Genomic DNA, 40491 nt, shown 5'->3' with positions numbered 1-40491 from the left:
CACCCTCGCTTTGCCCACCCACCCCGGGCCGGCACAACTCAGCCCGTCCTGCGTTTGAGGACAAACGGGGGCTCTGGGGGCGCAGCCCCCAGGAAGGGATGGGTACGGGTAGGGGCGGCGGGGGCGAGGAAAACTCAGGCCCGCCCCGGAACGCCCAGCACCCGATCCTTCAGCGCGGGAAACACCTCCCGCGTCTCCCCCACCTTCCCCGCATCGAACTCCACCCGCAGCACCTCCTCACCACCCCCCGCCTCCGCCAGCACCTCACCCCACGGATCAACCACGATCGAGTGACCGGCCTGCGGAACTCCCGCATGCGTACCGGCCGTTCCACAAGCAAGGACGAACGCCTGGTTCTCGACCGCCCGCGCCCGAGCCAGCAGCGTCCAGTGCCCCCGCCGCCGCTCCGGCCACCCCGCCGAGAGCACGATCGTCTCCGCCCCCGCGTCGACGAGCCCACGGAACAGCTCAGGGAAACGGAGGTCGTAACAGGTGGCGACACCGACAGTCGTCGAAGGCAGCCGCACGGTCACCAGCTCCGTCCCCGCCCCCATCAGCACGGCCTCACCCTTGTCGAAGCCGAACCGATGGATCTTGCGGTAGGAGGCGGCCAGTTCACCGTCGGGCGAGAACACGAGGGAGGTGTTGTACAACGGCCCGTCAGGATCCCGTTCGGGAATCGAACCGGCGTGCAGCCAGACGCCCGCGTCGCTCGCGGCCTTGGCCATGGCCTCGTACGTCGGCCCCTCCAGCGGCTCGGCCTCGCTCGCGAACAGCTCGTACGCGAAGGCCCCCGTCGTCCACAGCTCGGGCAGGACGACGAGATCGGCACCGGCCTCGTCCCGTACCAGCGACGCGACCCGCAGTCGACGCGATTCGACCGATTCGCCCTCTTCTACACCGATCTGGATGAGCGAGGCGCGCACACTACCACCGTCCTGACATTCGAGCCGTTCACACGGGCCTACGATCGTCACACGAAAGCACTGCCGGGGTGCCTCACAGCAGCGTAACTTAACGTTCCAAGACACCCGCTGACAGCTATACCGCTCTCCCGTCCGCGCCTTCGCACCCACCGACAAAGCCGTCGACATCCGCCGTCACCCGACGTCACACGCCGTCACCACTGCCCGCGCACCGATCGCGCACCGACCGCCGAGGGGTCCCGTTCCGTGAGTCTGCATCCCACTCTCCAGCCCTACGCCGACGCCTGGACCCACTCCATCGAAGCGATATCCGAGCTGGTGACGCCGCTCGTGGAGGGCGAGTGGAACCGCCGGACCCCGTGCCCGGGCTGGTCGGTCCGTGACGTGGTCTCCCATGTCATCGGCATGGAGTGCGAGATGCTCGGCGACCCACGCCCCATCCACACGCTCCCGCGCGACCTCTACCACGTCACCAACGAGCGGCAGCGCTATACGGAGATGCAGGTCGACGTACGGCGCCACCACACGGCGCCCGAGATGACGTCGGAGCTGGAGTACACGGTCATCCGCCGCAACCGCCAGCTGCGCAACGAGTCGCGGGAACCGGGCGCGAAGATCCGCGGCCTGCACGGCCAGGAGACCGCCCTGGTGGACGCGATGCGCATCCGGGCCTTCGACGTGTGGGTGCACGAACAGGATCTGCGGACCGCCCTCGGTGTCCCCGGCAACATCGACTCCCCCGGCGCGCACATCGCACGGGACATGCTGCTCGCCGCGCTGCCGAAGGTGGTCGCCAAGGACGCGGGGGCGCCCCGCAGTTCGGCGATCGTCTTCGACGTGCACGGCCCCATCGAGTTCCTGCGCACGATCCGCGTCGACATCAACGGCCGAGGCACCCTGGAGACCTCCCCGGCCCTCGGCCCCGCCGCGACCTTCGCCCTCGACTGGGAGACCTACTTCCGCCTGGCCTGCGGTCGGGTGACCCCGGAGTCGGTAGCCGACCGGATCAAGGCAGAGGGCGACCCGGGCCTGACGGCGGCAATCCTGCGCCACTTCGCCGTGACGCCGTAAAGCCGAGAACTCGTCGGGGTGACGGCTCCTCGCCATGAACTCGTCGAAGTGGCGGCTGCCCGCCGAGCCTGGCGGTCACTTCCCAGCGCAGGCCGGCACCTCCAGCCCGTCCGGCGTTTGAGGACGAGGCCGTTCAGGCCGACAGCGGGGGCCTGGGGGCGGCAGCCCCCAGCGACGCCCGCACGAGGCACCGCCCGCCTACGAACCGGCGCTCACACCGGAACGTGCACTGTAGACACCCGACTAGCAACCAACCGCTCCGACTCCCGCCGAGCCGCCCGCCTCCGCAACCGCAGGATCTGGCTGACGCCGACCCCCTGCAGCAGGAACACGAACGAGAACGCCACGGCGTAGTTCCCCCCGGTCGCGTCCAGCAGCACCCCGACCGCGAACAGCGTCGTCATCGAGGCGACGAACCCGCCCATGTTGGTGATCCCGGACGCCGTCCCCTGCCGCTCGGGCGGATTGGCCGGCCGGGCAAAATCGAACCCGAGCATGGACGCGGGCCCACAAGCCCCCAGCACCGCGCACAGCACCACCAGCAGCCACATCGGCACGTGCTCGGCGCCGGACACCGCCGGGTAGGCGAGCGTCACCGCCCACATCACCGCGGTCACCCCGACCGTGCCCAGCGCGAGCGGGAGCCGGGCCGTGTGGTGCCGGGCGACGATCTGGCCGTAGACCAGACCGATCACCATGTTGGACAGCACGACCAGCGTGAGCAGTTCGCCCGCCGTCGCCCGGGTCAGCCCCTGTGCCTCGACGAGGAACGGCAGGCCCCACAGCAGCAGGAACACCATCGCCGGGAACTGGGTGGTGAAGTGCACCCACATCCCGAGCCGCGTCCCGGGCTCGCGCCACGAGGCGGCGATCTGCCGGCGGACGTAGGCGGCGCCCTGGTGCGGGAACGGCTCCGGCTCGTGCCCCTCCGGATGGTCCTTGAGGAAGACGAGCATCACCACCAGCACGACCACACCGGCGAACGCGCTGCCCGCGAAGGCCGCCGTCCAGCCGATGCCGTGCAGCAGCCGGGCGATGACGAGCGTCGAGACGAGGTTGCCCGTCATCCCGGCCAGCCCCGCCAGCTGCGCGACCAGCGGCCCGCGCCGCGCCGGGAACCAGCGGGAGCCGAGCCGCAGCACGCTGATGAACGTCATCGCGTCACCGCACCCGAGCAGCGCGCGGGAGGCGAGAGCGGTGCCGTACGAGGGGGAGAAGGCGAACCCGAGCTGCCCGGCCGTGAACAGCACCGCCCCGATGGCCAGCACCTTCTTCGTGCCGAGCCGGTCGACGAGCAGGCCGACCGGTATCTGCATGCCCGCGTAGACGAGGAGCTGGAGGATCGAGAAGGTGGACAGGGCCGAGGCGTTCACATGGAAGCGGTCGGCGGCGTCGAGCCCGGCCACCCCCAGCGACGTACGGAAGATCACGGCGACGAAGTAGACGGAGACGCCGGCGGACCAGACGAGGACGGCCCGGCGCCCGCCGGGCGGATCGCCGGGCAGCGAACCGTAACCCGTGGCGGCAGTGGCCCTGCGGCTCATCGGACCTCGCCCCGCGCCAGGTTGGAGAACCAGCTGACATGCCGGTGCACGATCGCGACCGCCGCCTCCGCGTCGCCGGAGCGCAGCGCGTCGAGGATCTCCTGGTGCTCGACGAGCGTCTTGGTGATGCGGTCGGGGTGGGCGTGCATGACGGCGACGCCCATCCTCAGCTGCCGGTCGCGGAGTTGGTCGTAGAGGCGGGAGAGGATCTCGTTGCCCCCGCTGCGGACGATCTCGGCGTGGAAGCAGCGGTCGGTCACGGCCGCGCCCGCGAGGTCTCCTGCGGCGGCCTGTTCGCGCTGCCGTTCGAGGAGTTCGGTGAGCCGGGCGATGAGCCGCGGCGAGGCGGGCACCGCCTTGCGGATCGCGTGCTCCTCGACCAGCTGCCGGGTCTCGACGACGTCCGCGATCTCCTGCGCGGAGACGGGCAGGACGAGCGCGCCCTTCTTCGGGTAGAGCTTGATCAGCCCCTCGGCCTCAAGACGCAGCAGCGCCTCGCGCACCGGCGTGCGCGACACCCCGACCGCCTCGGCCAGCTCGCCCTCGGTGAGCAGCGTCCCGCCCTCGTAACGGCGGTCCAGGACACCCTCTTTGACGTGTGCGTAGACGCGCTCGGCGGCGGGAGGTTGCTTCACGTGCTGCACGGCCAGGCTGGTCATGCCGACAGCATAGATACAACACGTACGCATGAGGGGGACCGTCCGCCATATGGACCGCCCCCTGGGGGCCGATCCGGATCGGGGGCGTGACGTCGCCGCGCGGAGAACAGTTCAATCTCCCGACGGGACGCGGGAACCACGAACAGCCGTACGGCGTCCCTCGGAAAGGGAAAATCGGGGAACCCGCCTCAGCACGCGCACAACCTACTGTGCTAGTTACGAGTCACACGAGAGTGCCGTTCGCCGACGACTCGGCCAACTCGGCCGCTCTCAAGGGGCATTCGGACGATTCATACGTAATCGGGGTATTGAAGTTGATAACCGGCATCCAGGGCATCCGTTTCCGCAGAGCCGCAGCCGTCGTGGTCACCACCGGCGCCGTGCTCGCGACAGGAGCGCTCACCGCGGCGCCCGCGCAGGCCGCTGTAGCCGTTCCGACGATCGTCGCCAAGGGCGGCTATCTGATGAACAACGCCAACAGCTCCACCCTGTACGGCAAGGCCGCTGACACCAAGCTCTCCACCGGCTCCACCACGAAGATAATGACGGCGAAGGTCGTGCTGGCGACGGCGAACCTGAACCTCAACACGAAGGTCACGATCCAGAAGGCCTACAGCGACTACATCGTCGCCAACAACGCCTCCTCGGCCCGCCTGATCGTGGGCGACAAGGTCACCGTCCGCCAACTGCTCTACGGGCTGATGCTGCCCTCGGGCTGCGACGCCGCCTACGCGCTCGCGGACAAGTTCGGCACCGGCACGACGCGGGCCGCCCGGGTGAAGTCGTTCATCGCCAAGATGAACTCCACCGCCCGGAGCCTCGGCATGACGAACACCAAGTTCGACAGCTTCGACGGCATCGGCAACGGCTCGAACTACTCGACGCCGCGCGACCTGACGAAGCTCGCCAGCAACGCCATGAAGAGCGGCGCCTTCCGCACGATAGTGAAGACGCAGAACTTCAAGGAGAAGGTCACCACCAAGACCGGCGGCACCCGCTGGATGGCGTGGGAGAACACCAACAAGCCGCTGCTGTCCGGCTACAGCGGCACGATCGGCATCAAGACCGGCTCCGGCCCGCAGGCCAAGTACTGCCTGGTCTTCGCCGCGACCCGCAACGGCAAGACGGTCATCGGTACGGTCCTCGCCTCCACGTCGGTCGCGACGCGCACGGCGGACGCGAAGAAGCTGATGGACTACGGCTTCGCGCGTCTGGCCGGCTGACAGTAAGTAGCTGAAAAACAAAGGGGGCCTGCCGCGCCGAGCGCGGCAGGCCCCCTCTGCTGTGCCCGGGGTCACGCCCAGGTGATGAGCTTCTTCGGCTGCTCCAGGATCGCCGCGACATCAGCGAGCACCTTGGACCCCAACTCCCCGTCCACCAGCCGGTGGTCGAAGGAGAGGGCCAGGGTGGTGACCTGACGCGGCTTCACCTTGCCCTTGTGGACCCACGGTTGGAGCCTGATCGCGCCGACCGCGAGGATCGCGGACTCGCCGGGCGGGAGGATCGGCGTGCCCGTGTCGACGCCGAAGACGCCGACGTTCGTGATCGTCACCGTGCCGCCCTGCATGGCCGCCGGAGAGGTCTTGCCCTCCCGCGCCGTGGCCACCAACTCGCCGAGCGCCGCCGCCAGTTGCGGCAGCGTCTTCTCGTGGGCGTCCTTGATGTTCGGGACGATCAGCCCACGCGGGGTGGCCGCCGCGATACCCAGGTTGACGTAGTGCTTGAGCACGATCTCCTGGTTCGCCTCGTCCCAGGACGCGTTGATGTCCGGGTGCCGCCGGATGGCGACCAGCAGGGCCTTGGCGATGAGGAGCAGCGGATTGACCCGCACCCCCGCGAACTCCTTGTCCCGCTTCAGCTCCTCCACCAGCTTCAGCGTGCGCGTCACGTCCACCGTCACGAACTCCGTGACATGCGGCGCCGTGAACGCCGAACCGACCATCGCCAGCGCGGTCGCCTTCCGCACGCCCCTGACCGGCACGCGCGTCTCACGAGTGCCGTCGTACGTCGCCACCGGCGCCGGCGCGGACGGGGTGACCGGCGTCGGGCGCACCGGCTCGGCGGCGGCCGGGGCCACCGCGGCGTGCACGTCCTCGCGCGTGATGATGCCGTCGGGGCCCGAGGGGACCACCGTCGTCAGGTCGACGCCGAGATCCTTGGCGAGCTTGCGCACCGGCGGCTTGGCCAGCGGACGGGCGGACTGGTCGGCCTGCCCGGTGAGGCCGGTCAGCACACCGTGCCCGACGCCAGCGTGGCCGTTCGCCGCCGCGCCCGCGCCCACGTGCCCGCCGTGGCCGTTCAGCTCCTGCTGGACGGCCGCCGCGACCTCCTGGGCCGGGATCTCCGCGCCCTTGCGGGGGCGGCGCTTGGTGGCGGAGACGGCCACGCCGTAGCCCACGAGGACGGGCTGACGGGCGGGCGGCTTGGCCTCCTCGGGTGCCTCGGGTGCCGAGGTAGCGACCACCGGCACCGAGGTCCCGGTTCCGGCCTCCACAGGAGCCCCGCCACTGCCGTCCCCACCTCCGCCCCCGGTGTCCACCGCGATGATCGACATACCCACGTCGACCGTCGTGCCCTCGGGGAAGTGGAGTGCGCGCACGACCCCGTCGTAGGGGATGGGCAGTTCGACGGCCGCCTTGGCGGTCTCGACCTCGCACACCACCTGGCCGTCGGTGACGGTGTCGCCCGGCTGGACGTACCACTTGAGGATCTCGGCCTCGGTGAGTCCCTCGCCCACGTCGGGCATCTTGAACTCGCGAACGGACGCGTCTGTCATCGTCGTCACGTCCCTCTCCTCAGTACGCAAGCGAGCGGTCGACGGCGTCGAGCACCCGGTCCAGGCTCGGTAGGTACTCCTCCTCCAGGCGGGCCGGCGGGTAGGGGGCGTGATAGCCGCCGACCCTGAGCACCGGGGCCTCCAGGTGGTAGAAGCAGCGTTCGGTGATCCGGGCGGCGATCTCCGCGCCCGAGCCGAAGAACACGGGTGCCTCGTGCACCACGACCAGACGGCGGGTCTTCTCGACCGAGGTCTGGACGGAGTCGAAGTCGAGCGGGGAGACCGACCGCAGGTCGAGGACCTCCAGGGACCGGCCCTCCTCGGCAGCCACGCCCGCGACCTCCAGGCAGAGCTTCACCATCGGGCCGTAGGCGGCGAGGGTGAGGTCGGTGCCCTCGCGGACCACCCGGGCCTTGTGGAGGGGGCCCGGGATGGCTTCGAAGTTGACCTCGGCCTTGTCCCAGTAGCGCCGCTTCGGCTCGAAGAAGATCACCGGGTCGTCGCTCTGGATGGCCTGCTGCATCATCCAGTAGGCGTCCGACGCGTTGGACGGGGAGACCACCTTGAGGCCCGCGACATGCGCGAAGAGCGCCTCCGGGGACTCCGAGTGGTGCTCGACCGCGCCGATGCCGCCGCCGTACGGGATGCGGATGACGATGGGGAGCTTGATCTTGCCGAGCGCACGCGCGTGCATCTTGGCGAGCTGGGTGACGATCTGGTCGTAGGCCGGGAAGACGAAGCCGTCGAACTGGATCTCCACCACCGGGCGGTAGCCGCGCAGGGCGAGGCCGATGGCCGTGCCGACGATGCCCGACTCGGCGAGCGGGGTGTCGATGACCCGCTCCTCGCCGAAGTCCTTCTGCAGCCCGTCGGTGACCCGGAAGACGCCGCCGAGCTTGCCGACGTCCTCGCCCATGATCAGGACCTTGGGGTCCGACTCCAGGGCCTTGCGCAGCGATTCGTTGATCGCCTTGGCCAGGGCCAGATTCTTGGAAGTCTCCGCCGCCATGGTCATGCCCCCTCCACATCCGTGAACGACGCCTGGTAGGCGGCGAACTGGGCCCGCTCCTCGTCCACGAGCGCGTGCCCGTCGGCGTAGGTGTGCTCGAACATCGCCAAGGGGTCCGGGTCCGGCATGGCACGGACCGCTTCGCGTACTCGCCTGCCCAACGACTCGCTCTCGGCCTCCAGTTCCGCGAAAAATCCCTCTTCCGCGTGGTTTGAGGACTCCAGGTAGGCGCGAAGGCGGGCGATCGGGTCCTTCGCCTCCCAGGCCACCCGCTCGTCGTCGTGCCGGTAGCGGCTCGCGTCGTCGGAGGTGGTGTGGTCGCCCATGCGGTAGGTGAACGCCTCGACCAGCGTCGGGCCCTCACCACTGCGGGCCCGCTCCAGGGCCCACTTCGTCACGGCGAGGACGGCGAGGACGTCGTTGCCGTCCACCCGTACGCCCGGGAAGCCGTAGCCCTGCGCGCGTTGGTAGAGCGGGACACGGGTCTGACGCTCGGTCGGCTCGGAGATCGCCCACTGGTTGTTCTGGCAGAAGAACACCACGGGGGCGTTGTAGACCGAGGCGAAGGTGAAGGACTCGGCGACGTCTCCCTGGCTGGAGGCGCCGTCCCCGAAGTAGGCGATGACCGCGGAGTCGGCGCCGTCCTTGGCGACGCCCATGGCGTAGCCGGTGGCGTGCAGGGTCTGGGAGCCGATGACGATCGTGTAGAGGTGGAAGTTGTTGCTGTTGGGGTCCCAGCCGCCGTTGTTGACGCCCCGGAACATGCCGAGCAGGTTCGTCGGGTCGACGTCCCGGCACCAGGCGACGCCGTGCTCGCGGTAGGTCGGGAAGACGTAGTCGTCGGGGCGGGTGGCGCGGCCCGAGCCGATCTGGGCGGCCTCCTGGCCGAGCAGCGAGGCCCAAAGGCCCAGCTCGCCCTGGCGCTGGAGGGCGGTGGCCTCGGCGTCGAAGCGGCGGGTCAGCACCATGTCGCGGTACAGACCGCGCAGGTCTTCGGGGGTGAGGGCGGCGACGTAGGGGTCGTAGGCGGCGTTCTTGACGCGCTCACCCGCGGGGGTGAGCAGCTGGACGAGGTCGGGATCGGCGCCCGCGGTGACCGTCTCCGTCGCGGGCTTCGCGGCCGGCTTCTTGACGGCGGCGGCGCGTTTGGTGGTGGTGCGCTTCGCGGCCGTGGCCGATGCGTCGGCGGCCGGCGCGTCGGCGCTCTGCGCGGTGGTGCGGGTGGTACCGGTCTTGCTTCCGGCGCTGCGTCGCGGTTTGCGCGCGGCAGTGCTCTCCACGGTCACGTGTACTCCTCCGTCGGTCCGGCCCCGGGGTTGCCGGGTAACCAGTGCGGTCACCTGTTCCCGATACCCGTGCACGGGGTGGGTGCCGCTCGGCCGGGAACAGGCGTGACAGGTGTCCCGGCGAGCGTCCGCAAGCATCACGTTACCCAGTGCGTCATATTTCTATGAAACCCCCCTGACCTGCGATTTTGCTTGGAAATCCAAGTAAATTCGGCAAGTCGGGAAGGGGCCCTGGTCACAGCCTTGCAGGGGGCCGGAACAACGGCACGTTATCCCGCGCACCCAGGCCACGGGAAGAGTCGGTATGTGAGACTGTCCCGGTGCCCGAAGAAGGAAAAATCACGGTATTTCTCCTCGATGACCATGAAGTCGTGCGCCGGGGAGTCCATGAACTGCTCTCGGTCGAGGACGACATCGAGGTGGTCGGCGAGGCCGGCACGGCGGAGGAGGCACTGGCACGCATTCCGGCCACCCGTCCCGACGTGGCGGTCCTGGACGTCCGCCTCCCGGACGGCAGCGGCGTGGAGGTGTGCCGGGAGATCCGCTCGCGGGACGCGAGCGTGAAGTGCCTGATGCTGACGTCGTTCGCGGACGACGAGGCCCTCTTCGACGCGATCATGGCGGGCGCCTCCGGGTACGTCCTGAAGGCCATCAGAGGACATGAACTACTGACGGCCGTACGGGACGTGGCGGCAGGCAAGTCCCTCCTGGACCCGGTGGCGACGGCCCGGGTCCTGGAACGCCTACGGGACGGCGGCAACCCACCAAGAGGCGACGAACGCCTGGCGAACCTCACCAAACAGGAGCGCAGAATCCTCGACCTGATCGGCGAGGGCCTGACCAATCGGGAGATCGGCGAAAGGCTGCACCTGGCCGAGAAGACGATCAAGAACTATGTGTCAGGGCTGCTGTCCAAACTGGGGATGCAGCGGCGGGCCCAGGCGGCGGCTTATGTCGCTCGGATGGGGGTGGAGGGGCCGGGGCGGGGGCGGGAGTAGGGGGGAGGGGGAGGGCCGAGGTCGGGGCAGCGGCAGCGGCAGCGGCCGAGCGAGGGGCCGGGTGGCCCGAGGCGGCCAGGACGGCCCGTGTGGCCGCCGCAGCCGAAGCGCCCCGCTCCCAGGCACCCGAAGTGCCCGAATCGGGACCTAAGGCCCCTTTTCTCGGGGCGAGCGCCCCTGGTGGGCCCGTTTCCCGGTCGCGCACAGTGAGGGCATGCCGATCGACGAGCACGACGAACGGGACGAGCAGCGCGCCGCCGAACTCCTCGGTCGGGTCGAGCACGGCCGGGTCGCGACCAGCATGCGCGCGCTGCCCTTCCTGGCGTCCGCCCGGCACATCGTGGTCGACGGGCGGGTCCTGCTGCGGCTGCACCGGGGGCACGGGTACCACCGGGCCTGTGTCGGCGGAGTCGTCGCGTACGGCGCCGACGTGCCGTCCCTGCGGAGCCGGCGGTCGTGGTCCGTGCAGGTCGTCGGGGAGTGCGCGGCCGTGGAACCGACGGCGGCCGAGCTGGACCGGTTCGGGCCGACGCCCTGCTCCGTGGACGGCGTTCCTTTCGATCCGGTCTACCTGCGACTCGAACCCCAGTTCGCAACCGTGCACTCCGTGATCGAACCCGACTACCCCTGACAACCCACGGTCACCTGTGACTGTCTGTGACAAGCGCCCCGCTCGCACGCCCGGCTCGTGCCCTAGCATCTGGCGCGTGCCGCGCTCATCTGTACCACCCTCCGTGTCCCACGCTCCCCCACTGGGCGCCCTCCTCCGCCAGTACGCCGCCGGGTCCGCGCTGCGCTGCGACCCCGTCGACCAGGGGCTGTTGAATCGCGGCTACCGGCTCGCCACGACCCGGGGCGACTACTTCCTGAAGCACCATTTCGACCCCGAGACCGCCGACCCCGCCGCCATCGCCCGCCAGCACCGGGCGACCCAGCGCCTCGCCGACCTCGGCGTCCCGGTGGCCCCTCCGCTGCCGGGCCGCGACGGACGTACGGTCGCCGTCGTCGGCGGCCACGCCTACGCCCTGCACCCCTGGATCGACGGCCGCCACCGCCACGGCGGCCAGCTCAGCACGGTCCAGTGCGGCCGGCTGGGCGCGCTGCTGGGGGTGGTCCACGCGAGCCTGGAGCAGGTGATGCCGAAGCGGACCGAGGAGGAGCCCGCGGTCCGCCACCGGGACGCCCCGGCGCCGCGAACGACCACCGACCGCGACCGACCGCCCCCCGGGCAGGGCAGCCGCCCCCGGCGCCCCAAGGCCTCCCGCCGCCCGGAACCCACCAACGCCGACGAACCGGCCCGCCGGATCATCGCCCCCGGGCAGAACGGCCACACCGACCGGCACCTGGACAGCCGGGGCCCGGACCCCTCCGCCGCCCACCACCAGTGCGTCATCACCGACCGCTCCTTACCGGCCCGTCGGGACCGGACCGAACCCGACAACCGGCACCAGGGCCACCCCACCGACCCGCACCGGTACGGCCCCACCGCCCCGCACCGACAAGGCGCCCCCACCGCCCGACACCCCGACACGACAGCCCCCGCCGCCGACCCCGCCGAAACCTTCACCCTCATCGACGACCTCCTCGCCCACGTCCGCCGCCACCACCCCACCGACGCCTTCGACGAGCTGGCCAGGTACCGGCTCCTGGAGCGGCGGGCACTGCTGGAGCAGCACGCGGACCGGCGGCCCCCGCCGGGGGGCTCGGTGGGCTGGGTGCACGGGGACTTCCACCCGTTCAACCTGCTCTACAAGGGGGACGCGCCCGCGGCGATCGTCGACTGGGACCGGCTCGGCGTGAAGCCCCGCGCCGAAGAGGCCGTACGCGCCGCCGCGATCTTCTTCGTACGCCCCGCCGGCACCCTCGACCTGCCCAAGACCCGGGCGTACGCGCGCGCGTACCGGCGTACGTCGGGAGCGACGCCCTCCGAACTGGCCGCCGCCGTGCACCGGGTGTGGTGGGAGCGGCTCAACGACTTCTGGATGCTGCGCTGGCACTACGAGCGGGGCGACACCCGCGCCGACTCCCAGTTCCCGGCCGCCTCCGCGCTCGCGGTGTGGTGGACACGCGAGTACGACGCGGTGTGCGAGGCGTTCACGGGCTGACGCCGGCCCCAGGGCCTGTCGTCAAATTCCCGTCTGTCCCGCCGCAAACGGCACGCGCGCGTGGAGCCCTCTTCGGGCCGCACGCGCGCGTGGAGGCTGCTTTATAACGTCAACCGGCTGCCTGTGTCAGGGTCTCCCGGACCCGGGCAGTCAAGGAATCGTGCCGCCGATCGTCGTACCGCCGTCCTCCTCGCCGGTGTCGCCCGTCTCCTCCTCCGTGGGAGTGGCCGTGTCCTCCGGCTCCGACGCCGTGTCCGACGGCTCCGCGCTCGTCTCGACCTCCGTCGGCGAACTCGACGGCTCGGAGGACGGGGTCGCAGACGGCGTCACCGACGGGGTGGCCGACGGCGTCCACTGGGAGCCGCCGTCCGAGCCGCTGCCGTCGTCCGTCTCGGTGCTCGACGTCTCCTCGGTCGGCTCGTCGCTCGGGCTCGCCGTGGTGTCGTCGTTCGTCGCGGACTGCGAGGTCTTCGGCGACTCGGTGGTGTCCGTGCTGCCGCCGTCGCCGCTGCCGTTCTGCAGGGCGAGGGCGACGCCAGCCGCGATGGCGATCACCGCGAAGAACGCCAGTATCCACAGCTTGCCCCGGCCGCCGCCCCGGTTGCCGTGCCCCTCGAAACCGCCGTCGTCCCCGCCGCCGTACCCGGAGGGCAGGATCTGCTGGGGGATCTGGGTGGTCCCGGACTGGTCGCCCGGGTGGTGGTTCATCACCGTGGTGCCGGCGAAACCGCCCGCGGGGGTGTGCCGGCCGTCGTGCACGTCGACGGGCCCGGTGTTCCAGGTGCCGGTGTGGCTGCCCTGGTCGTACAGCATCTGCAGGCCGTACTGGATCAGCCCGCGCATCTCCTCGGCGGTCTGGAACCGGTCGTCGGGTTCCTTGGCCAAGGAACGCATGACGAGCCCGTCGAGTTCCGGCGGCGCCGCGTCCGAGACCTCGGACGGGGGCACCGGAATGTCCTGAACGTGCTGATAGACCACGGCCAGCGGGGTCTCACCCGTGAACGGGGGCCGCAGCGCGAGGAGTTCGTAGAGCAGGCAGCCGGTCGCGTACAGGTCGGAGCGGTGGTCGACGGCCTTGCCGAGGGCCTGCTCCGGGGAGAGGTACTGCGGCGTGCCCATGACCATGCCGGTCTGCGTCATCGTCGTCGACGCCCCGTGCAGCGCGCGGGCGATGCCGAAGTCCATGACCTTCACGGCGCCGTTGTGCGTGATGATCACGTTGGCCGGCTTGATGTCGCGGTGCACGATGCCGTGCTGATGCGAATAGGCAAGCGCTTCCAGCACACCGGAGACGATGATCAGCGCCTGCTCGGGCCCGGGCGCCTCGGCGTTGATGAGGAGGTCGCGGATGGTGCGCCCCTCGACGATCTCCATCACGATGTACGGGACGGACTGGCCGCCGACGTAGTCCTCGCCGGAGTCGTACACGGCGACGATCGCGTGGTGGTTGAGCCCGGCCACCGACTGGGCCTCGCGCGTGAAGCGGGCCTTGGAGATCGGGTCCTCGGCGAGATCCGCGCGCAGGAGCTTGACCGCGACGGTCCGCCCGAGGCGTACGTCCTCGGCGGCGAACACCTCCGCCATGCCGCCCCGGCCGAGTCTGTGGGTGAGCCGGTACCGGCCGTCCCCCACCAGTCCGCCGTTGCCCCACAACTCAGGCGCGTCTGACATACCGCCGCCAGCCGCCTCGGGGTCGGGCGGGCCCTGAGCGCGCTGCTGTGCCATCAGTCCTCGCCGTCGTTTCTGCCCGCGGTGAGCGCGGTGTTGTCACGGTCTCCGTCGGCCACGCTACAGCCTCCGCGCAAGCCTCCGGTCCGGGAGGAGGTCCCGGGTCGGCTCCGGTGGGAGCCCGGGTACGGGTCCCGGGCGGGCCGGTCGTCAAACCCGTTGCGGGTATCGTCGTGCAAATCGCGTGCCACGTCCGCGCAGCACCTGTAACGCTTCCGCGACGCTTCCTTCCCGTACGGTCACGGAACGGGCACCGCGCTTGACGTGTCAGTGCCCTCCGGCAGACTTGGCCCGGAATGAGCCAATCGATCACGTGCGGCTGTGGAAAGAGCGTTGAGAAGCTCGGGGGACGCTGAGACATGAGCCAGGACGGCGCACACGGCCGGTACGCGGGGCACGCGCTCGCCGGCGGGCGCTACCAGCTGCGCGATCTGCTCGGCGAGGGCGGTATGGCCTCGGTGCACCTCGCGTACGACTCGGTCCTGGACCGGCAGGTCGCGATCAAGACACTGCACACCGAGCTGGGCCGGGAACAGGCCTTCCGCGAGCGTTTCCGCCGCGAGGCCCAGGCCGTGGCCAAGCTCACGCACACCAACATCGTCTCGGTCTTCGACACCGGTGAGGACGATGTGGCGGGCACCATGACCCCGTACATCGTCATGGAGTACGTCGAGGGCCAGCCGCTCGGCTCCGTGCTCGACGCGGATGTACGGCAGTTCGGGGCGATGCCCGCGGACAAGGCGCTGAAGGTCACCGCGGACGTGCTGGCGGCGCTGGAGATCAGCCACGAGATGGGGCTGGTCCACCGGGACATCAAGCCGGGCAACGTGATGGTGACCAAGCGCGGCGTCGTGAAGGTCATGGACTTCGGCATCGCCCGCGCCATGCAGTCGGGTGTCACGTCGATGACGCAGACCGGCATGGTCGTCGGCACCCCGCAGTACCTCTCCCCGGAGCAGGCGCTGGGCCGGGGCGTGGACGCGCGCTCCGATCTCTACTCGGTCGGCATCATGCTGTTCCAGCTGGTCACCGGTCGGCTGCCGTTCAACGCCGACTCGGCGCTTGCGATCGCGTACGCGCATGTCCAGGAGGAGCCGGTCGTCCCCTCCTCGGTCAACCGGGCGCTGCCCCCGGCGCTGGACGCGCTCGTCGCCCGCGCGCTGAAGAAGAACCCGAACGAGCGTTTCCCGAGCGCCGTCGCCATGCGCGACGAGTGCCTGCGCGTGGCCGCCTCGCTCCAGCCGGCCGCCCCGAACATCGTCCCGGGCACCCCCTCGCAGAGCGGCGCGGGCGTCGCCTCGGCCGTGTTCCCCCCGGTCGACCAGGCCACTCCGCCCCCGCCGGGCCCCGTACAGACCCCGTACCAGCCGACTCCGGCCCCGAATCCGTACAACACCCCTCCGGCGTACGGCTATCCGCAGCAGCCCGCCTACCAGGCGCCCGCCGCGTACGCACCGCAGTACGCGCCGACGCCCGCCCCCGCACCGGCACGGAAGAGCAACACCCCGGTGATCGTGGGCTCGATCGTCATCTCGCTCGTCGCCGTCGGCGGACTGCTCCTGGCCCTGAAGCTGGGCGGGGACGACAGCGACAACGGCGGCACGACCGGCAGCGGCAGCAACGCGAGCGCCTCGGCCTCGCAGTCGTCGGAGTCAGGGTCGGGGTCGGGGTCCGGATCAGGGTCGTCGGACTACAAGGGGCCGGACCTGAGCAAGAAGATCGACGCGGAGGAGTGCTCGGAGGCGGCGGAGTCGTACAGCGACCCGGACAAGATCCGGCTGCCGGACTTCCGCTACAAGAACCTGACCTCGGTCAAGTCCTGCTTCCAGGCGGCCGGGTGGCGGATGAAGGAGACCCGGATCGACGAGAACACGTACGGCAAGGACACGGTCATGGACCAGTTCCCCTCCGCGGGCACGGACGCCGACCCCGAGGACATGCCGGTGATCGAGCTGAGCGTGTCGACGGGCAACCCGTCCTGAGCGGTCGCTTCACAGCACTTCGCGGTACCTCATGAAGAGGGGCCCGGCGGCCGGTCGGTCGGCTGCCGGGCCCCTCCCCACAAGAGTTACAGGTACGGCCCGCCCGTGCGACCGCCCGTGCGCGGGTCGTCGTCGCCGTCGTGGCCGCCGACACCCGGCGGCAGCGCGCGCCGCATCTGCTCCAGCTGGGCCCGCGCGGCCATCTGCTGGGCGAACAGCGTGGTCTGGATGCCGTGGAAGAGGCCCTCCAGCCAGCCCACCAGCTGGGCCTGCGCGATCCGCAGCTCGGCGTCGCTGGGAATCCCGTCGTCCGTGAACGGCAGGGACAGGCGCTCCAGTTCGTCGACCAGCTCGGGCGCCAGGCCGTCCTCCAGCTCCTTGACCGAGCTGGCGTGGATCTCCTTCAGCCGCACCCGGCTCGCCTCGTCGAGGGGGGCCGCGCGCACCTCCTCCAGCAGCTGCTTGATCATGCTGCCGATCCTCATGACCTTGGCCGGTTGCTCCACCATGTCCGTCACCGGGATCTCTCGGGAGTCCTCGTCACCACCGCCTCCGAGAGCCATCCCGTCCTGGCCAACGACCAGGATCTGGGGGTTCTCCGGCGACCTCTCGTTCCTCGGCATCTCCATACCGCCATTCTCTCGCACCAGGTCGCGGTTCCGGCCGGTGGGTCCGGCCCGGCGGTCCACGTCCGGGATGCCGGACGGACGGCCGCGTGTGAGGCTGGTCCCGTCGAACCCCGGTGACTGGCGACTCCGCGGCGGGAGGGCCCGACATGACTCCATGGCTCCGTACCCTGCGCGTCTGCGGCACCCTGCTGGCCCTGGCGGCACCCACACTGGCAGCCGCCCCGCACGTCGCCACGTTGTCCCACGACAACGCCGAGCATGCCGTCCGGCCCGCCCCCGACGCCTCCCGCGCCGGCAGCCGGGCGGGCGAGGGCCGCGAGCGCCCCGGGCGCCGGGAGTCCGCGCCCCCCGAGGAGGTGGCGTACGAGGAGGCCGCCCCCGTGCCCGTACCCGTACCGCCGCCCGCCCCGGTCGCGTACGAGCCGCAGGGCGCCGCCCCCGTGACCCACCCGGTGCTGCGGATACTGCCCCTGGGCAGCGGACTCGTCCTGATCGGCCTCGGCCTGGGCCTCGCCTTCCTCGCGCTGCGACTGCGGGTACGGCGGACCTGACGCGGCGGACGCCCTGTTACGGGACTGCCAGCAGCACCTTTCCCACGTGCCCGCTCTCCTCCACCAGCCTGTGTGCCCCGGCCGCGTCGCTCATCGGGAACTCCCGGTCGACGACCGGCCCGACCTGGCCCGAGGCGATCAGCGGCCACACGTGTTCGCGTACGGCGGCCACGATCGCCGTCTTCTCGGCGAGCGGACGGGCGCGCAGCGAGGTCGCGCTGATCGCGGCCCGCTTGGTCAGGAGCGCGCCGATGTTCAGCTCGGCCTTGACGCCGCCCTGCATACCGATGATCGCGAGCCGTCCGTTGACGGCGAGGGCACTGACGTTGCGGTCGAGGTACTTGGCGCCCATGTTGTCGAGGACGACATCGGCCCCGGCGCCCGCGGTGGCCTGTTTCAGCTCCTCGACGAAGTCCTGCTCGCGGTAGTTGACGAGGATGTCGGCGCCCAGCTCGGCGCACCGGTCGAGCTTCTCCTTCGTCCCGGCCGTCACCGCGACCCGGGCGCCGACCGCCTTGGCGAGCTGGATCGCCATGGTGCCGATGCCGCTGGAGCCGCCGTGCACGAGGAGGGTCTCGCCGGGGCGGAGGTGGGAGATCATGAAGACGTTCGACCAGACCGTGCAGGTCACCTCGGGCAGCGCCGCCGCCCGCCTCAGGTCGACGCCCGCGGGCACGGGCAGCAGCTGCCCGGCCGGTACGGCCACCTTCGTCGCGTAGCCGCCGCCCGCGAGCAGCGCGCACACCTCGTCGCCGACGGACCAGCCGGTCACCCCGGGCCCGACCTCGGCGATCCGGCCCGAGCACTCCAGGCCGGGGTACGGGGAGGCGCCGGGCGGCGGGTTGTAGAAGCCCTGGCGCTGCAGGATGTCGGCACGGTTGACGGCACCGGCCACCACCTCGACCAGCACCTCGCCCTCACCGGGCACGGGATCGGGGACCTCGGCCCACACCAGCGCCTCGGGCCCTCCGGGTTCGGGAATCGTGATCGCATGCATGAGGGGACGCTACTCCCCGTACCGGCCGAATCGATGTGGGGTCGGTGTCTGGCGGAGAGACCGTGGAGGGACGTACGGTCGCGCGACCGATAAGTTTCCGGCCGGCCGACGGTCTCCCCTTGCGTCAGCCCGTACGCGCAAGGAATCCGGAAGGACCCCGCGACATGAGCCCACAGTCAGCCGCCGCAGGCAGGGCGGCCGAGGCGCCCGACCTCGCGATCGAGACCGCGAGCCTGGTGAAGACGTTCGGCGAGACCCGGGCCGTCGACGGCGTCGACCTCACCGTGCCCACCGGCACGGTCTACGGAGTCCTCGGGCCGAACGGCGCGGGCAAGACGACCACCGTGAAGATGCTGGCCACGCTGCTCCGCCCGGACGGCGGCGAGGCGCACGTCTTCGGCCACGACGTGGTGCGCGAGGCCGACGCGGTCCGCTCCCGGGTCAGCCTCACCGGCCAGTACGCGTCCGTGGACGAGGACCTCACCGGCACCGAGAACCTGGTGCTGCTCGGCCGGCTCCTCGGCCACCACAAGCGGACCGCCCGCGACCGTGCCGCCCAGCTCCTGGAGGCCTTCGGCCTCACGGACGCGGCGGCGAAGCAGGTCAAACACTACTCGGGCGGGATGCGGCGCCGGATCGACATCGCCGCGTCCATCCTCAACACCCCCGACCTGCTCTTCCTCGACGAGCCGACGACCGGCCTCGACCCGCGCAGCCGCAACCAGGTGTGGGACATCGTGCGCGCGGTGGTCGCCCAGGGCACGACCGTGCTGCTGACCACGCAGTATCTGGACGAGGCCGACCAGCTGGCGTCCCGGATCGCCGTCATCGACAAGGGCAAGGTCATCGCGGAGGGCACCAAGGGCGAGCTGAAGGCGTCCGTCGGCGCCGGCTCCGTCCATCTGCGGCTGCGCGATCCGGCCCAGCGGCCCGAGGCGGAGGAGGTGCTGCGTCTCGCCCTCGACGCGACCGTCCAGCGCGAGCCCGACCCGGTGGCGCTTACGGCCCGGATGGGTACGTCGACCAGCGACACGGCGGCCGAGCAGGCGGCCCGCGCGCTCGCCGAGCTGGCCCGCTGCGGCATCACCGTCGACAACTTCTCCCTGGGACAGCCCAGCCTGGACGAGGTGTTCCTCGCCCTCACCGGCCACGACACGGAAGCCGGTTCCACGACCGGCTCCACCGAAGCATCCGAAGGAGAGGTGGCGGCATGAGCACCGCGACCACCACCGAGAACAAGGAACTCGCCCCCGTCAGCGCCGAGTCCCTGGCCGCCCTGCTCGTCACCAGGGAACGCCCGCCGCGCCCCAGCGCGCTCTCCGCGTCCCTCACCTTCGGCTGGCGCGCGATCCTCAAGATCAAGCACGTCCCCGAGCAGCTCTTCGACGTCACCGCGTTCCCGATCATGATGGTGCTGATGTACACGTACCTGTTCGGCGGCGCCCTGGCGGGCTCCCCGCGCGAGTACATCCAGTTCCTGCTGCCGGGCATCCTGGTGATGTCGGTCGTGATGATCACGATGTACACCGGTGTCTCGGTCAACACGGACATCGAGAAGGGCGTCTTCGACCGCTTCCGCACCCTGCCGATCTGGCGGCCCGCGGTGATGGTCGGCTACCTGCTGGGCGACGCCCTGCGCTACACCATGGCGTCCGTGGTGATGCTGACGGTCGGCATCATCCTCGGCTACCGCCCCGACGGCGGAGTGGTGGGCGTGGTCGCCGGTATCGCCCTCCTGCTGGTCTTCTCCTTCGCCTTCTCCTGGATCTGGACCATGTTCGGGCTGCTGCTGCGCACGGAGAAGTCGGTGATGGGCGTCAGCATGATGGTGATCTTCCCGCTGACCTTCCTGTCGAACGTCTTCGTCGACCCGAGCACCATGCCCGGCTGGCTCCAGGCCTTCGTCAACAACAGCCCGATCACCCATGTGTCGTCGGCGGTGCGCGAGCTGATGGCCGGCGAGTGGCCCACCGCCGAGATCGCCTGGTCGCTCGGCTGGGCGGGCCTGCTGATCCTGGTCTTCGGCCCGGTGACGATGCGGCTCTACAACCGCAAGTAACCGGGTCCTGCGAGTCCTACGTGAGTTTGCGGGCGTCGGGTGCCACATGCGCGCCCGGCGTCGCCCGCACGATGGTGATCAGCCGGTCGGCGATCTGCAGCTCCCCGATGGACGGATCGTCGTAGCCCAGCACCCGGTGCCCGCGCACGACGCTCACGACCAGGTCGTCCGTCTCGCGCGGTCCCTTGCCGACCTCGGCCTTTATGACCGGCCGTTCGACGATGTCGAGCCCGCTGCCCTGCTGGATGAGGTCCTCCATCACCATGCCGGCGGCGGGACTGAGCACGGACAGCCCGAGCAGCCGCCCGGCCGCGCTGGCGCTGGTGATGACGGCGTCGGCGCCGGACTGCTTGAGCAGCGGCGCGTTCTCCTCCTCGCGCACGGCGGCCACGATCTTCGCCGTGCGGTTCAGCTGCCGGGCGGTGAGCGTGACCAGGACGGCCGTGTCGTCGCGCTGGGTGGCGATGATGATCTGCCGCGCCTTCTGCAGCTCGGCCCGCAGCAGTACGTCACTTCGCGTCGCGTCGCCGATCACTCCGGCGTACCCCTCGGCGGTGGCCGCCTCGACGGCCTTCGCGCTGGGGTCGACGACCACAACCTGTTCCTTCTTCAGCCCGGTGACACAGACGGTCTGCACGGCCGACCGCCCCTTGGTGCCGAACCCGATGACAACGGTGTGGTCTCGCAAGGCCGCCCTCCAGCGGTTCTGCCGCCACTCCTCACGGGTGCGTTCCGTGAGGACTTCGAGAGTCGTGCCGACCAGGATGATCAGGAAGAGCACGCGCAGCGGTGTGATGACGAAGATGTTGGTGAACCGGGCGACATCACTGACGGGTGTGATGTCGCCGTACCCGGTGGTGGAGAGGGTGACGGTGGCGTAGTAGAAGGCGTCGAGGAGATCGACGGACCCGTCGGAGTTGTCGGTGTAGCCGTCGCGGTCGGCGTAGACGATGAGCGCGGTCCCGACCAGCACCAGCAGGGCGATGGCGACCCGTTTGGCGACCTGGCGGATCGGTCGTTCCACCACGGTCCGGGGAAGTTTCACCCGATGGGTCACCAGATGCTCGTCCGCCTGGCGGGCTATGGCGTCATGGCCCGGCAGTTTCACGTGAAACATCCTCCCGTACGGTCCAGCAGTGTCGAATGTTTCACGTGAAACACACCCCGGCATCGGTGACTGACGCCCAGGGCAGGTCGAGCAGTTCCAGTTCCTGACCGGGTCGGGCACCACCCGGCGGTACGACCGCGAGGGCCTCGGCCGCCGCGACACCCCGCAGCATGGCGGGCCCGTTGTAGTGCAGCGGCACGGCCCGGTCGCCACGCAGGACGACGGGGACGAGCCGGGTGTCGTGCGGGTGCCCGTGCACCTCGTCCCTGAGCGGCAGCGTGTACGGCTCCGGCGCCGCCCGTCCCGCGAGGGTCCGCAGCAGGGGCTCGGCGAGGGTGAGCAGCCCGGAGACGGCGGCCAGCGGATTGCCGGGCAGCCCGACGAGGTGCTGGTTCTCCTTCAGCCGGGCCAGCAGCATGGGGTGCCCGGGGCGCACCTGGACGCCGTTCACGAGCAGCTCGGCGCCGAGGCGGCGCAGGGTGGGGTGGACATGGTCGACGGGTCCGGCGGCGGTGCCTCCGGTGGTGACGATCAGCTCGGCGGGGGAGTTCCGCAGGGCCTCGTACAGTGCGTCGGCCTCGTCCCCGAGCCTGCGTACGGCGATGACGTCGGCGCCGAGCGAGCGCAGCCAGGGCGGCAGCATCGGGCCGAGGGCGTCCCGGATCAGCCCGTCGTGCGGGAGCCCCTCGGTGAGCAACTCGTCGCCCAGGACGAGGACTTCGGCCCGGGGGCGGGGGATCGCGGCGAGGGTGTCGTACCCGGCCGCCGCCGCGAGCCCGAGCACGGCCGGGGTCACGAAGGTGCCGGTGGGCAGCAGCTGGTCACCGGAACGGCACTCCTGGCCGCGCGGCCGGATGTCCTGGCCGTGGCTCATGTCCCGGGTGGGGTGCAGCCGGCCCTTGTCGTCGGTGCGGCCGTGCTCGCTGCGCAGGACGGCGGTGGTGTCGTGGGGGATACGGGCGCCGGTAGCGATCCGTACCGCGCTGCCGTCGGTGAGCGGCTCGGGCTGCGCGTGCCCGGCGAGGACGCCTGCCTCGCGCACGTGCCAGGGGCCGGGCCCTGCCACCGCCCAGCCGTCCATCGCGGAGGTGTCGAAGGAGGGCAGATCGGTGAGCGCCGCCAGGGGAGCGGCGAGCACCAGGCCGAGGGAGGCCTCCAGAGGTACGGAGACGGGCGCCGAGGCAGTACGGGGGACCTGGCGGGCGGCGCGTTCGGCGATGACGCGGGCCTGCGGCCAGGGGGTGGCCCGGGGTCGGGCGGGGGCCGGGGTGGGGTTCCCAGGGGCGTCGCGGTGGCCGGACCGGTCGGCATCCACGTCGTAGACGCCCTCGCCGGTGGGGGCGGGTACTGCGGAGCCCTCGGCGGCAGGCCCGTCACCCTGTCTGCCGCCGCCGGTGCCGCTGCCTGTTCCGCTGCCTTCGTTCACGAGGGCGAGTGCCTCCTCGACGCCGAGGTCGTCCAGGTCGCTGCGGGCGGTCATCCGGCGTCCGGGTGGCTGTCGGCGGCCTTGTCGGCACCGGGCTCGGCGGGCGCCGCGGCCCGCTCGTCCGCCTTGGCCTCCTCGGCCCAGCGCAGGGCCAGGGCGACGGCCTTGCGGCCGGCCTCGGCGACGGCCTCCGGGCCTCCCCCGGCCCGGCCCGCCGCGTAGCCGACGAGGAACGTCGTCAGCGGGGCGGCCGGCCTGGCCACCCCGTGCGCGGCGTCGCGGGCGAGGTCGAGGAGGAGGGCGGTGTCGACGTCCAGGTCGATGCCCAGTTCGTCCTTGGCTGCGGAAATCCATTCGTCCAACACGTGCCCATGCTCCCTGATCCGTGCTCTGGCGGCGGCGATGTCGTCCCAGGTGTCGCAGTCGAAGGACGCGACGGGGTCGGAGACCCGGGTGAGTTCGAGGGCGCCGGTCAGCCGGCGCAGCGGCAGGCCGGTGAGGCCGCCGTGTTCGAGGGCGAGCGCGCCCAGTTCCCGGCGCAGTGCGGCCGTCCGGTACGCGGCCACGAGCGGCTGGTCCCGGCCGTCGGGGTCGGTGAGCAGCGCGCCCTCGGCGCCGCTCGTCCGCAGGGCGTCGAGCAGCCGCCGTACCGTCGCCGGTCCGAGGAAGGGGAGATCGGCGGAGAGTACGACGACGAGCGCGGCCCCGGTCTGTCGCAGGCCCGCGTCGAGCGCGGCGACGGGTCCGCCGCCCGGCGGGTCCTCGTGGGCCCAGGTGACCGGCCGTGCGGTGGGCCGGGGACCGGCCACGACCACGGTGGTGCCGGCGTCGGCGCAGGCGGCGAGCACCCGGTCCAGGAGCGCGCGCCCGCCCACCCGCACGCCGGGCTTGTCGGCGCCGCCGAGCCGCCGGGCGGCCCCGCCCGCGAGCACGACGGCGTCGTAGCCGTCGGCGCCGGGGGTCCCTGAGGGCTGGGGCTCATGCGCGGTCACCCTCCGAGTATGCGGGCCCCCGCTGATCACAGGGAACGGGCGCGCGTCACCCTGATCACAGTGTGCGCAGCAGCACCGCCGGCTGTTCCACACAGTCCGCCACATAGCGCAGGAAACCGCCCGCCGTACCGCCGTCGCACACCCGGTGGTCGAAGGTGAGCCCCAGCTGGACGACCTGACGCACCGCCAGTTCGCCCTCGTGCACCCATGGCTTGGGGACGATCCGGCCGACGCCGAGCATGGCGGCCTCGGGGTGGTTGACGATCGGGGTGGAGCCGTCGACGCCGAACACGCCGTAGTTGTTCAACGTGAAGGTGCCGCCGGTGAGTTCGGCGGGGGTGAGGGTGCCGGTGCGGGCCGCCTCGGTCAGCCGGGCGATCTCGGCGCTCAGCGACTCGGCGTTCCTGGTGTGCGCGTCCCGGACGACGGGGACGACGAGCCCGCGCTCGGTCTGGGCGGCGAACCCGAGGTGGACGCGGTCGAGCAGGACGATCTCCCTGGCCTCCAGGTCGACCGTGGAGTTCAGCTCGGGGTACCGGGCGAGGGCGGCGGTGCAGATCCGGGCGAGGAGCGCGAGGAGGGAGATCTTCGGCGCTCCGGCCGCGTTCATGTGCACGCGCACGTGCATGAGTTCCGTCGCGTCGGCGTCGACCCAGCAGGTCGCGTCCGGGATCTCGCGCCGACTGCGGGAGAGCTTGTCGGCGACGGCACCTCGGATGCCCTTGAGGGGGATACGGGTGCCCTCGGCGGAGGCGGGAACAGGGGCAGGGGCAGGGGCAGGGGCAACAGCAGGAGCAGTGTGCGCGGCGGGCACCGGAGTCGCGACGGACGCCGGAGCCGGGGACCCGGTTCGCGCGACCCCGTCACGCAGGGCGCGCTCGACGTCGGCGCGCAGGATCAGTCCGTCGGGCCCGGAACCCGCCAACTCCCGCAGATCCAGGCCGTTCTCGCGAGCGAGCCTGCGCACGAGCGGCGAGATGACCGGCACGGGCCCGTCGGCACGGGCGGGGGCAGGGGCCTGCACGGCGGTTTCCGTGACGACCACCGGGGCGGCGGGCGCCGCCTGTTCCCGGCGCACCCTGCGCCGCCGCGCGGGCGCCTCGGAGGTGCCGTACCCGACCAGTACGTTCCCGGAGCCCCGGTCCGCGTCGCCCGCCGGTTCGGGGTGCGCCGGGGTGCCGACCGCGACCGTCACCAGGGGTGCCCCGACGGGCAGTTCGGTGCCCTCCTCGCCGAAGCGGGCGGTGACGACACCGCCGTAGGGGCAGGGCACGTCGACCATCGCCTTGGCCGTCTCGACCTCGACGACCGGCTGGTCCACGGCGACGACCTCGCCGACCTCGACCAGCCAGCGCACGATCAGCGCCCCGGTGAGCCCCTCGCCGAGATCGGGGAGCCTGAACTCCAGTACCTGTGCCATCAGCGTTCCGCCTCCCACTGCAGCCGTCCCACGGCGTCCAGGACACGGTCGACGCCGGGCAGGTGGTGCCGCTCCAGCATCGGCGGCGGGTACGGGATGTCGAAACCGGCGACGCGCAGGACCGGCGCCTCCAGATGGTGGAAGCAGCGCTCCGTGACGCGGGCCGCGATCTCCCCGCCCGGGCCGCCGAAACCGCCCGACTCGTGCACGACGAGGGCCCGCCCGGTGCGCCGGACCGAGGCGCACACCGTCTCGTCGTCGAACGGGACCAGGGAACGCAGGTCGACGACCTCCAGGTCCCAGCCCTCCGCCTCCGCCGCCCGCGCCGCCTCCAGGCAGACGGGCAGCGACGGCCCGTACGTGATCAGCGTGGCGCTGCGGCCCGGGCGCCGCACCACCGCGCGTCCGATCGGTTCAACGGCCGACGGCTCCTCCGGGTTCCAGGTGTCCTTCGACCAGTACAGGCGCTTGGGCTCCAGGAAGACCACCGGGTCGTCGGAGGCGATGGCGGCCCGCAGCAGGCCGTACGCGTCGGGGACCGTGGCCGGTGTGACGACATGGAGGCCGGGGGTCGCCATGTAGTACGCCTCGGAGGAGTCGCTGTGGTGCTCGACGCCGCCGATGCCGCCGCCGTAGGGCACCCGGACGGTGATCGGCAGGGGCATGGCGCCGCGCGTGCGGTTGCGCATCCGGGAGACGTGCGAGATCAGCTGCTCGAACGCGGGGTAGGCGAACGCGTCGAACTGCATCTCGACGACCGGCCGCAGTCCGTACATGGCCATGCCGACGGCCGCCCCGAGGATGCCCGCCTCGGCGAGCGGGGTGTCCGTGCAGCGGTCCTCGCCGAACTCCTTGGCGAGGCCGTCGGTGACCCGGAAGACCCCGCCCAGGGTGCCGACGTCCTCGCCGAGGACGTGCACGGCCGGGTCGGCGGCCATGGCGTCGCGCATCGCGCGCGTGAGGGCCTGCGCCATGGTGGCCGGTTTGAGGGCGACGGTCGTCATCGGTGCGCCCCTTCCGCCTCGGCATCCAGCTCGGCCCGCAGCTGGGCCCGCTGCTCGCGCAGTTGGGGGGTGGGTTCGGCGTAGACCTGGGCGAACAGGTCCATGGGGTCGAGGGCCGGGTCCTGGTTCATCCGGGCGCGCAGATCGGCGGCGAGGGCCTCGGCGTCGTCCCGCGCGGCGTTCCTCGCGTCCTCGTCGAGCAGCCCGCGCGCGGTGAGTTCCTGTTCCAGCAGGTCGATCGGGTCGTGCGCGCGCCAGGCGGCGACCTCGGAGTCGGCCCGGTAGCGCTTGTCGTCGTCGGCGTTGGTGTGCGCCTCCACGCGGTAGGTCACCGCCTCGACCAGCGTGGGACCACCTCCCGCGCGCGCATGCTTCACGGCGTCGCTGAGCACCTCGTACATGGCGACCGCGTCGTTGCCGTCGACCAGGCGGCCCGGCATCCCGTAGCCGACGGCCTTGTGGGCCAGCGACGGGGCGGCGGTCTGCTTGGCGAGCGGCACGGAGATCGCGAAGCCGTTGTTCTGGACCAGGAAGACGACCGGCGCCTGCCACACGGCCGCGAAGTTCAGCGCCTCGTGGAAGTCGCCCTCGCTGGTGCCGCCGTCGCCGACCATGGCCAGCGCGACCACGTCGTCCCCCTTGAGCCGGGCGGCGTGCGCGAGCCCGACCGCGTGCGGCAGCTGGGTCGCGAGCGGAGTGCACAGGGGCGCCACCCGGTGCTCGCGCGGGTCGTACCCGGTGTGCCAGTCGCCGCGCAGCAGCGTCAGCGCCTGTACGGGGTCCACGCCCCGGGCGACCACGGCGAGCGTGTCCCGGTAGCTGGGGAAGAGCCAGTCGCGGTCCTCCAGGGCGAGCGCGGCGACCACCTCGCAGGCCTCCTGGCCCACGCTGGAGGGGTAGACGGCGAGCCGGCCCTGCTTGGTCAGGGCGGTGGCCTGCGCGTTGTACCGGCGCCCGCGCACGACCTGCGCGTACAGCCGGCGCAGCAGCCCCGGGTCCGCCTGTGCCGCCGCCTCGGTGCCGAGGACGCGGTAGGGAGCCGCGTCGGGCAGCAGCGGCGCGGGGTCGGTACGGGGCTGCCAGGCGGGCGGCGGTGTGGGCCGGTACGCGCTCCGCTGCTCCATGACCGTCATGACGGCACCTCCTCGTGGGAGACGGCTTCGGGCACACCACGGATGTGAGGCGCCTCACCTACCGATTGTTCGGTCGTCGGCACATTTTGGCTACAGGCACCGCCAGGCTGTGGACAAACGGTTCTCCACAGCCTGAGATGGACGCAGTACGTCCATGGTAGGGAGGCGGGGGGACATGGCACCTGAACAAATGGTCGAACGCCCGGAGGGCGGGAACACCCTGCCGCCCGCGCGCCCCCTGGACGCCATCGACCAGGACATCCTGCAGATGCTCCAGTCGGACGGCCGCGCCTCGATCCGCTCGGTGGCCGAACGCGTCCACGTCTCCCGTGCCAACGCCTACGCGCGCATCAACCGGCTCATCGAGGACGGCGTGATCCGCGGCTTCGGCGCCCGCGTGGACCACGAACGCGCCGGGCAGGGCACCTCGGCGTACATCACCCTGAAGATCGTCCAGAACTCCTGGCGCACGGTCCGCGAACAGCTGCGCCAGCTCCCCGGCGCCGACCACATCGCCCTGGTGGGCGGCGACTTCGACGTCCTCCTGCTGGTCCACACCCCCGACAACAAGGCGCTGCGCGAGCTGGTCCTGATGCGCCTGCAGGCGATGCCGGAGGTGCTCAGCACGCGCACCCTGCTGGTGTTCGAGGAGGAGGACCTGGACCTGGAGGGCTGAACCACCGCCACCCGGGACTCAGGCCTCCGGGCTGCGCAGCCCCCCGAAGACCAGCCGCACCACGGCGTCGGAGACCTCCCGCTCGCCCATGCCGCGCCCGTCGGGCCGGTACCACTCGACGACCGAGTTGATCATCCCGAAGACGAGCCGCGTCGCGAGCCGCACCTCCACGTCGGCGCGCACGTCCCCCTCGGCCGCCGCCGCCCTGAGCAGCTCGGCGACCCGGTGGTCGAAGTCCCGCCGCCGCTCCAGCGCCCACCGCTCGGTGTCGGTGTTGCCGCGCACCCGCAGCAGCAGCGTCACGTACGGCAGCTCGGCCATCAGCACCTCGACCATGCGCCGTACGACGTACTCCAGGCGCCCGGCGGCGGCCCCCACGCGCGCGTGCTCCTCGTCGAGGATCCCGAAGAGCCCGTCCAGCGCCCGGCTGACGGCGAGGCGCAGCAGCTCCTCCTTGCCGGTGACGTGGTGGTAGATCGACGACTTGGAGATGCCCGCGGCCTTGGAGAGGTGCTCCATGGAGGTGCCGTCGTAGCCGCGCTCGTTGAACACCTGGACGGCGACCTGGAGCAGGGTCGTCGGCGTGTACGTGTCGCGCTTGGCGGTGGTCATGGGGTGCCCTCCCGCTTGTCGGTGGCGTACGCGTGGCGGTAGAGGGCGAGGGACGGCGCGTACCGTCCGCTCGGGTCGCGCTGGTGGAGTTCGTCGAGGATCTCGTGCGCCCAGCTGCGGCCGAGCCTGCGGCTCCACTCGAAGGGCCCGAGCGGGTAGTTGACGCCGAGGCGCATCGCCGTGTCGACGTCCTCCTCGGTGGCGACGCCCTTGGCGACGGCGTCGTGCGCGAGGTCGACGATCCGGGCCACCGTGCGGGCGACGATCATGCCGGGGGCGTCCCCGAGGACGCTGACGTCCTTGCCGAGCGCCTGGAAGAGGCCGACCGCCTCGGTGAGGGTCTGCGGCTGGGTGTCCTGGGAGGCGGACAGCGCCATGCGGGTCGCCCGGCGGTAGTCGAGGGCGAGGTCGAAGTAGACGACGTCCCGGAACTCGACGCTGGTCTGGCCGTCGGCGAGGACCAGCTGGCCGCCGCCGGGCAGCACCAGCCGGGTGCCGTGGTCCTCCTCGTCCTCGCGGACGGGAATGCCCGCCTCGCGGATCAGCGCGAGCAGGTCGGCCGCGGGGCCCAGGTCGCCCTCCGCGACGACGTAGGCGGGCGCCTGGGCCTTCTCCGCGGTGTGCGGTTCGGCACGCTCGGCGTCGTCCCCGTACTCGTACCAGCCCTGTCCGGTCTTGCGGCCGAGCCGGCCCGACTCGACGAGCCGCCGCTGGGCCAGCGAGGGCGTGAACCGCACGTCCTGGAAGAAGGCCTGCCACACGGAGTGCGTGACGGCCTCGTTGACGTCCTGCCCGATGAGGTCGGTCAGCTCGAAGGCGCCCATCCGGAAGCCGCCGCACTCGCGCAGCACCGCGTCGATGGTGGCGGGGTCGGCGGACTGGGCCTCGTACGCCGCGAACGCCTCCGCGTAGAAGGGCCGGGCGAGCCGGTTGACGATGAACCCGGGGGTGTCCGCGCAGGCGACCGGGGTCTTGCCCCAGGCGCGGGCCATCTCGTACGCGCGCGTGGCCGACGTGACGTCGGTGGCGAACCCGGAGACGACCTCCACGAGGGGCAGCAGCGGCGCCGGGTTGAAGAAGTGCAGGCCCACGAAGCGGCCCGGGTTGCGCAGGACTCCGCCGATGGCCGTGACGGAGAGGGAGGAGGTGTTGGTGGCGAGCAGACAGTCCTCGTCGACCACGTCCTCCAGGTCGCGCAGCAACTCCTGTTTCACGTCGAGCCGTTCGAGGACGGCCTCGACGACCAGGGAGCAGTCGGCGAGTTCGGCGAGGCTCCCGGCGGCGTGCAGCCTGCCCCGGGCGGCGTCCCGCTCGGCCGCCGCCATCCGGTCCTTCTCGACGAGCCGGTCGAGCCGCGCGCCGATCGCGGCGGCGGCCTCCTGGGCACGCCCCGGAGCGGTGTCGAACAGCCGTACGTGATGACCGGCGACCAGCGCGACCTGGGCGATGCCCTGGCCCATGGTGCCGGTGCCGACGACGGCCACGGGGCTGCTGAGGTCGAGTGCTGTCATGTGCGCGATCCTCCCGCACGGGGTTGTCCACAGATGCGGCGGACCCCCTTGTCCCGACCGATCGTTCGGTTACTCTAACTCTGTCGTGCCTTTTCTGCCCAGGTCATGTCCCGGTTCATGCGCCAGGTCACGGCCGGGGTCGTGAGCTGAACGCCATGAGCTCAACGAAGTGCTCTTGAGACGAGTGAGACGAGGAGTTGTTCCCCGATGGCCGCCGAACTCACCGCGCACCGGCTGATCGCCCAGCACCGGCCCACCCTCGACCAGGCGCTGGAAGCGATCCGCACCCGCGCGTACTGGTCCCCGCACCCCGAACACCCCAAGGCGTACGGGCAGGACGGCAGCCTGGACCTCGCCGCGGGCAAGGCCGCCTTCGACGCCGTCCTGAACACCCGCCTCGACCTCGGCCAGCCCGGCACCGACGACTGGGTGGGCGGCGAGGTCTCCCCGTACGGCATCCCCCTGGGCGTCACCTACCCGCACGCGGACGTCGACGTGCTGCTGCCCGCCATGAGGGCCGGACAGCGCGCCTGGCGCGACGCGGGCGCGGAGGTGCGCGCGGTGGTCTGCCTGGAGATCCTCAAGCGGATCGGCGGCCGGACGCACGAGTTCGCGCACGCGGTCATGCACACCAGCGGCCAGGCCTTCATGATGGCGTTCCAGGCGGGCGGCCCGCACGCCCAGGACCGCGGCCTGGAGGCGGTGGCGTACGCGTACGCGGAGCAGGTCCGCACCCCCGGCACCGCGGAGTGGTCCAAGCCCCAGGGCAAGCGCGACCCCCTGGCCCTCACCAAGGAGTTCACGCCCGTCCCGCGCGGGATCGCCCTCCTGATCGGCTGCAACACCTTCCCCACGTGGAACGGCTTCCCGGGCCTGTTCGCGTCCCTGGCCACGGGCAACGCGGTCCTCGTGAAGCCCCACCCGCGCGCGGTGCTGCCGCTCGCGCTGACGGTCGGCATCGCGCGCGAGGTCCTCGCGGAGACCGGCTTCGACCCGAACCTGGTGGCCCTGGCCGCCGAGCGCCCCGGCGAGGGCATCGCGAAGACCCTGGCGACCCGCCCCGAGATCCGGATCATCGACTACACGGGCTCGACGGCGTTCGGCGACTGGCTGGAGGCCAACGCCCGCCAGGCGCAGGTCTACACGGAGAAGGCCGGCGTCAACACGGTGATCGTGGAGTCGACCGACAACTACAAGGGCATGCTGTCGAACCTCGCGTTCGCGCTCTCCCTGTACAGCGGCCAGATGTGCACGACCCCCCAGAACCTCCTGATCCCGCGCGACGGCATCCGTACGGAGGAGGGCCACAAGTCGTACGACGAGGTGGTCACCGGCCTCGCCGCCGCCGTCGGCGGCCTGCTGGGCGACGACGCGCGCGCGAACGGCCTGCTGGGCGCGATCGTCAACCCCGACGTGAAGTCCCGCCTGGAGGCGGCGGCCGGCCTCGGCGAGGTCGCCCTGGCCTCCCGGGAGATCACGAACCCCGAGTTCCCGGACGCGGTGGTCCGCACCCCGGTGATCGTGAAGCTGGACGGCACGCGGAAGTACTGGGACGGGGCCGACTCCGAGGCCGCCTACCTGAGCGAGTGCTTCGGCCCGGTCTCCTTCGCCGTCGCCGTCGACTCGGCGGCCGACGCGGTGGAGCTGCTGCGGCGGACGGTCCGCGAGAAGGGCGCGATGACGGTCGGCGCGTACACGACCGACCCGGAGTTCGAGCGGGCCGTCGAGGAGGCCTGCCTGGAGGAGTGCGCGCAACTGTCGCTGAACCTGACCGGCGGGGTGTACGTCAACCAGACGGCCGCCTTCTCCGACTTTCACGGCTCGGGCGGCAACCCGGCGGCGAACGCGGCCCTGTGCGACGGGGCGTTCGTGGCGAACAGGTTCCGGGTGGTGGAGGTACGCAGGCAGGCCTAGAGAACCGCGTTCCCGGTGACGCTCCAGTGGTACAGCGTCATGCCCACGCTCGTCGCCAGGTTGTAGCTGGAGACCTGGGGGCGCATCGGCAGGGACACCAGCTGGTCGGCACGCGCGCGCAGTTCGGGCGAAAGCCCGCTGCGTTCGGAGCCGAAGGCGAGGACGGCGTCGTCCGGGAGCTTCAGCCCCCGGATGTCGTCGCCCTCCGGGTCGAGCGCGAACACCGGCCCGTACGGAAGCTCGGCCACCTCCAGCCGCTCCACGGCGGTCGCGAAGTGCAGCCCGGCCCCGCCGCGTACGACGGTGGGGTGCCAGGGGTCGAGCGTCCCGGTGGTGACGACCCCGGTCGCGCCGAAGCCGGCCGCCAGCCGGATCACCGCACCGGCGTTGCCGAGGTTGCGCGGGTTGTCGAGCACGACGACGGGCGCGGTCCGGGACGGGCTCGCGAGCGCCTCCAGCTGGGCCGCGCGGGAGGGCCGTGCGGCCAGGGCGGCCACCGCGGTGGGGTGCGGGCGCGGCACGAGGGACGTGTACGCCGCCTCCGGGACCTCGGTCAGCAGGGCGTCCAGGGCCTCCCGTACGTCCGGGGCCAGTTCGTCGGCGAGGGCGAGGGTCGCGCGCCGGTCGGTGGCCACGGCGACCGGGATCCGCGCGCCGAAGCGGACGGCGTGCTTGAGGGCGTGGAAGCCGTCGAGCAGGACGGCGGAGCCCGCGAGCCGATGCCACTCGGCCACCGTGTCGGTCACCGGTCCTGCCGCCGCTTCCGTCATGCCTTGAAGCCTACGTGCGGGGGCTCGGCCGTCTCGCCGTCGGCAGCGGGCCCGTCGGGCGCCCCGGGGGCCGGCTCCTCCGGCGCCTGGCGCCCGCCGCCCCGCAGCCGGGCGAGAAGACGCGCACGCGCGCGTGCCGCCCCGTCGCCGAGGCGGCGCAGGAAGGAGGTCGGCAGGAACACGGCGTCCGCGGCGATCATCGCGAGCGAGAAGAAGGGCAGCCCGAGGACGACCGCGATCACGGCGTGCTCGGTCATCATCACGGCCAGCAGGACGTTCTTGACCCGCCGGTTGAAGAGCGTGAACGGGAAGGCGACCTGCACGATCACCGTCCCGTACGTCACCAGCATGATCATCGTGCCGCTCGAAGACATCAGGTCGGAGAGCCCGGGCCAGGGGGAGAAGTAGTCCAGGTGGAGCGGGTAGTAGACGGCGGTGCCGTCCTGCCAGCGCGAGCCCTGGACCTTGTACCAGCCGGCCGTCGCGTAGATCAGACAGGCCTCGGCCATGATCACGAACAGGGCCGCGTTGTGCACGAGGTTGCCGACGATGTCGAACAGCGTCCGTGCCTGGCCACCGCGCCCCGGGCGCGACACGGCCCACCACACGGCCTGGGCCGGCCACATGCCCCAGAGGATCACCGGGACCAGTGGGTCGCCGTCGAGCCCGCCGACGGCGGTACCGGCGAGGAGGACCGCTCCGAGGACGGCCCAGAGGGCGGGTCCCACGCGGTCGGGGGCGGCCTCGGCGAGCGGCACGCGTGCGCGTGCCGCGACGCGGGCCCGGCGGGCGTCCAGGGACCACACCTGGCCGCAGCGCGTGAACACCAGGTAGATCGACATCAGGTGCAGGACGTTGTCGCCGCCGTCGCCCACGAAGATGCTGCGGTTCTGCAGCGAGAGCACGCCGACCATGAACACCACGGACAGCGTGCGGGTCCGCCAGCCGAGCAGCAGCAGCACACTGGCGAGCACGGCGAGGACGTAGACCAGTTCGAACCAGAGCCGGCTGTCGGACCACATGAGGACCGTGAAGGCGCCGTTGTCCGAGATGAGCTGCTGGGCGAGATCCCAGCTCCAGGGGCCGTCGGGGCCGTACAGCTCCGCCCGGTGCGGGAACTCGCGCAGCAGGAACAGCAGCCAGGTCGCCGAGAAGCCGATACGGACGATCGCGGTCTGGTAGGGCCCCAGGGCGTTCTCGGCGACGCGGCCGATGCCCTGGGACACGGACCGGGAGAGCGAGCGCGGGAGCGACCCGGGCGCCGACAGCTCGGGGCGGCTCACGAGGCGCCCTCCTGGGCCTTCTCGTCGTCGGGGACGGACCACCAGGCCAGTACGCGGTACGTGGGCTTGTCGGGCACCTGCTCCTGGCTCCACTCGGGCGGTCGGACGTTCGTACTGCGGGAGCGGACCTGGACGCGGTCGATCGTGCCGCCGGGACCGGCCGCGTCCAGGCGGTCGAGGCGCAGGACGACGATGCGGCGCAGATACGTCTCGGCGAGGACCCCGCGCAGCCCCGAGGGACGGTTCTGGGCGTCGTGCGAGGAACCGAAGAAGTCCCAGGCCCGGCGCAGCTCGTTCTGCTGGGTGTGGCTCGGCACGGGATTGCCGTGGATGGCCGCGCCGTCCAGCGCGGAGAGGTCGAACCAGCCGGTCGTACGGGCCCCGCCGTCGGCGGTGCGGACATCGGCGCGGACCTCGACGGCGATGTTCTGCTGGAGCGGGTTGGGCGCGAACAGCTTCCAGTTCTGCTCGAACTCCGGGTAGATCCAGTCGTCGACCGTCCGCGCGTGCTCCTTGGTGACCGTGTTCGAGGGCGCGACATGCAGAAAGACCAGCCCGAGATGGACACACGCGGCGACGCCGACGACCGCGACGGCGAGGGCGGCGGCTATCTGGTACGGCAGGGACAGGTCGGCCAGCACCGGGCGGGGGGCACCCTCCGGCTGCGGGACCTCCCCGGGCGGCGGGGGGCCGTCGGGCGGGGGCGGCTGAGGGCCGTCGGCCCCGCCGGGCTCCTCCCGTCCCTGCCGGGCGTTCGAGCCCGCCTCGTACGCGTCCATTCCGCCCCGTCTCCCGATCCCCGGTCCCACCTCGGTCCCATTGCGCACGGGCACGGTACTCAGACCCACCCGTCCCGCGCAGCCCCCCTCCGGGAGTTGTCCACAGGCGTTGACACCCTACGACCACACCCGTTCCCTTCTTCTAGAACCTGTTCTATCTTTGCGCCCCGTCAGGTCACCCGTCCCCGCCCGAGAGGACAGCACCATGGACTTCCGGTTCAGTGAGGAGCAGCAGGCGGCGGTCGAGGCGGCCCAGGCCGTGTTCGGATCGGTCGCGCCGGACTCGGTGACCAGTCCGTCCCTCGTCGCGGGTGCCGTCGCGGAGGACTTCGACCGGGCGCTGTGGGAGCGGCTAGCCGCCGCCGACCTGCTGAGCCTGCTGCTCGACGAGGAGTCGGGCGGCGCCGGTCTCGACGCCATCGCCCTGTCGCTCGTCCTGCGCGAGTCCGCGAAGGTGCTGGCCAGGGTGCCCCTGCTGGAGAGCAGCGCGGCTGCGGCGGCCGTACAGGCCTACGGGAGCGCGGAGCTGCGGGCCGAGGTGCTGTCCCGCGCGGGCACCGGCGACCTCGTGCTCACCGTCGCCGCCCACGGCCGCACCGGCCACGACCCCGCCGAACTCGCCGTGACCGCCGCCCGGGACGGCGACCTCTGGGTCCTCGACGGCGTACAGACGGCCGTGCCCTGGGCGCACAACGCCGACCTCGTCCTCGTACCCGCCCGCACCACCGCCGACCGCACCGTCCTCGCCCTGGTCCCCCGCGTCCACGACGGCCTGACCCTGGCCGAGCAGACCTCCACCGCCGGTGAACGGCTCGGCGAACTGCGCCTGGACTCCGTACGGCTGCCCGCCCGGTACGTCCTCGACGGCGCCTGGCCCTGGCTGCGCGACCTGCTGACCGTCGGCACCTGCGCGCTGGCCCTCGGGCTGGGCACGGCGGTGCTGGGCATGACCAGCGACTACACCGGCAAGCGCGAGCAGTTCGGCCACCCGCTGGCGACGTTCCAGGCCGTCGCCGTCCAGGCCGCCGACCGGTACATCGACCTGCGCGCGATGGAGGTCACGCTGTGGCAGGCGGCCTGGCGGATCAGCACGGGGGCCGGCGGCGCGCTGCCCGTCTCCGGGGACATCGCCGTCGCCAAGACCTGGGCCTCGGAGGGGGTACGGAGGGTCGTGCAGACCGCGCAGCACCTGCACGGCGGTTTCGGCGCCGACACCGACTACCCGCTGCACCGCTACCACGCCTGGGCCAAGTACCTGGAGCTGTCCCTCGGCCCGGCCGCCGCGCACGAGGAGGCCCTGGGCGACCTGCTGGCGGCCCACCAACTGGGCTGATCCGACGCCCGGTTACCAGGTCACCGGTTCACTAGGTCACCGGTTCACCGGGCCGGCGGTTCACCGGTCGTCAGGCGACGAACCCGGCCGCCCCCGCGTCCGTGACGACCGGACGGCCCGCCGCCTCCCACACCTGCATGCCACCGGCCACGTTCACCGCGTCGATGCCCTGCTGGACCAGGTAGTTGGTGACCTGCGCGGAGCGGCCACCGGAGCGGCAGATCACGTTGACCCGGCCGTCCTGCGGTGCCGCCTGCGTCAACTCGCCGTAGCAGGCGACGAATTCGCTCATCGGGATGTGCAACGCCCCCTCGGCGTGCCCCGCCTGCCACTCGTCGTCCTCACGGACGTCCAGCAGGAAGTCGCCGTCCTTGAGGTCCGCGACCTCGACCGTGGGCACACCAGATCCGAAACTCATGCCCCGACGATACCCAGCTCAACGCGCCAGCAACTCGGCGAGTTCCCTCTCCCGCTGCTCGACCTGGGCGAGCAGCTGCTCGGCGATCTCCTCCAGCAGCCGGTCGGGGTCGTCGGGGGCGAGCTTCAGCATCGCGCCGATCGCCCCCTCCTCCAGCTCACTGGCGACCAGCGTGAGCAGCTCCTTGCGCTGGGCGAGCCATTCGAGACGGGCGTACAGCTCCTCGCTGCGGCTCGGCTTCCACTCGGCGGGCGCCGGACCGGCCGCCCACTCCTCGGCCAGCTCCCGCAGCAGCCCCTCGTCGCCCCGCGCGTAGGCGGCGTTGACCCGGGAGATGAACTCGTCGCGCCGGGCCCGCTCGTCCTCGTCCTGCGCGAGGTCCGGGTGGGCCTTGCGGGCCAGCTCGCGGTAGAGCTTGCGGGCCTCGTCGCTCGGGCGGACCCGCTGCGGAGGCCGCACCGGCTGGTCGGTGAGCATCGCCACCGCCTCCGGGAAGAGCCCCTCCGAGTCCATCCAGCCGTGGAACAGCTCCTCGACCCCGGGCATGGGCATGACCCGCGCCCGCGCCTCCCGCGCGGCGAGCAGGTCCTCGGGGTCGCCGGTGCGCGCGGCCTTCGCCTCGGCGATGCTCGCGTCCAGCTCGTCGAGCCGGGTGTACATCGGGCCGAGCTTCTGGTGGTGCAGCCGGGAGAAGTTCTCGACCTCGATACGGAAGGTCTCGACCGCGATCTCGTACTCGATGAGCGCCTGCTCGGCGACCCGCACGGCCCGCTCCAGCCGCTCCTCGGGCCGGGCCTCGGCAGCCACCCCCTCGGCCGGACCGCCGGCCCGGTCCGCCGCGCCGGACGGTACCCGCGCGTCAAGGGGCTCCCGCGGCCCGTCGGCTTCGGGCACGGACGAGGACTGATCGGCTTCCGGGGTCGTCACCCGCCCAGCGTAGGCCACGGCTCGCCCGCGCACCCAGGGCCGCCGAACAGACCCCGCGGCGGCCCCGCACCCCTCATACTCCCGTCCGCGGCAGAGCCGGTGAGCCCGCCCCCGTCAGACGCCCATCTCGGCGTCGATCCGCCCGGCCCGCACCGCCGCCACCAGGTCCGCGTGGTCCGCCTCCGTGCGGTCGGCGTAGGCCACGGCGAACGCCGCCACCGCCTCGTCCAGCTCGTCGCCCTTGCCGCAGTAGCCGGAGATCAGCCGCGGGTCCGCGCTGTGGGCATGGGCCCGCGCCAGCAGGGCGCCCGTCATCCGGCCGTAGTCGTCGATCTGGTCGGCGGAGAGCGCAGCCGGGTCGACGCTGCCCTTGCGGTTGCGGAACTGCCGTACCTGGAAAGGCAGTCCGTCGACCGTCGTCCAGCCCAGCAGGATGTCGCTGACGACCTGCATGCGCTTCTGCCCGAGCACCACCCGGCGCCCCTCGTGCACCGCGCCCGCGGTCTCCACCGGGTCGAACCCGGCGGCGGCCAGCTGCGGCACCAGCACCGAAGGACGCGCCTCCTTCACCTGGAGCACCAGCGACTCACCGCGGTGGTCGAGCAGCAGCACGACGTACGACCGCGCCCCCACGCTCCCCGTGCCGACGATCCGGAACGCCACGTCGTGCACCGAGTGCCGGGCCAGCAGCGGAAGCCGGTCCTCGGACAGGGTGCCCACGTACTCCTCAAGGGAGGCCGCGACCGCCGCGGCCTCCGCGTCCGGCACCTCCCGCAGCACCGGCAAAGCGGCCACGAAACGCCGCCCGCCGTCCTCGGTGACCTCCGTCGACCGCGCCGCGAACCGCCCGCTGGTGTTGCCCCGCGCCTTCTCGGAGACCCGCTCCAGGGTGCCGATCAGATCATGGGCGTCCGTGTGGGAGACGAGTTCCTCGTCCGCGATGGCGTTCCACGCGTCCAGCACCGACAGCCTCGCCAGCAGCCGCATCGTCCTGCGGTACGCGCCGACCGCGCCGTGCGCCGCCTTGCGGCAGGTGTCCTCGTCGGCGCCCGCCTCCCGGCCCGCGAGCACCAGCGAGGCCGCGAGCCGCTTGACGTCCCACTCCCAGGGGCCCTGGACCGTCTCGTCGAAGTCGTTCAGGTCCATCACCAGACCGCCGCGCGCGTCCCCGTACAGCCCGAAGTTGCCCGCGTGGGCGTCCCCGCAGATCTGCGCGCGGATCCGCGTCATCGGCGTGCGGGCCAGGTCGTACGCCATCAACCCTGCCGAACCGCGCAGGAAGGCGAACGGCGTGGCCGCCATCCTGCCCACCCTTATCGGCGTCAGCTCGGGGAGACGGCCCAGGTTGGACTCCCGGACCGCCGCCTCCGCGTCCGGCCGCGAACCGTCCGCACCGGAGTCGAAGGAGGCGTGCGCCGCCCGCGGCACCTGCCGCCGCAGCGCCTTCCCCTCCTCCTTGGGCGAACCGTCCGCCTGCCACCGCGCGAACCCGCGCACCGGGGGAAGCTCCCGCGCCCGGCTCCGCACCGGTTCCGTCACGCCCTCGGTCATCGCGACCGCCTCCCCCGCTTCGTCCACAGATGTCAACATCAACTGGCGACGACCGTACAGCCGCAGCACGATTCAGGTCAGACCCTGTGGATAACTTCGGCCCCCGTGTGGGACGCACCTCATATGAGAGAGACCTCACACCCGCACAGCGCGGAGGGGCAACGAGAAACGGCCCCCATCGTCTTCACGATGAGGGCCGTTCACTTGTGCGCGAGGGGGGAGTTGAACCCCCACGCCCTTTCGGGCACTGGAACCTGAATCCAGCGCGTCTGCCTATTCCGCCACCCGCGCATTGGGTGTGTCCTCGGGTCCCGCTCCCTGCGGTGCTGGGGCCTTCCGACGTCGAGAAGATTAGCACGCTGGAGGTGGTGGGTTCACATCGCTTTCCCTCCGCCCCTGATCACCCCGGCCCCTGATCAACCCGACCGAGCCGGACCGGCCGCCACTACGTATCAACCCGTGCCGGTTCACGTATCAACCTCGTACCGGTCCAGCCCATCTCCTCAGGAGGCGGGCAAGGTGCACAGTCGGGTGCGGGACACTGGTTTGGCGCCGCCTCTACGATCTGGGTACGGGCCCGATGGGGTTCGCAGGAGCGCGGAGGAGCGCGGAGGAGTTCAAAGGGGGGCTTCTCGGGGAACTTCGTCAGGCGTCGACACCCGTCGGCCGGCCCGACAGGGGGAACCAGCCGAATTCCCGGCGCGTGGATACGATCAGTAAGCAGTACCAAGTACGACAGGCGCGGCCCGCACAGCAGTACGCACGGCTCAGACAGAGCAGCAACCAGGAGGAGGTGCCCCATGGGAGTCCTGAAGAAGTTCGAGCAGCGTCTCGAAGGTCTGGTCAACGGCACCTTCGCCAAAGTGTTCAAGTCCGAGGTCCAGCCCGTGGAGATCGCGGGCGCACTGCAGCGCGAGTGCGACAACAACGCGACCATCTGGAACCGCGACCGGACCGTCGTGCCCAACGACTTCATCGTGGAACTGAGCACACCGGACTACGACCGCCTCAGCCCCTACTCCGGGCAGCTCGGCGACGAACTCGCCGGGATGGTGCGGGACTACGCCAAGCAGCAGCGCTACACCTTCATGGGCGACATCAAGGTGCACCTGGAGAAGGCCGACGACCTGGACACCGGTCTGTACCGGGTCCGCAGCCGTACGCTCGCCTCCTCCACCAACCAGCAGGCACCCGGCCGCCCCGGCGCCGCCGCACCCGCCCCGCCGCCCGCGGGCCGGCCCGGCGGCGGCTACGGCTACCCGCCCGCCGCGGCGCCGCCCCCCATGCCCGCCGCACCGCCGCCCGGCGGACGCC

36 protein-coding genes and 1 tRNA gene are annotated in these 40491 nt (G+C 71.7%); 13 read left to right on the top strand and 24 right to left on the bottom strand.

Features of this window, described 5'->3' with window-relative positions:
- Positions 1-134: 134 nt before the first annotated feature.
- On the bottom strand, positions 135-926 hold the full coding sequence (locus CW359_RS41665) for a carbon-nitrogen family hydrolase (protein ID WP_105975467.1): 792 nt from the start codon (positions 924-926) through the stop codon (positions 135-137).
- A gap of 246 nt (positions 927-1172) precedes the next feature.
- Between CW359_RS41665 and CW359_RS41660 the strand changes: the two genes are divergently transcribed.
- A complete protein-coding gene (locus CW359_RS41660) occupies positions 1173-1997 on the top strand; it encodes a maleylpyruvate isomerase family mycothiol-dependent enzyme (protein ID WP_105975466.1) in 825 nt (274 codons plus the stop codon).
- A gap of 212 nt (positions 1998-2209) precedes the next feature.
- Here CW359_RS41660 and CW359_RS41655 read toward each other — a convergent pair whose 3' ends face one another.
- Both CW359_RS41655 and CW359_RS41650 read right to left on the bottom strand, forming a co-directional pair.
- On the bottom strand, positions 2210-3541 hold the full coding sequence (locus tag CW359_RS41655) for an MFS transporter (protein ID WP_105975465.1): 1332 nt from the start codon (positions 3539-3541) through the stop codon (positions 2210-2212).
- A complete protein-coding gene (locus CW359_RS41650) occupies positions 3538-4200 on the bottom strand; it encodes a GntR family transcriptional regulator (RefSeq protein ID WP_105975464.1) in 663 nt (220 codons plus the stop codon). Before CW359_RS41650 ends, CW359_RS41655 begins: the two co-directional genes overlap by 4 nt.
- A gap of 314 nt (positions 4201-4514) precedes the next feature.
- Between CW359_RS41650 and CW359_RS41645 the strand changes: the two genes are divergently transcribed.
- Positions 4515-5423: a D-alanyl-D-alanine carboxypeptidase family protein gene (locus CW359_RS41645; protein WP_105975471.1), complete on the top strand. Its 909-nt coding sequence runs from the start codon at positions 4515-4517 to the stop codon at positions 5421-5423.
- 71 nt (positions 5424-5494) lie between these two features.
- Here the strand turns inward: CW359_RS41645 and CW359_RS41640 are convergent, their stop codons facing one another.
- Genes CW359_RS41640 through pdhA (CW359_RS41630) form a run of 3 tightly spaced genes read right to left on the bottom strand, consistent with a single transcriptional unit; the run spans position 5495 to position 9271 of the window.
- A complete protein-coding gene (locus CW359_RS41640; protein WP_105975463.1) occupies positions 5495-6985 on the bottom strand; it encodes a dihydrolipoamide acetyltransferase family protein in 1491 nt (496 codons plus the stop codon).
- Between the two features lie 10 nt (positions 6986-6995).
- A complete protein-coding gene (locus tag CW359_RS41635; RefSeq protein WP_105975462.1) occupies positions 6996-7985 on the bottom strand; it encodes an alpha-ketoacid dehydrogenase subunit beta in 990 nt (329 codons plus the stop codon).
- 2 nt (positions 7986-7987) lie between these two features.
- Complete coding sequence (gene pdhA, locus CW359_RS41630) at positions 7988-9271, bottom strand: pyruvate dehydrogenase (acetyl-transferring) E1 component subunit alpha (protein WP_105975470.1); 1284 nt, start codon at positions 9269-9271, stop codon at positions 7988-7990.
- 320 nt (positions 9272-9591) lie between these two features.
- On the opposite strand from pdhA (CW359_RS41630), the gene CW359_RS41625 reads away from it, so the two are divergent.
- The 3 genes from CW359_RS41625 to CW359_RS41615 all read left to right on the top strand — a co-directional run bounded on the left by CW359_RS41625 (position 9592) and on the right by CW359_RS41615 (position 12374).
- Positions 9592-10269 carry a response regulator gene (locus CW359_RS41625; RefSeq protein WP_105975461.1) on the top strand — a complete coding sequence of 226 codons (678 nt, stop codon included), beginning with the start codon at positions 9592-9594 and terminating at the stop codon, positions 10267-10269.
- A gap of 214 nt (positions 10270-10483) precedes the next feature.
- Positions 10484-10900, top strand: a complete 417-nt coding sequence (locus CW359_RS41620; protein ID WP_105975460.1) for a pyridoxamine 5'-phosphate oxidase family protein — start codon at positions 10484-10486, stop codon at positions 10898-10900.
- Between the two features lie 76 nt (positions 10901-10976).
- Positions 10977-12374, top strand: coding sequence for a phosphotransferase (locus tag CW359_RS41615; RefSeq protein WP_408647583.1), 1398 nt, complete (start codon positions 10977-10979; stop codon positions 12372-12374).
- 150 nt (positions 12375-12524) lie between these two features.
- On the opposite strand, the gene CW359_RS41610 is transcribed toward CW359_RS41615, so the two are convergent.
- Complete coding sequence (locus CW359_RS41610; protein ID WP_408647582.1) at positions 12525-14099, bottom strand: protein kinase domain-containing protein; 1575 nt, start codon at positions 14097-14099, stop codon at positions 12525-12527.
- Positions 14100-14461: 362 nt separating this feature from the next.
- On the opposite strand from CW359_RS41610, the gene CW359_RS41605 reads away from it, so the two are divergent.
- Positions 14462-16084 carry a protein kinase domain-containing protein gene (locus CW359_RS41605; RefSeq protein ID WP_105975458.1) on the top strand — a complete coding sequence of 541 codons (1623 nt, stop codon included), beginning with the start codon at positions 14462-14464 and terminating at the stop codon, positions 16082-16084.
- A gap of 86 nt (positions 16085-16170) precedes the next feature.
- Here the strand turns inward: CW359_RS41605 and CW359_RS41600 are convergent, their stop codons facing one another.
- Positions 16171-16713 carry a bacterial proteasome activator family protein gene (locus CW359_RS41600; protein ID WP_105975457.1) on the bottom strand — a complete coding sequence of 181 codons (543 nt, stop codon included), beginning with the start codon at positions 16711-16713 and terminating at the stop codon, positions 16171-16173.
- A gap of 146 nt (positions 16714-16859) precedes the next feature.
- Here CW359_RS41600 and CW359_RS45630 point away from each other — a divergent pair, with 146 nt between their 5' ends.
- Positions 16860-17264: a hypothetical protein gene (locus CW359_RS45630; RefSeq protein WP_157968741.1), complete on the top strand. Its 405-nt coding sequence runs from the start codon at positions 16860-16862 to the stop codon at positions 17262-17264.
- 16 nt (positions 17265-17280) lie between these two features.
- Here CW359_RS45630 and CW359_RS41590 read toward each other — a convergent pair whose 3' ends face one another.
- The gene (locus CW359_RS41590; RefSeq protein ID WP_105975456.1) at positions 17281-18261 is read right to left on the bottom strand and encodes an NAD(P)H-quinone oxidoreductase; all 981 of its coding nucleotides are present in this window, start codon (positions 18259-18261) and stop codon (positions 17281-17283) included.
- A 164-nt stretch (positions 18262-18425) separates the two neighbouring features.
- On the opposite strand from CW359_RS41590, the gene CW359_RS41585 reads away from it, so the two are divergent.
- Positions 18426-19475: an ATP-binding cassette domain-containing protein gene (locus CW359_RS41585; RefSeq protein ID WP_105975455.1), complete on the top strand. Its 1050-nt coding sequence runs from the start codon at positions 18426-18428 to the stop codon at positions 19473-19475.
- Entirely contained in the window at positions 19472-20320 is an 849-nt protein-coding gene (locus tag CW359_RS41580) for an ABC transporter permease (RefSeq protein WP_105975454.1), read from the top strand. Before CW359_RS41585 ends, CW359_RS41580 begins: the two co-directional genes overlap by 4 nt.
- 16 nt (positions 20321-20336) lie before the next feature.
- On the opposite strand, the gene CW359_RS41575 is transcribed toward CW359_RS41580, so the two are convergent.
- The 6 genes from CW359_RS41575 to pdhA (CW359_RS41550) are packed head-to-tail and all read right to left on the bottom strand — an operon-like array spanning position 20337 to position 27403.
- The gene (locus CW359_RS41575) at positions 20337-21437 is read right to left on the bottom strand and encodes a potassium channel family protein (protein WP_198655573.1); all 1101 of its coding nucleotides are present in this window, start codon (positions 21435-21437) and stop codon (positions 20337-20339) included.
- A 31-nt stretch (positions 21438-21468) separates the two neighbouring features.
- The gene (locus CW359_RS41570; RefSeq protein WP_105975452.1) at positions 21469-22908 is read right to left on the bottom strand and encodes a molybdopterin molybdotransferase MoeA; all 1440 of its coding nucleotides are present in this window, start codon (positions 22906-22908) and stop codon (positions 21469-21471) included.
- Positions 22905-23846, bottom strand: coding sequence for an NTP transferase domain-containing protein (locus tag CW359_RS41565; RefSeq protein WP_105975451.1), 942 nt, complete (start codon positions 23844-23846; stop codon positions 22905-22907). Before CW359_RS41565 ends, CW359_RS41570 begins: the two co-directional genes overlap by 4 nt.
- A 55-nt stretch (positions 23847-23901) precedes the next feature.
- The gene (locus CW359_RS41560) at positions 23902-25266 is read right to left on the bottom strand and encodes a dihydrolipoamide acetyltransferase family protein (RefSeq protein ID WP_105975450.1); all 1365 of its coding nucleotides are present in this window, start codon (positions 25264-25266) and stop codon (positions 23902-23904) included.
- Positions 25266-26270, bottom strand: a complete 1005-nt coding sequence (locus CW359_RS41555; protein ID WP_105975449.1) for an alpha-ketoacid dehydrogenase subunit beta — start codon at positions 26268-26270, stop codon at positions 25266-25268. The genes CW359_RS41560 and CW359_RS41555 overlap by 1 nt, the downstream gene beginning before the upstream one ends.
- Complete coding sequence (gene pdhA, locus CW359_RS41550; RefSeq protein WP_105975448.1) at positions 26267-27403, bottom strand: pyruvate dehydrogenase (acetyl-transferring) E1 component subunit alpha; 1137 nt, start codon at positions 27401-27403, stop codon at positions 26267-26269. Before pdhA (CW359_RS41550) ends, CW359_RS41555 begins: the two co-directional genes overlap by 4 nt.
- Before the next feature lie 175 nt (positions 27404-27578).
- On the opposite strand from pdhA (CW359_RS41550), the gene CW359_RS41545 reads away from it, so the two are divergent.
- Complete coding sequence (locus tag CW359_RS41545) at positions 27579-28079, top strand: Lrp/AsnC family transcriptional regulator (protein WP_408647581.1); 501 nt, start codon at positions 27579-27581, stop codon at positions 28077-28079.
- A gap of 18 nt (positions 28080-28097) precedes the next feature.
- On the opposite strand, the gene CW359_RS41540 is transcribed toward CW359_RS41545, so the two are convergent.
- Together CW359_RS41540 and CW359_RS41535 are read right to left on the bottom strand one after the other, a co-directional pair.
- Complete coding sequence (locus CW359_RS41540) at positions 28098-28691, bottom strand: TetR/AcrR family transcriptional regulator (RefSeq protein WP_105975446.1); 594 nt, start codon at positions 28689-28691, stop codon at positions 28098-28100.
- Entirely contained in the window at positions 28688-30202 is a 1515-nt protein-coding gene (locus tag CW359_RS41535; protein WP_105975445.1) for a 3-hydroxyacyl-CoA dehydrogenase, read from the bottom strand. The genes CW359_RS41540 and CW359_RS41535 overlap by 4 nt, the downstream gene beginning before the upstream one ends.
- A gap of 207 nt (positions 30203-30409) precedes the next feature.
- Between CW359_RS41535 and paaN the strand changes: the two genes are divergently transcribed.
- Positions 30410-32116: a phenylacetic acid degradation protein PaaN gene (gene paaN / locus CW359_RS41530; RefSeq protein ID WP_105975444.1), complete on the top strand. Its 1707-nt coding sequence runs from the start codon at positions 30410-30412 to the stop codon at positions 32114-32116.
- Here the strand turns inward: paaN and CW359_RS41525 are convergent.
- From CW359_RS41525 to CW359_RS41515, 3 genes are read right to left on the bottom strand one after another with little or no spacing between them, the layout of a single operon-like run.
- Positions 32113-32886 (bottom strand): TrmH family RNA methyltransferase, encoded by a 774-nt coding sequence (locus tag CW359_RS41525; RefSeq protein WP_105975443.1) that lies wholly within the window; start codon positions 32884-32886, stop codon positions 32113-32115. The two genes, paaN and CW359_RS41525, sit on opposite strands and share 4 nt — an antisense overlap.
- Positions 32883-34169, bottom strand: a complete 1287-nt coding sequence (locus CW359_RS41520; RefSeq protein ID WP_232838831.1) for an HTTM domain-containing protein — start codon at positions 34167-34169, stop codon at positions 32883-32885. The genes CW359_RS41525 and CW359_RS41520 overlap by 4 nt, the downstream gene beginning before the upstream one ends.
- The gene (locus CW359_RS41515; RefSeq protein ID WP_105975442.1) at positions 34166-34948 is read right to left on the bottom strand and encodes a DUF5819 family protein; all 783 of its coding nucleotides are present in this window, start codon (positions 34946-34948) and stop codon (positions 34166-34168) included. The genes CW359_RS41520 and CW359_RS41515 overlap by 4 nt, the downstream gene beginning before the upstream one ends.
- 205 nt (positions 34949-35153) lie before the next feature.
- Between CW359_RS41515 and CW359_RS41510 the strand changes: the two genes are divergently transcribed.
- Entirely contained in the window at positions 35154-36281 is a 1128-nt protein-coding gene (locus CW359_RS41510; protein ID WP_105975441.1) for an acyl-CoA dehydrogenase family protein, read from the top strand.
- A gap of 70 nt (positions 36282-36351) precedes the next feature.
- On the opposite strand, the gene CW359_RS41505 is transcribed toward CW359_RS41510, so the two are convergent.
- The 4 genes from CW359_RS41505 to CW359_RS41490 form a co-directional block, all read right to left on the bottom strand.
- Complete coding sequence (locus CW359_RS41505) at positions 36352-36681, bottom strand: rhodanese-like domain-containing protein (RefSeq protein ID WP_105975440.1); 330 nt, start codon at positions 36679-36681, stop codon at positions 36352-36354.
- Between the two features lie 36 nt (positions 36682-36717).
- Positions 36718-37626: a J domain-containing protein gene (locus tag CW359_RS41500; RefSeq protein WP_105975439.1), complete on the bottom strand. Its 909-nt coding sequence runs from the start codon at positions 37624-37626 to the stop codon at positions 36718-36720.
- Between the two features lie 114 nt (positions 37627-37740).
- On the bottom strand, positions 37741-39177 hold the full coding sequence (locus CW359_RS41495; RefSeq protein WP_105975438.1) for a DUF2252 domain-containing protein: 1437 nt from the start codon (positions 39175-39177) through the stop codon (positions 37741-37743).
- Positions 39178-39384: 207 nt separating this feature from the next.
- Positions 39385-39468 (bottom strand) — tRNA-Leu (locus tag CW359_RS41490).
- Between the two features lie 509 nt (positions 39469-39977).
- Here CW359_RS41490 and CW359_RS41485 point away from each other — a divergent pair.
- The coding region (locus CW359_RS41485) for a DUF3662 domain-containing protein (RefSeq protein WP_157968740.1) at positions 39978-40491 on the top strand (514 nt) is incomplete at its 3' end.

Origin of the sequence: Streptomyces geranii (genome assembly GCF_002954775.1) — a bacterium.
Taxonomy (GTDB): Bacteria; Actinomycetota; Actinomycetes; order Streptomycetales; family Streptomycetaceae; genus Streptomyces; species Streptomyces geranii.
Note: the sequence above shows the minus strand (reverse complement) of the source record. Positions and strands in the feature narration are given on the sequence as shown.

Bases quoted from the DNA above. Each gene is read 5' to 3' on its own strand.
- CW359_RS45630 (WP_157968741.1), top strand. From the start codon at position 16,860: ATGACTCCATGGCTCCGTACCCTGCGCGTCTGCGGCACCCTGCTGGCC.
- CW359_RS41585 (WP_105975455.1), top strand. From the start codon at position 18,426: ATGAGCCCACAGTCAGCCGCCGCAGGCAGGGCGGCCGAGGCGCCCGAC.
- CW359_RS41515 (WP_105975442.1), bottom strand. From the start codon at position 34,948: ATGGACGCGTACGAGGCGGGCTCGAACGCCCGGCAGGGACGGGAGGAG.
- CW359_RS41600 (WP_105975457.1), bottom strand. From the start codon at position 16,713: ATGGAGATGCCGAGGAACGAGAGGTCGCCGGAGAACCCCCAGATCCTG.
- CW359_RS41535 (WP_105975445.1), bottom strand. From the start codon at position 30,202: ATGACAGCACTCGACCTCAGCAGCCCCGTGGCCGTCGTCGGCACCGGC.
- CW359_RS41510 (WP_105975441.1), top strand. From the start codon at position 35,154: ATGGACTTCCGGTTCAGTGAGGAGCAGCAGGCGGCGGTCGAGGCGGCC.
- CW359_RS41560 (WP_105975450.1), bottom strand. From the start codon at position 25,266: ATGGCACAGGTACTGGAGTTCAGGCTCCCCGATCTCGGCGAGGGGCTC.
- CW359_RS41495 (WP_105975438.1), bottom strand. From the start codon at position 39,177: ATGACCGAGGGCGTGACGGAACCGGTGCGGAGCCGGGCGCGGGAGCTT.
- CW359_RS41605 (WP_105975458.1), top strand. From the start codon at position 14,462: ATGAGCCAGGACGGCGCACACGGCCGGTACGCGGGGCACGCGCTCGCC.
- CW359_RS41655 (WP_105975465.1), bottom strand. From the start codon at position 3,541: ATGAGCCGCAGGGCCACTGCCGCCACGGGTTACGGTTCGCTGCCCGGC.
- CW359_RS41590 (WP_105975456.1), bottom strand. From the start codon at position 18,261: ATGCATGCGATCACGATTCCCGAACCCGGAGGGCCCGAGGCGCTGGTG.
- CW359_RS41575 (WP_198655573.1), bottom strand. From the start codon at position 21,437: ATGTTTCACGTGAAACTGCCGGGCCATGACGCCATAGCCCGCCAGGCG.
- CW359_RS41635 (WP_105975462.1), bottom strand. From the start codon at position 7,985: ATGGCGGCGGAGACTTCCAAGAATCTGGCCCTGGCCAAGGCGATCAAC.
- pdhA (WP_105975448.1), bottom strand. From the start codon at position 27,403: ATGACGGTCATGGAGCAGCGGAGCGCGTACCGGCCCACACCGCCGCCC.
- CW359_RS41620 (WP_105975460.1), top strand. From the start codon at position 10,484: ATGCCGATCGACGAGCACGACGAACGGGACGAGCAGCGCGCCGCCGAA.
- CW359_RS41555 (WP_105975449.1), bottom strand. From the start codon at position 26,270: ATGACGACCGTCGCCCTCAAACCGGCCACCATGGCGCAGGCCCTCACG.
- CW359_RS41650 (WP_105975464.1), bottom strand. From the start codon at position 4,200: ATGACCAGCCTGGCCGTGCAGCACGTGAAGCAACCTCCCGCCGCCGAG.
- CW359_RS41540 (WP_105975446.1), bottom strand. From the start codon at position 28,691: ATGACCACCGCCAAGCGCGACACGTACACGCCGACGACCCTGCTCCAG.
- CW359_RS41570 (WP_105975452.1), bottom strand. From the start codon at position 22,908: ATGACCGCCCGCAGCGACCTGGACGACCTCGGCGTCGAGGAGGCACTC.
- paaN (WP_105975444.1), top strand. From the start codon at position 30,410: ATGGCCGCCGAACTCACCGCGCACCGGCTGATCGCCCAGCACCGGCCC.
- CW359_RS41545 (WP_408647581.1), top strand. From the start codon at position 27,579: ATGGCACCTGAACAAATGGTCGAACGCCCGGAGGGCGGGAACACCCTG.
- CW359_RS41580 (WP_105975454.1), top strand. From the start codon at position 19,472: ATGAGCACCGCGACCACCACCGAGAACAAGGAACTCGCCCCCGTCAGC.
- CW359_RS41525 (WP_105975443.1), bottom strand. From the start codon at position 32,886: ATGACGGAAGCGGCGGCAGGACCGGTGACCGACACGGTGGCCGAGTGG.
- CW359_RS41610 (WP_408647582.1), bottom strand. From the start codon at position 14,099: ATGGCACAGCAGCGCGCTCAGGGCCCGCCCGACCCCGAGGCGGCTGGC.